The following is a 57671-nucleotide window of genomic DNA, read 5'->3' on the forward strand; positions in this document are numbered from 1 at the left end:
TATGCTGAGGGGCAGTATGCAACACGGTATTGTACCAGTTGGTGCCTTCTCCATATTGTTCAGGATGTCTGTAATCCACAGGAATATCAGCATCGGTAGCTGTTAATCCACGTGATGCAAAATCATCTACAATAATATCTTTCCTGAATTGTGCAAACTCACGTGCATTCAGCATCTTTGGCCTACCCTTATCTGGTACCTGCTGGAAACCCGTATAGGTGTTCAGCGTTACCCTGGGGGCGCCTTTCTGCCCATGTTTGGTAGTAATGACTACTACGCCATTCGCTCCCCTGGAACCATAGATAGCAGTAGAGGATGCATCTTTCAGCACAGTCATCGTTTCAATATCATCCGGATTAATAATGTTCAGCGGACTTGCCTGCTGATCAAAACTACCGGACAGTGGAAATCCATCCACTACGTACAACGGATCACTGCCTGCTCCGATAGAACCTGATCCGCGAATCTTAATAGAAGCACCACCACCAGGAGTACCAGATACAGCACTTACCTGTACACCAGGCACCTGCCCTGCCAGCTTCTGGTCCAGCCCCGCTGTGGGTAAGTCCTGCAGCTGTTTGGCATTGATGCTGGTAATAGCCCCTGTCATGTCTTTTTTCTGCTGACTACCATATCCTATTACCACTACTTCATTCAATCCTGAAGTGGAAGATGACAACCGTACATTAATAGCGGAAGTTGTTCCCACTGTTACCCTCTTTTCATCATAACCCAGGAAGCGAAAAGCAAGTACATCACCGGGAGCAGCCTGTAAGGTGTATTGTCCGCTGGTATTGGTTTGTGTGCCCACTGACTTGCCCACTACCTGCACTATTACGCCAGCCAGCGGTCCTTCAGCAGAATCACTGACAGCACCTGTAATCGTCATTTTTTGTTGTGCAATTGCCTGAGTACAGCATAGTAACAGCAAGAGGCTGCATTGAATAGAAAATCGCCGCCATAGCGGACTACAGATTAAATGTTTGTACATAACGGGAATAGATTATAAACATTAAAAAATTGGCATGAGTATCTCTGCCCGGCATACTACCCGGAACAAAATCCACTGCAAATAATAACTACAAAAAGAATTGGCTATGAATGCCAGCTATGATTCTGATAAGACATACGTGGAACTATTATGGAATGAATCAATAAACGTGCGAACAAAAATTAAATTAGTACAAATACTCAGCGCAACTATCCTACACTATCTTACTGGGCATAAAAAAAGTGCCGGTACAAAGACCGGCACCTCAAATATTATGAAACAAACATTAATGGAAAACAGTCATAGCAGGATAATAATTGCCATTATAAATAAATGAACCTGTCTGTACACCTGTAGATGCATTATAAGAATACATCGTATTGATGGAGCCACCATAAACGTTATCCGTAGTGCTCAGCATCAGTGTATTCTTCTGTGGATTATAGGCAATGCCCTTACCATAAAAGAAATGATCTGCAGGTATTGTAATAAACGGCGTTGCAATAGATGCATTATTACCAACTACATATTTATATACTGCATTATAATCAGAAGTAACATATATGGCATTTTCTGTAGTGGAAGCTACAATAGAACCACTTGTATAAGTATAGGGGTTGTAATAGATATCAAAGGTGGTATTGATCGTATCTACTTTCAGTGTTCCCGGGTTTATTTTCAATAATGAATTAGTCGTAGCTGCCCATACATCTCCATCTTTACTAATTGCAAAACCTGTCTTTGCCGGCCCTATAGTTTTAGCAATGCTATAATCACTGCTGTTTAAAGCAATGATACCGCTCGTTTCAGAGAGCACAAAAATATAATTGCCTGCTTTGATCATATCTCCTACACCTTCGCTTATTCCTGTTATTTTAGTTCCCACTGTTACAGCAGAAAGATCAACAGGATAAATACCTGCGGTGGTACTCAGCAAACCACGGGAAGCATCCACTCCAACAAAGGCATGTGCCATATCACCATTGGGTAAGCTGTTAATGCGAGCCGTTTCCTTGAGTGTATATGGATCTGTAAGGACTATTGGTCCGCCCAGGTTTACAACAAGAAATAATTTATTATTGAAGATGGTCGCAAATTCCAGCACCTGTGTATTTGTACCTAAAGTTTTACCTGGATTTTCAGTAGTATATGCATTCAGGTAAAGAGAATCATTGGTGTAACTGTAAAAGTGTACATTGCCCGCTACATTGTTATAGCTCCCTTCATTTATCAGGAAAAAGCCATTATCATATCTACCTTTGAATACATTTGCATCATCATCTTTACTACAGGAGGTGATGATCATGACAAAAAGAACCAATAACAACTGGGGTAATTTTCTATACATATATAAAATTTTAAAGAAGATGGGGCACAAACCTACTGTATGACTATTAAATATCCAAAAAGAAAAATACTATAGTATCTTGCCGAAAATTCAAAATAATTCAGTTGAAGCAATTATTTCTGTTTGTATCGCTGCTCCTTATAGTTCACGGTAGCCATGCCCAAAGTATACTAAATAAAACCGTTTCTGTAAATGTAACCCGGCAGCCACTGGCCACTGTACTGGATAACATTAGCAGTGAGGGTAATTTCCATTTTTCATATATAAAGGATTTCATCAGGGATGATAGCCTGGTGACTGTCAATGTTTCCCATAAAACAGTGAAACAGATACTGGATATGATATTCCAGGGTTCCTGCCAGTATAAGGAGATTGGCAACCAGCTGATTCTGCAGCGTGCAGGTAAAGAAAAATGGTACTCTGTAAGCGGATATATTACAGATGCTATCACCGGCAGACCTGTCAGCAATGTCACTATCTACGAGCGGATGCAGCTGATATCCACCATGACCAACGAGCAGGGCTTCTTCCGTATCAGGCTGAGGGAAAGAGATCAGATAACGGCGCTCACTGTCAGTAAAGACCTTTATAAGGATACTGCCATGATTATCATCAGCGGGCATGATCAGGAGATGAAGGCCAGTATCAAACCCTCTAATCCCATCATGTTATCCATCGTAGATGTAAGCCAGTATTCTCATGTGGAGCAGACCTTGCTGGGGCGTCTCTTTCTGTCTTCCCGTCAGCGGGTACGCAGTTTGAACCTTAGCGAGTTTTTCACTAAACAGCCTTACCAGTACTCTATTGTACCCAGTTTAGGTACACATGGCAAGTTAGGTTCACAGGTGATCAATAAGGCCTCCCTGAATATGATTGGCGGGTATACCGCAGGATTGCACGGTGTTGAAATGGCAGGGATCTTCAATATTGATCAGAAGGATGTGAAGTATGTGCAGGTGGCCGGGGCATTCAATATTGTGGGAGGTAAATTCGAAGGTGTACAATTCGCCGGTTTACATAATCATGTGCTGGATTCAATGAAGGGGCTACAGGCATCAGGAATCAGTAATGTGATCAGGGGTAGCTTTGAAGGCGTACAACTGGGCGGTATTGTGAACCATATAAAAGGAACCATTGTGGGAATGCAGGCTGCTGCTGTCGCTAATCTCAGTGAAGACAGCGTCCAGGGAGCACAGTTTGGAGGGATCATTAATCAGACTAAATACCTTAACGGATTTCAGGCTGCCGGTATAGGCAATCTCGTTACAGGAAACACGGAAGGGGTACAGTTAGCTGGTATAGTCAATTATACCGAAGGGTTTAAAGGATTTCACGCCGCTGGTATAGGGAATATTGCAACCGGGACCGTAGAAGGTCTGCAGGCATCTGGTATTTTCAACTATGCTAAAAAGCTGAAAGGTGTACAGGTAGGGGTGGTTAACATTGCGGATTCTTCCGATGGATATAGTATAGGATTATTCAATCTGGTAATGAAAAACGGTTATCACCGGCTGGATGTATATAGTGATGAAACGCTGGATATTAATCTGGCCTGGAAATCGGGTAACCGTAAGCTATACACTATTCTAATGGTAGGCACCAGCCTGAATAATAATGAAAAAGCATATTCCTTTGGGTTTGGAATGGGCCACAGTTTCCGGCTTAATCAGAAAATGAGCATTGAGGCCGAATTTATCTCTCAGTCGGTATACCTGGGCGACTGGAAATATCCGGAGTCCCTGAACCGCTTTCAGCCTGTGTTAAACATAAAGCTGGCTAAAAACGTTACCTTGTTTGCCGGCCCATGCTTTACAATTAGTTATCATGATGCTGCCGCTACGCCCGTAGCTGGCTATAAAGCTGCCCTGCCCGGGCGCTACAACGCTTTTAAGATGGGAGATAATGTCTCGGGCTGGTTTGGCTGGCATGCAGGCATCGGGTTTTTCTAGATTATTTGATACCTTTGCACCCCTCTTCGGAGGATTGCTAAAATTGAATACTATGTCTAAAGTAAAAGTAGGTTTTGTGCAAATGAGCTGTACCGGTGATAAAGCGGAAAATCTAGCCAAAGCCAGTCAGCAGATACGGGAAGCAGCCGCCAAAGGTGCGCAGATCGTTTGCCTGCAGGAACTATTCACGTCCCTGTATTTCTGTGATGAGGAAAATTATGACAATTTCTCCCTCGCAGAACCCATTCCCGGCCCTTCTACAGACTCATTACAGAAAGTAGCGGCAGAACTGGGTGTAGTGATCATCGCCTCCCTCTTTGAAAAAAGAGCACAGGGATTATACCACAACACCACAGCAGTACTGGATGCAGACGGCGCTTACCTTGGTAAATACCGCAAAATGCATATCCCGGACGATCCGGCTTATTACGAGAAATTCTACTTCACCCCGGGTGACCTGGGTTATAAAGTCTTCAAAACCAAATTCGCTACCATCGGTGTACTGATCTGCTGGGACCAGTGGTATCCTGAAGCAGCCAGAATCACGGCCCTCATGGGTGCAGAAATCCTCTTCTATCCTACCGCTATCGGCTGGGCTACTTCACAGGACGAAGCTACCAATGTGGAACAATACAACGCCTGGCAGACTATGCAACGCAGTCATGCCGTTGCCAACGGTCTGCATGTAGTAAGCGTGAACCGTGTAGGATTCGAACAGGAAGGCCGCATGAAATTCTGGGGAGGCTCTTTCATTTCCAATCCATTCGGCACCATCATGTACCAGGCTTCCCATGAAAAGGAAGAAGTGTATGTACAGGAACTTGATATCGCCTTAACAGACAGATACCGCACACACTGGCCGTTTCTGCGCGACAGAAGAATCGACTCCTACGCTCCTATTACTAAAAGATATATCGACGAATCATAATGAACGGACAACCTACGCTTAAACAGCTTGGATATTATTTCCCGGCCGAATTTCATCCGCATGTGGCTACCTGGTTGAGCTGGCCGCATAAAGAGGCCAGCTGGCCCGGTAAAATAGACAGCATTTATCCGCAATACTGCCAGTTCATCAAATACCTGACGGAAAGTGAGATCGTACGTATCAATGTAAATGATGAGGCGATGAAAGCATTTGCCATCAGCCATTTGCGTAGTGCAGGTGTGAACCTTGATAAAGTAGAATTCTTTCTGCATCCTACCAATGATGCCTGGTGCCGCGATCACGGCCCAGCTTTCCTGATCAATCCATCAGAAAAGAAAAAGGTTATTGTAGACTGGAACTATAATGCCTGGGGTGGTAAGTATCCGCCTTTCGATAAAGACGATATCATCCCTACATTAATCGCCAACCATTTTAAATTACCGGTATACCATCCGGGTATTATCATGGAAGGAGGATCCGTAGAATTCAATGGTAAAGGCACTCTGTTAACATCTGCCTGCTGCCTGTTAAATGAGAACCGCAATCCTCATCTGAATAAGGAACAGCTGGAAACCTATTTACAGGACTTCTACGGAGTAGATCAGATCCTTTGGGTAGATGAAGGCATTGTAGGAGATGATACAGATGGTCACATTGATGATACTATTCGTTTCGTGAATGAGGATACTGTAGTAACAGTGGTAGAAAGGGATAAGGGAGATGAAAATTACGAACTGCTGCAACAGAACCTGAAACAGTTACAGCAGATGCGCCTGTTAAATGGTAAACAGTTAAACGTAATTGAATTACCTATGCCGGATGCTGTGATCTTTGAAGATCAGCGCCTGCCTGCTTCTTATGCGAATTTCTATATCAGCAATAAACATGTAATTGTACCCACTTATCGTTCTGAAAATGATGATAAGGCTTTACAGATCCTTGCAGGCTGTTTTAAAGACAGGGAAGTTGTAGGCATAGATTCTACAGAGATCATCTGGGGCCTGGGCAGCTTCCATTGCCTTAGTCAACAAGAGCCAGCTATCTGAAAATAGCCCAATATCACTGAATTCAGTTATATATAACGTATTGTCCCGGTAGTCCCTGATTACCGGGATTTTTATTTATCTGATAGTTTTTTATGATGCTTCAACCCTAATCTGTCACAGCAATGTTAAAAAAAGCTTAACGGCAGAGCTTGAAAATAAGTCTTTCACATTTTGTTAGCATTTTAGGTGTTACCTTAGTTATAGTCAAAACAGCCGGGTAAAGAGGCTGGTATTTATTACAGAAAAACCTAACTTATTCCTTTGATGAAGAAGCCAGTCTTTAAGAAAATAACTAAGCTAACTTTAGCCGCCGGCCTTTTTTCCGTAATCATGTTCAGTTCAATTGATCCTTCTGTTGGTAACAGAACTACATTTATACCTACTGTAAAAGCTGCAGGCAGTGCTATGATGATGTATGCCAACCTTCACCTGGATTCACTTGGATTGACTAAAGAAGCATTCAACTATGCCATTAAAGGCATGGAAAGGTTGCAGGCAGCAGGCAAACTAACCACTACAGATCTGATCTCTATTGTAGATTTCAGCCTGCCGTCCAGCAAGAAAAGACTTTTTGTGATAGACCTTAAAAATGGTAAAGTGTTATTTAATACACTGGTATCACATGGTCGTAATTCCGGTACCGCAGTAGCTACAGAATTTTCCAATGCTCCTGAAAGTTTTAAGAGCAGCCTGGGATTTTATGTAACAGGAGAAACCTACAAAGGTGAACATGGTTATTCCCTTCGTTTACAGGGAGAGGAAGAGGGCATTAATGATAATGCATTAAGTCGTGGTATTGTTATGCACAGCGCTGCTTATGTAAATGATAAGTTAGCAAACTTACAGGGATATATCGGCCGCAGCCTTGGTTGCCCGGCTATTCCGGAAAAGGTACATAAGATGATCATTGAGCAGATCAGGAATGGTACTTGTCTTTTCCTGTATAGTCCTGATAAATATTATATGGCACATTCGAAAATGTTAGAAGCTGATACTACAGTTGCTTAACATTATAGCTTTTTTTATTGGTGGTGCTTCACACCACCAATAAAAAAAGAATGGGCTTTGCCCTGCACCCAATTATTGGGGATCAGAGAACATCTTCGGGATCATGCTTGCATCATGATCATAGATATCATGTAAGAAATGTAAATGCCCTTCTTCATCTACAAAAGTGGTGTAATACATGATCAGCACCGGCACGGGTTCTTTCACTCTCACATACTTTTCCTTACCACTATTCATTGCACTGTCAATCTTTTCAGGTGTCCAGTTTGCATTATCTGAAAGGATATAATTAGCCATTTTTACAGGATCACTGATACGGATACAACCATGACTGTAAGCTCTTTGATCACGGTTAAATAAATCCTTCTGATTGGTATCGTGGAAATAAATATTAAAACTATTAGGGAATAAGAACTTCACACGACCTAAGGGATTATCCTTCCCTGGTAATTGCCTGATAACAGGTAAACCATTTCTTTGTCCGATTACTTCCATATGTTTCTGTGCCAGGTAATTCTTATTACGGCTCATTGATTTCAACACTTCTTCTCTCACAATACTATTAGGTAAATTCCAGTAAGGACTGAATACTACCTGGTTGAGATTACCGGAAAACATGGTCGTACTTTTACCTTCTTTTCCTACTACTACAGCCATGTCGAATTCCTTCTTGCTGCCGTTATATACATGCAGCATAAACTCCGGTATATTTACCATAATCAGCCTTCCTTCCGGTTCTACAGGCATCCAGCGCATTCTTTCTATATTGATCAGTAATGTTTGCACCAAACGTATGGCTGGTACATTCATTTCTTTGATTAAAGAATCGTTGAGGACACCTTTTGGTGTATGTCCGTGAGTAGCTTCAAATGTTTTCAGGGCTTCTCCGAATGCGTCTGTAAACACCTCAGTACTATCTTTATCGGACAATTCTCCTGTTATCTGTAAACGTCTTTTCACAGCAGCTATTACCGGGGAATTATCTCCTGCTTTGTATTTCTTCTTTTCAACAGGAATGCTATCCCATCCACCTTTTTTAGCAAAGTCTGTATATGTTTTTAACTGAGTTAACAGGGACCCATATATATTACGTGACGACGTGTGCTGTTTGTTTTTGTTGGATAACTCAGCATCCGCCAGTTTTAATACTTCATTCTTTTGTGCAGGAACGAATTGCTCCATATCCTTCACCCAGTTATCATCATCCTGATGTGCATCTCTGAAATAAGCAATGAAACGTTGTGATAATTGTAATTCTGTTTTAACGATATTGGCATCTCTGGCAGAGATACTGGAATCCAGGTCTCCGGTCATTAAAGCATTAAGACGGTATTCCAGCGACTTATTATTTTCACTGGTATCCACACTATAATCGTATAAGCTACGGAAGCCATACGCCTGTTCATTTAAGCCATTGGTATCAAACCAGGCGAATTCGAAATTACGGGCATTGTAAAAGCTACGCAGCCTGTTGGCAATAGTATCGTTTAGTTTCTGTTGAGTGATGAATTTCTCTACCGCTGCGGTATCCAGGAAGAGATTATTATAGGCATTGCCTGTAGTGATGTTGGTATTTCTGGGAGTAACGGCAACTTCTGTGCTTTGCTCGTTTTCATTATAACCTGCTTCTTTTTTATGCTGCTTACAGCCAATGGTTATTGTAACCACAGCGAACAATAAGATCATTAAATACTTCATACTAACAGACTTTACAAAAGACATGCCTATGCCAGCACAGGCTTATCTTTCATGAAATCCGAACATTCCCGGCTACTCTTATTCCGCAGAATGGGTATTATTTTGCCAGATAATGATTATATGTTATACAATATTGTTAAGTTGAACTCCGTATTCTTTGTAACAAAACATAATAGGCTCCGCTAGGAGCCTCGTGTTTGTAGACAACGTATTAAACAACAAAACACAGACTCCGTAGGAGTCCCCTAATGTTTACGATTCAGGGGGACTCCTACGGAGTCTATTAAATAGAAGATTAATTTTTGCTACAAACACGGCGCTCCTAACGGAGCTTAACTAAGCAACATCAAAAACTTATACTGTTTTTCCCTCCTTACCGAATTCTTTACGGATGCCTGTCATTACATCTTTCAGTAGAATTGTTTCACTGTTTCTCTTTAAGGCAGCAAGACAGCTATACCTGGATACATTAATAATCGATCCGCCGGACATTTCATATTTCTTTGCAATGTCTTCCAATACCAGCTTCTCTTCATAATCCACATTCACAGGGAAAGCCTGCTGCCAGAGGCGTAATCGTTGCTCAGGCCCTGGTACAGGGAAATAGACCATCGACTGAAAACGTCGTCCAAACGCTTCATCAATATTAGCTTTCAGGTTGGTAGCGAGGATGACCAGTCCGGGAAAGTCCTCTATTCTTTGCAGGAGGTAGGCTACTTCCTGGTTAGCATACCGGTCATTAGAGGAGCTGGTGTTGGTACGTTTGCCAAAGAGTGCATCTGCTTCATCAAAGAACAGGATCCAGTTCTTATTGGCTGCCTGGTCAAAGACACCCGCCAGGTTCTTTTCTGTTTCACCGATGTATTTGGAAACGATCATAGAAAGGTCTATCCTGTATACATCCATCTGAAAGGTTTTACCCAGCAAACAGGCGGTAAGCGACTTACCTGTTCCGGGAGGGCCGTAGAACAATCCCCGGTAACCGGCTTTGATTTTACGTTCCATCCCCCACTCTTTCATCAGCGTATTGCCATGCTCCACCCAGGTACGGATCTCTTCCACTTCTGACATGGTATGCGCATCCAATACAAGGTCTTCCCAGCCCAGCCCTGTTTCTATGCGTTTGGCAGGAAAGGTTGGATTATGATCCGGTTTATGCGCTGTTCCCAGGGTAAAATAACTGAGGTATTCCGGGGTCATCTGCAAAGCCCCGCTTAACAGTGGTTCATCAGCATGGGCAGTCACCAGTTTCAGGATCTGGTGTTTGGCAAAGAAATGGTCCGGACCAAACATCTGCATCAGCTGAAAACGTAAAGCCAGGTTATTACAGGCAGTTAAAAAAGCGGCCGTTTCTCCTGTAGGCAGGAAACCTCCGTGTTGTTGCCCCTTAATACCCCCAAATTCGGTAAATCCCCGGTCGTAGGTACTGTTCTTGATATAAAAAAGATCGAGCAATTGCGGGCGTATATGAGGCAAAATGGCTAATTGTAATACCAGCCTCTCAGAAGCATTCATATTGTAATGCCTGATGATCTGTGCATATACGGAAGGGTCCTTTGTTAAGTCTGGGGCAACGGGATCAGCTACAGGGGGGCCCTGCTGCTCAAAGTAATTTTTCATCCGCAGGTCCAGTACCTGCCGGAACCATTCCGTTTCACGGCCCAGCGCCGCTGCATTCGCCTCTGCTAACTGAATATCCATTCTGTATAAAGTATTTTATCTGCCCAGGAAGGCTTGATCATGCCCATACTCCATGGGAGTGTTTGTAGTATAATATCATAACTGCGCGACCTCACCTTCAGGTACCAGGCTCCATCCGTTTGCCATAACACCCCATCCCTTTGCAGGAATGATGCACGGAAACCTTCCACACTGGTATTCTTCATCTTTTCCCATTGCTGGGTAGCTGCGCCTATCAGTTGTAATGATAACTGCTTTTCATCTTCTGTAAACTGTATAGGTTCCAGAGGTATTTCCATCGGGAAATTACAAAGGATCTTATTTAAGACAAGGGCATGTTCCAGTTGTTCCGAATTGCCATATACCAGTAGTTGTAATAAATGGATAGCGCGTTGCTGTGCCACCGTATCATTAAACTTACCGTTGGTAATTAATTGCAGTCGCGTAAAATAGGTATGAAAGAAAGGATGTAATAATACCAGCCCGGCATTATTCACGTATATGCCTTCCTGTTCAGAGGTAGCAATTGGTTTGGGCGTTTTGCGGGGATAGTTCTTTTGTATGAACTCTTCCTGTCTCAGACGTAATACATCCGCGGGTAATATCAATTGATTATCGGCTCTGCGGGAAGGTTGCTGTGAAGATAAACGGGGATTTCCAACGGGCTTTACTGCGGATATCTCCACTGCGCTACTGGTTTTTACCAATATCACGGCCTGCTCAACCATCACAGGTATCACTGCCTGTATATGCATGAACGGCCTGGTATCTATTGCGGCACTATTTGCCATGACGCTTAGTAATCTCCTTGTGGCAGATTCATTAAAATTATTTAAAAACACCAGCCATTCCCTCACATAAGTCACGGTATCTGTTACATGTACTTTCCCGGCTAACCATTGCAGGTTAAACTGCCGGAATAATAACCGCACACGTTCCCGCTCCAGGTTATCTGCCAGCATGCCTTCCATCAGCTGCTGCCATTGCTGTAAAGCAGCAATCGTATGATTATCCCATAAAGAAGGTACATCTTCCATCAGTATCCAGAATTCATCTTCCGGTAAATTTAAAGCTACCTGTTGCACCACCACTGTTGCTGATAATATCTTCCGGTAAAAAGCCAGTCTTTCAGACGGTGGCCTGTCATGATACTGTTGCCATATCTCCAGGAAGTTTTCACGGTACTGTATAAACGTATCTCCCAGGTTCTGCTGGAAAAATGTAATGGTATCTCTTTCTGCATAGGCCTGTAACTGCTTCCTGATATTTTCTTCCAGCGGAGAAACCGGTTTCTCAAACAGCTGATGTACATACAGCCTTGCATTTATTTTATAACTGCCGTGTTCCCATAACTCCGCGAGTAACATAGGGCGTTTCCGGAAAAGTAATATCACTGCCTGCCGCAGCAATATAGCCTGCCTGGCTTCGGATAATCCGGCAAACCAGTAAGGTAGCTGCTGCCCCGTAATGAATATCGTAAACAGGTTAATAGCCTGCTGCCATACTTCCTGTCTTTCTGATTGTATGGTAATACTGTCGTATCCTATCCAGGATAATGGTAAAGGGATATCAGGAGATAAACGGGTAATCCCCGGCACGAATACGTTCACGGGTTCTCCCGGTACTTCCTGGTAACTTATTTTACCTGGTAAGGACTGATCATTATTTAATAACTCCTGATATACTTCCTGCAATAATTGCGTACCATTCTCCTCATATAAAATCCTGATGAAGGAAGTAAAAGAGCCTACAGGAATATCCTTTTTATAAAAGTCCATTGCCTGCCGGAAAGTATTTAACAACAGCTCGTAATCTATATTGAAATGCAGGGCAAGCCTTTCCAGGTTCCTGCGTATGAATTGTTTCCTGTTAAACTGACCGCTATTCTCTGTAACAAGGTAAGTGAGTACAAACATCCAGACGGCCTTCTCAAATTCGCTCTGTTCCGTTTTTATAACAGATTGCCTGCTTTGCAATGCAATCACTTCTTTTGTATAACCGAAAATAAAGGCAGCCTGTTCTTCTTCCAATGCTGTAATGATCTGCTCTACCACATAAGCAGAAAAATGATACACGATCCTCTTTACCACATAATCCGGCTTTGCAATGTCCAGCATGAAACGGGCAAAGCGGGAGTCTTTAATCAGCCTTAAAATAACATCTTCCAGTATTACATCAGATGCCCACCAGGGTAAAGTACCTGTTTGCAGGTAATGGGCTATCAACGCAAATTCCCTGTCTGTTTCCGTCTGGAAATAAAGGCTGCCGGATTCTTCCTCTTCTTTTCTTACCAGTTTATCCTTCAGCGCTTCTTCCAGGGCTTCCATAACAGACCGGCTGAGATCCCGTTCAATGTTATCATAAGCGATCACCCCAAGGTCCAGCTCCAGTGTATCCAGCCACAGGCTTTCTGAAGAGGATAATAAACGGTCTAAGAGTGTTTCCATGTCGCCGGCTATACTGGCATTAAATATCCGGCTGATCGTATCCTGCAAGGCAGTCGCCAGCTCCCTCTCCGTAAAATGGAGATCAAATGTATATTTACGGATTAAATTCACGCAATGAGATCAATAAGCCTGTCTGTAGCAATCACAGGTAAACCACCTGTAAAGTAGTCTTTCAGCCCTTCTATCCACGGATAATAACTGTCTTCAAAAGTATGCATTGCTGCCACACCCAGCCATTTGAAACGGATGTTATAATGCGCAGGCGTATTCTCCCTTATCAGTTCCTCTGCAAAATTCCTGAACTCCGTATACTGGAACCTGGCAGGCCAGGAAGGAAACACGATCGTCAGGCTGAATTTGAAGAAAGATTCCGGCAGCAGTTTACCGTTCGCCATTTTAATAGTATACTCTATACGCGGATAATACAGCGTTTTCTTTTTCTGTAACTGCTCAATGTTCAAGGCCAGGTTATACATTGCCTGCTCTGCGGCCTCACGATGTGCAGGCTGGGAAAAATCAACCGTGGTCACCGGTGTGGATATGCCATCGTTATAGGCATACACCCTGCACCAGGTGGAGATCTGGTTAAACATCTCTTCATAGGATAATTCCTGCCAGTTATTCTCCATTAAAGCGGCCATGATTTTTTCCCGTTCCTCAAACGTCATGTAGTAACGTTGTTCCAGCAGCAGCTGATCTCCTGCTCCTTTAATATTAAAACCGAAGGCTGCTGTTTTAAACAGGGGTTTTAATAAAGTATGCTCTACAACATAAAAACCTTCCGAAGAAATGCTCAGCTGCCGCAGATGTTTAATCATATCATGCTGTGCATTTACCGCCGCAGATTTCTGCTGATGTTTTGCTACTGCCTGCCATGTATTTTGTGTGGGTTCTTTGTATAATACCAGGTAATGATCTTCACCGTTATCTGCTACCACACGATAGTTATTGGCATCCACACCATACTTTAATATAGAGATAGGCTGATGCCCAAAGAAATACTGTTCATCATCGGGCACATTATCTGTCATCCAGAATTTCTCTCCGCCCATGTGTAACTCTTTTGTTACAGGAGCATGTACATGCGGATTTACTTTCATGGCCACATGTTCCTGTTTAAAAACAGCAGTTAACGGCTGACTGTTATTATTATTGATATGCAGCAGTTTTCCTAACCATTGCTGATACCCGGATACAATGCCACTCTGTGCAAAATCATCTAAGTAATTAAATGATTGTACCCTGCCGGATGCTACTGTAGGCAAATGTTGCAGGATATCCGCTTTCCAGCTGATCACATTCGTTCCGCCATATAATTTATCATACAGCGTTACCGGATATTTTATCAGCACAATGTTGAACCTGGCCAATAAATGATCTAATATCTTGTTCTTTCTTTCGTCAAAGGTGGCCTCACTTTCGACTGCATTCGTCAATGCTTGTACATATGTATCGCGCAGCAAAGGTGCTACTCTTGGTACATCAAATAATCCCTGTGCGAAGTAAGTCGCGGTACCATCTGCTGCAAAGAATGATTCCATATTCCCCAGCTGTGCCAGGTAATTGGTGAGTAACTGTTCAAAGAATAACAGGTATGCCTTTAACTGCTTTACCTGCGCTTTACGTACAGCAGGCTCACTTTCAGCAATACCTTCCTCTCCAGTACCGTAAATACCCGGAAAATAATTTTGTAATGAATAGTACTGAGATATATTGCGGTAAGACGCTTTCAGACTGGTATCTGCCAGTCCGCGCTGTTGCCCTGTATAATGTCTTTTCTTTACTTCCCTGATGCGTTGATAGGTATTCCAGAATACACCATCTTTGGCATAATGTTCAAACTGGTCGCTATAAATACCGATATCATTTTTATGATCCTCAATATTGATATAAGGATAATGCCCGGGAAGGATCTCTAATGGCTTGTTGGAGTAATCACTACCATCAGAACCAATGTACAGGAACTTCACCTGTAACACGCCAGTGATCATTGAAATAGCTTTTACAAGATCTGCGGGGTCTATCAGGCTGGCCCTCTTCTGTAAATCACTGTCCGGTATAAAACCACGGCCTGGTAAAGGACCGGTATAAATATCTTCTGTGGAATAACCCAGTACCAATAACTCGGCTTCTGATAAAAATCTTACGGGTGGATGGATAACATGTTCAATAGCGTTGCAGATATAGGCAACGGTTTCCTGTATATTCTGATGACCATCTACCAGTATCTCTGTTTTTACAGAAATATGTTGTGGAGTTAATACGATGATTTCTTCAAAATTCTCTCCCAGGTTCCTGTTTCGCAACAGGCAATTACGTACATCTGAGATCAGTTTCTCCGGACCTTCGGAAAGTGTATCAGAGGGTTGTACCATTACACGGTAAATACCTTTACTGGCACCTGCTGTATACACAGGTGATACTGCTTCAATCCAGATGTTCTCTACTTCCGATACCTGGTCTAATATCAGCTTACAATAATCTTTGACTGTTACCGGCCTTGTACTAAGTATCTCTGCTTTATTAAAGAAAGAATGTGCACCAGGATTGATCTGCCCTCTCTCATTTGCCAGTATTTCCTCTATAGGGAAATCTGTTTTATAAGCCAGATCCGTAATGGCATAACACAGCTGTTCCAGCATCGTTACACCCGGATCATGCAGGTTATAATCCGTCCATACATGACCGGATAATTCCTGTATAATAGCCAATCCCCTGGCCCGAAGCCTTTCGGCATCCAGGGTAATATTCCTTTCCTTATCTCTTGAAATCTGTATCGGCTCCTTTGCCATAATTAATAACGATAAGACAGTGGCATAAATGTGTCATCATCCCACAACTTTGTAATCTTATAATAGATCTCTACTCCTGTTCCATAATTACTGCCGGTACGGATCTGTAAATCATAATTACGGGTGCTGCCTACCCAGCGTAAACGGATCCTGTTCCAGCAAAAACCGTAGTAAGCAGAAGTATGGCGGATCTTGCCTCTGGATTTGCCGAATGCGGTCAATGCTATTGCATGTGTAATCGCAAACTTCCCGGAGCCTTTAAGCCCTGTCCTTGCCATTACTTCAAAGGCACTGCAATTATTCAGTCCTTTTACAATAGAATGCCAGTGTCCGTCTGCGTCTACCTGGCCGGAAAGATAAGTACCCACTCTTCCCTCCATGCCTACAAAGCCATTTACATCCAGTGCATGATCAGGATCGCATGTCTTCCCGATTCCCATGCTGCCATCGGTATGGAAGAAAAAGCTCTTATCATCATTTTCATCCGGAGTGGCAGACGACTGGAATCGCAAGGCTGCTTTTTCCCTTTCATCTTTTTCAATCAGGAAAAAAGGTTTCAGGTCGTCATTGGTTTTGTAAAAAGATACCAGTCTCTTTGAGTTACCCAATGCGGCTACCAACATCCCATTTTCTTCATCTTTCGAAAAGCCGTCTTCCTGTTTATTGATAGTAGAATCTATAAGATGTGCAAAATGTTGTTCTGTGGGTAATCTACCATTCTTAAAATGTTCTTTCAACTCTTCACGACCAAATATTTTCTGGTTATTTTTAGTTCCCATAACTATTTATTTTGAATGTATTGTTAAGGTGATCATTTCTCCGGTTGCATCAGCTTTAGCTGCTGCAGTTTTATGTGAAGCAGATCTGTCATGAACGATAATCATTTCTTCTCCTGTAATAACACTGTCTATACCCATTGGCTGCGGATCGCGGTACTTCTTTTCATCTATCACTGTGATGAGGTGATGGGTAGCAGGGATCAGCACCGATTCGGACATAGAACCTTCTATAAACTCAATGTCTTCCACTGCTGTATCCTTTATACAGTTGATATAATTCCCTGTAAGCGGATCTTTCTCCCGGAAGAAATGAACAATAGAAAAGGCAGTGACATAAGTAACATAAGGTAGCTTCTTGATAAAATTCAGCATCTCTGATTTATACAATACACTGCCTATTTTCACTTGTGAGGTAGCGTCAAATAACCAGGGATTCAGGTATTTCCTGATATCTTCCTGTAAAAGACTGAGGTAATAATTGTTGTCTGTACTACTGCGGCTATTACCAAAATGTACATCACAGATCACCTTCACTCTTTCGTATACAGGATTATGCACCGCTATCCTCATGAAGTCCGGCAGCAGCTCTTCCAGGTATTCCTTGATGCGGTATAACGCGGCAAGGTCTGCACGGGGTTCCTCTGTTAAACTATTCTGTATTTTAGGTACTACAACCAACTGAAGGTCTGTCTCGGCCATCATATCCGAGTTCACTTCAGGATCATTGCCCATACATTTGGCAATATATATTTCCGGGAATTGTTCCAGTACCAGCTGTATGATATCTATACCTAATACCGGTCGTTTTTTATGTCGTAAGCGTTCACTTACACGTACATAATATTCTTCCATTGTTTCGGCTGATCTCCCCCCGAAAGAAGGGAACAGTTGCCAGATTTTCTGTATTCCCCGTATCTCTGTTTGCGCAGATTTTATTGTTAAGGGTGCTATGTTTGTAACGGTAGTTGTGTTTTCAATTTGTCTGTCGGCAATACCTGCATTCATAAAAATGCCCTTTACCATCGGGCGGGTATCCAGGGAATACACAGAAGATAAATTGATCCACTGCAAAGTGGGATCTAAACGCGTATTACCATAACTGTTTATCGCAGGCATCTTTAAATTGATAATACCACTGCTGATGAAATGATGTGTAGAATCAGCGATCAGCTGTGTTTTATCAAAGGGTATCCATTTATCATTGTGCAGGTAGTTCCATTGCAGTTCCAGTACGTTGCCGGTAGTATGGGTATAGTGTTTGTCTTCCAGCTGGAATAATAAAGAGATCTGATCGTTTGGTTGCAGGTTATCAAAACCTATATAAAGATTAGAACGTCCTTCGAACTGTGGCAGCAAGGTGAACGTACCATATCCCGCAGCAGGATATGCCTGTCTGAATCCAAAAGGATAAAGATGGAATAACTGGATACCGTTCCCATCACTGTTCTCTTTATCTGCTTTTAAGATCTCTGCCTGTTCCAGTGTATAATCCAGTGTGATGGATTTTACCATAGGCGTATAAGGCATATTAGGCAGCGGACGTTTTTTTACCCATCTGCCTGCATTATGTGTTACTACCTCAGGGAATAACTGTGTATATAAACGTTGTCCGAATGCTTCATTCGGCGCCGCCAGTTCCAGTCTTACCATGCCTTCTGTCTGGGCATTATAATCTTCCTTTGCCAGTAATGGAAAGTTGTTAAATAATAACTGCTGAAAATCTGCCTGTTTTATACTGGTACTACCATTTAGAAAGATTCTTCCATCAGCATCGCGGTAGGTTTCAAAGAGCGGCAGGTTTTTATCCGGTCTGATGTAACCATTCGTGATACTTATTTTGAAAGAGCTATTGGTAATGCCTGCATTATAAGCGGCATAGTATGCATCAAATCCGTTTTCTGTATTGGGTAAGTCCAGCCATTCTACATCGATCTCAAAATCTTTCGTATAGCGGTTGAAGATATTTGTGTTTCTGATATCAAGATAAGTACCTACTACGGGTTGTGGCCCGAATATCTGGAAAGGGTTTTCTGCACTTAACGGACCTACATTATTGTATAATCTTACTGATCTGAATTCTTTTACCTTGGCATTAATAGCAATCCTTTCTATTATCAGCGATTGCATAAAAGAAAAGGCGTTGTGAAAACTGAAATTGTTTAATAACAGTTTTATCAGCGGTTGTGTGGTTTCATAATTACCACCATGTAGCAGTGGTGTATATATGTTAAAGGCTGGTGCAGCGGATTCCAGTGTAATATTGATATTGATACATCTGTTGGCAGCTTCCAGGCCGATCTTCACGGTATGCCGGGGAATATCTTCCCATCCGGCTACCCCTGTGTAAGAAATAATAAAAGCGGCAGCCAGTAATTCATTTAAGATCGTTTCTTCCCTGCGTCCTTTTACACTGGCGTAATTTCTGATATACGCCTGCATATGTTCAAAGGAAATACTTTCAAAGTAGATAGAGAGTACTATAGTCCTGTTGCCTTCTGTAAGATATAATACCGGGGATGCAATAATGAAACCCAGATCGGCTTCCTCCATTGTGCGTTCGTTGTCCGCCAGTTCATGCTGGTCTTCTCCTGCCAGCGCCCATGCTTTTACCGGCAGGCTTTCAGGCAGGTAAGCAGCCGCAGGCAGCACATCATGGGAAGCGGCGTATACCTGTGCTTCCATGATATCCGATTGTTTCAGGTCCTGGGCGGAGATCTGCTTATAATCGCTGATGAAAACGGTCCTTAAGGCTTTGATCTTTGCCTGGCTAAGCCTCAGTTCATTTGTTAAACGGAAGCTGGTATTTTCCGCGGGGAACAGGGTGCCCTCCGGAATAACAACCGGCAGTGTTTGTGGTAAAGCATCTATGCACAGGTGTACCTGGTCTGGTATGGCTGGTCTTAACTGTATACCCAGTACATTCTTATAATAGTAGTCCAGGTGCCTTTCTGTAAAATGGTTCAGATGCTGCTGCATATGTCCATATAAGCCCGTAAATGCTTTTAACAGCCCTATATGGGGCTGATGAAAGAAAGGGGTAGTTTTCCTGTCGAGATATTGTTTGGCCGCGCTGGATACCTGGTAAAAACGGGACCTTAGTGCAGTGTATACATCATTCAGCGACTGATACCCCAGGAAGATGTTTTCTGTATCTTCCTGTTTTGACTTTTCGTATGCTTCTTCAAATAACTCTTTTAGTAATTTATCGGTATGTGAAGTACGTAAATCGTATTTATGATGGAAGAGCTGACTAGCCTGTTTTTCGTAAATTAATAAGCGGTATACATAACCGGAAAGGTTTTCCGAAATATGTTCATCATATTCACCGGTTTCCCTGTTGTGGTCTGCTGTTCTTACCTGGTTCAGTTTTTCCTGCAGCAACAGTGCTATCTCATAGATCATGTTGAAGAAGATACTGAGTACAGGACGCAGGTCCGTATCGTTTTCTGCTATCTGTAGCTGTTCCTGTATTTGCAGGTATTTATCCTGGTAATGGGTGAAATCGAGTCGCGAGATAGTCAGTAGAACTATCTGCAGATCTGCTGAGAAAAACTCTCGCCAGTCACCTTCTTTTTCGTTATATAAATTATAGAAATTAAACTGCCCTGCTATCTCTGATAAAAAAAGCAAAAGATCATCCTGTGTCCGCTCATCTATTCTCAGATTAGCAGGCATTAATGCATCCAGTCGTCGTTCCGACTGGCTTACCCCATCCCGCGTATGATCAAAGAAAGTCTTCATGTTGCCTCACTGTATGGCAGTATGTTTGGTGTCGAAATATTGGTTCCTTCCAGGAAGTAGAAAGGATATACCATATTATGACGGGTATTGGTAATAATGATTGTGTAATTCAGCTGTAAGTGTATCATACCGCGTAAATCGTCCTGCATGAGTAAAGCCACATCAATGAGGTTTATCCTTGGTTCGTAATTCAGCAATGCATGATAGATGATGTGATTCAGTTCACTGATGAGAATAGAATCTACTTTTTCAAATACCAGTTTTTTCAGATCGCAGCCGAAATCAGGTTGCATAATACGTTCTCCAGGGATGGTACCCAGGATGATGCGGATGCTTTCCTCTATGTCTGTTACATTTTCAGATAGCAGGACGGTATTACCTACTTTGGTAAATGCCGGAGGAAAACTCCAGCCGGTTCCCAGGAATGAATTTATTTCCATCTGTTAATTTATCCTCCTATTAATACTGTGGGGCAGCCTAATGCAATATTGCCACCATGTGCGGTGGTATCTCCCATTCGTGCTGCCGGTTTACCGCCTATCATCACAGTGGCCGATCCTTTGGCGATACTATCCGGTGGGCCTACACATACACACATATCTCCTAATACAGCCGCAGGTAATTTGCCTATTAATACGGTAGGTATACCCGGACCAATAATTGGTCCGCCTACATGTGGTATAGGTGGTATTCCCGGATCTACCATCGCACATACGTGCATGTCTGTTAGTCTTGCTGCTGGCGCTCCCATAATTTTGTATTTTAATTGATCATCACTATTCCACCTTTAATCACTGTCTGTCCGGATGCAGATACTTCAGCAGAGGCGGTGCCTTTTGCTGTTAAAGCCATCTGGGCAGTCTGTTTTATATTCATGCCGGCCATTTCCAGGTCCTGTGTAGCTTTAACACTCACTTTGCCTGTCGCTTCCATATTAATATTACCGGTAGCTTTAATCGTGATATCCTTGGGACTATCCATTGTAATCCCGCTATCATTCATCTTAAAGCTGTTGCTGTTCTGATCTTTTATCTCAATAGATTTCCCGTCATCACTTAAAGTAATCATATTATTTCCCGGAGTAGTAATCTTGATGATCTTCTTATCATCATCAAAATTAATCTGTAGCAGGCTGCGTGTATAAATAGCTTTGATGTTATTTTTTTCATCTGCCTGTGTAACCGGAGGTGTATTACTCTTACTGAATAAAGAGCCTAATACTATCGGGAATCGGGGGTCATTCTCCAGGAAACCAAGTATTACCTCATCTCCTACTTCCGGGCAAAAGACTACACCAGCAGCAGAAGTAGCATAATAGCTGGCCAGTCTGGCCCAGATGCCTTTCTGATCAGTTGCATTAGAAGCCGGTTTCACCTGTATACGATATTCAGCTCCCGGGTCTTCGGAAATCTTCACCACTTTAGCTATCTGCAAACCTTGTATAGCAGGCATCTGCCCATTGGCTGGCGGATAGGAAAACTGTTCCTTTTCATAAATGGGTTTTTCGTTCAGCCCAAAACGGACAGTGGTGGTCCACTCTCCGTCGTCCATTTTATGGTTCACTGCACTTACAAAGGCTTTACCATTAAAGCGGGCACCTACTCCTGCCAGTTCTATAAGTTTCCCTGGTTTGGGAATGGCATTACCGATAAAAGATACACGGCCTTTCATGGCACTCATACGCAGACGAAGCAGGCTGCTATCAGCCCATGCCTTCAGCTGGTCTTGTGGCAGTGGCGCAGTGGATATCAGCTGTAATGCTTTCTGGTCCAGTTTGCCTGAGAGGGTTTGAGCGCTCAGATTACCATGTGCATTTACGGTAGGTTCTGTGGCACTTGAAGTAATCAGGGCCAGTGTTTGCGGGTCCCAGGCTGCGGCCTCTATGGAAGGCGGTTGTTTTTCTGCACTCAGTTCGGCATTGAACGAGATAATGGATTCACCCATGGCCACCCGCAATACCGCTTCTGAGCTGAATAGCGGCTTACCTACAATTACCTTGTCATCATCCAGTGTGGTGATATAGCCATTAAACGCCGCACGGGCCAGTATAAAATCCCAGTCGGTAGCCGACTTCTGGAACATCAGCTCCTGTTGCCCGGTGGTACTGTCTACCGTAGCCGTAAGACCGTAGGTCCCAATTATTTTTGTGATGATATCACTATCTGCAGAATCCGTGAATTCACTTTCACGTTTGTTATAAGTCATTTTTACAGCGGAATGTTTACAGGTCACTACCAGTTGAAAAGTGGTAGCCCCGCTGATGCGGACAGCCTGTTTTACAATTACGCCTTTAAATACGGAGACTTCTGTATCCTCTCCGTAACCTGCCGTGATGGCGATAGTATTGCCGGGCAGGAAATCTGTGCCATCACTACCGGGCAAATCACCTGCAACCCCATCATCGGCAGGATCATCTGTACCATCTGTAAACACGATTTCCGCATAGGAGATCTTATTTACTTCATGGGTGATATCTACTGATACGATAGGATATTTATCCTGTATTGCGTTGCCTTCTACTAAAATAGTAAGCCTCAAAGTAGCATCTGCAATATTCAACGGCGACGGTGCTGGCATTATGCTTTCTTTAAAGGTGGAAAATAGAGCTGATCTCCGGGTTTTATAGCATGGATGCTACTCAGACTGTTAATCCTGGCTACTTCCATGTAATAAGAGGAGTCGCCGTAAATGCGGTAAGTCATTAACGGCAGGGTATCACCGGCTTTCACGGTACGAACATGCGTAAGGTCCGGAGAACTCTTCTGGGCTTCCAGTATTTTGGTTACAAAAGACTTCGTCTCTACAAAATCGATCTTCACTTCTGCTCTTAGCGCGGAACCGTCAGGATTAAAGAGTTTATACGTTACCGATATCTTCTGACATACACCGGTAAATACCACCGATCCCCAGGTTACCTTCAGGAAATTAGGGCGGTGCATAGTACCCTGGAAGGTGTAAACAATACCTCTTAGTTTGGCGATGTAGGCATCCACTGTCAGGCCCTGGGGAATGGGTATGATACCGGTACCATCCACCAGCAGGTCCAGCGTGAAGTTTGTAGGCTCCATGCCACCAAAGATCTGCGTCACACCACTCCTGTCCTTCTCTTTGGAAGTATTATATTTTACAGCGTATGTTTTCGAATACGTAGAGGGATTCATCATTGCTTTGATAGATCCCAGCAGTTGGTTGGTACAGGCGCTGTCCTTGTAGGACTCAATCAGTAATTTAACAAGCTCTCCCATATATTATCGCTCATCAGTATTATCCATCCTTTGCAGGATGTTTTCCATACATTCTTTTACTATACTGGCTTTTAATGCCTGTAAATAATTTTCATCAGGCATTTGAAGGTGTTGCGTTGCATTGCTTTCTATGGTGACTTTGATCACCAGCTCACGGATTTCAAGTGGCATAAGTACTACATTTTTTTCTCAAAGAAACTGTATGCCAGTTCCAGTGTTTCCACCATAATCTCTCCTTCTTTCATCGCTTTCAAACCAGACATTTCCAGCTTTACAGGATATGCTTTGTTGAACACCCATACAGAAATGGCTTTACCCTTTTCATTCAGCAACTGTACGACCACTGTTTTAGGGGTAAACGTAAAGGTGTTGATGCTGGTCTGTGCCCATGTAATGAGGGGGGAACCCAGCACCATACCCCGTTTCAGTACCAGGTTGTTGTATTTAGGAGGGTTGGGGAGCCGGTGTGAAAACCGGTTCTCCCCTCCTTCTCGTTTATCTTCTGGTGTGATACTGGCAGAAATGCCGCTCACTTCCATGAAACTACCTTCCTGCTCACCGGAAACGCCTGAAATAATTACTTTAAAATAGAATCCAACCGGTGGATAATAATTACCCAGTGCGTCCATACATATTAACTTTGAGTCAGACCTTCGTGTGCCAGTTCCATGGTTTCCACTGCCACTTCATTTGCATCAGACTTCATATCTGTTACAGTGATTTTGGAAGGGAACGCATTTTTCAGGGTCCAGCTCATGGCAATGCCCTGAGATTCGTCCAGTAAACTGATTACGATGGTAGAACGTTTGTAGATATTCATTTTGATACCACCGTATTTCTCCCACAGGGCTTTATCTCCTTTAAAGATGCCTTTCTTGAGAGTAATGTTGGAGAACTTCTGGATGCCCGGCATTTTAACCGTTGAATATACCGGGCTGCTGCCGCCACGGTATTCGATCACCTGTGTTTCTGATGATAAACCGGTTACTTCCTGGAATATCAGCTCCGCACCATCCCACATTACTTTGAATGAGAACTTAACTAGTGGCCATACCGTCTGTGACTGGCTTGCTCCGTCATCTGGCATAATTTTAAAATTTTAAGGGTCTATAATAGTGTTAAATTAAGATTGTTGCATCATCTGCTGGAAAGTGATGACGATGAACTCTGCAGGGCGTACTACCGCTACCTTCACAGAGATCAGCATTTTTCCTTCCAGGATGTCCTGTGGGGTCATGGTAGCACCTAAACCGATCTGCACATCATAAGCCTGCTCAGGGGCGGCACCTGCCAGCGCACCTTGTTTCCAAAGGTTATTGAGGAAGTTGTCGATCATGCTTTTTACCGTTACCCAGGTAGTGCTGTCGTTTGGCTCAAATACATAAGCACGTGTAGCCAGCTTGATGGATTGCTCCAGCATGATCAGCGTACGGCGTACGTTTACATAACACCAGTCGAGGCTATTACCGTCCAGTGTTCTGCCACCCCATACCAGGGTACCGATACCAGGGAAAGGTCTGATTACATTGATAGATTTACCGGCCATTACATCCACGTTCAGCTGTTTCTGCTCATCGTGAGAAATGTTTACTGCTGGTGCATTTACCATGTTGATAGATACGTTGGCGGGTGATTTCCATACACCGCGACTGCTATCCACCAGTGTGTACAATCCTGCGATGGCACCACTTGGAGGAAGCTCATTTATTTTGGAACGCACTTCCTCAATGATAGTGGAATAGATAGGACTAGCCGCTTTCAGTGACTGGTGGTAGTTCTTCTTGTCATTATCATCCGGTTTTGCAATGGCTGTAAACGCTGCGATGATTTTCTTCGAGATATCATCTGTTAAGATGGTAGCCAGATCAGCATCCAGGTTTTCAAAGCTCACTTCACTTGGTTGTACCACGGCTGTTTTTAACCAGGGATAGTACGCAGCGCCATAGTTCAGGGAAGTAGTACCAATTGCAGTACGGAAGTCGGCAACTACAGCGTCTGTAGTGTCGGTAGAAGACTGCTGTACCAGGTCGAAGATACCGAAACGGCTCTGCGTCTTGGCACAATGGCCTAACACCTGGGTATATACTGCATAGGCATCTTTACCCAGTGCAATAACATCCGGCATTACGATCAGGGTAGGTTCGAATTCCTTTTCCAGGATCGTAAATACATTCGGTTTTTTACCATCGGCAGAACCGACAAAGTCTTCTGCGCTGACAGTGATGCCATCTGCTTTACCCTCATAGGTATCTACAGATAAGATGTAGCAGTTACTTCCGCCATTGGCATAAAACAAACGTACACTGTTGAACAGGAACAGCTTATGCCCGTCCTTGATCTTCAGTATTTTGTCTTTACCATCCACTTTAAACATTTCAGCTTTTGCATCGGTAGCAGCAGCATCTGTAACAGTGAATTTGGGGTGAAATGCGCCACCGAAATTCTCCAGGAATTCGGCGAAAGAAGTGATGCGGGTGGGTTTGTGTGACAGGGGCTTTCCGAATCTTTCAGCTTTTTCTGTATAGCCGATAAAAACGGGGACCGCTGTTTCCACGGCGACCACTGAACTGGGGAAGGCGTTTTTTTCCTCTATGTAAACGCCGGGAGTCATAAGTGTTGAAGCCATAGCTATACGGTTTAGTAATTAGTATAAAAAGATTTCTGAGAATAGTTCTGAATTGCCGGTTACAGCCGTAGATATCCTGCTGATATCCGGTGTTGGTAAAGTGGAAATAACTATTTTGGAATTATCTACCAACTGAAACGTGTATTTATTTTTAAGTGTCAGTTCAAGAGGGATATCGGAGGTAAACATATACAAGCCTGTCTTTCCGGGCAGGTCCACGGGTTCGGGGTCCCCAAACTGAACTTTACCTGTGGCATCTATAATAGCAGGTTCAGAGAGGGATGTCAGGTTCTCACTCATCAGGAAGTAACGCCACCGGGTTGCTCTTGCTGCAAAACGTATTTCATAGCGTGTTTCCAGGTCTGGTGTTAACTCCAGCACAATGCGGGCAAAAGGCTTAATGAAAAACCTGTCTTCCGGTTTCAGCTGATAAACATCGGCACCCGAAACTAACGCTTCATGGTGTAATGTACCGGCAGTGTGCTCCTGGTTATTGCTGAACAACAAAAAACTTTTCCTGATGTCCGCCTGGCTGAAATCAGTATAGTTATAAAATAAGGGATCTTTCAGTTCCAGGTCGAATGTCAGCGTCAGTTTTTCACGCAGCAACTCCTGCCTGTCGAATACATCCGTATCAAACAGTAGCAGGAAACCATCGGCTTGTTGCCGCAGTAACACCGAATGCCGACGCATGTCCATAGCAGTCTCTAACGGCACTTTTACGGCAATGCGATCAAATGTTCTTTCAGCAAAAAATACATGACGGAAGTAGACTGCCGTCAAAGTATCATGTCCCATTTTTTTATGCTTTATAAAGGGGCATTATCAGTAGAAGAAGCCTTCACAAGCGGCCTGTATTCCTTGATAATACTTTCGTCAAACGTAAGCATGCGCATTTTATACACTACCGATGGCATGTATTTAGCACCCAGCGTAGCCCAAATGTTATTCATCTTTTCTGTACCCATGCTTTCCATTTCAAACGTCAGTTTATCGATCCGGGAATCAAGTGATGGCGTGTTGGCTTGTGTGAGTACACTGCCAGACTGGAAATAAGCGATTATAAAAGAGATGAAGCGCAGGGCTTCGGGATAGTTGTTACTGCTGAAATAAGCAGAAAATAAAATATAGAGATTGACACACACCGGTGGCATAGTATTTCCTGAAAAGCGACCTGCGCCAACCTTACCCAATGCTTCTTTTTCAATGTTGATAAGCGTAACCAGCACTTTATTTTCTCCCTGAATAGCAACAGTACCGTCCTGGTTGATAATACCAGACAGTACGACCTTCTCTTCATTAATGTGCAACTGTCTGCTGAAGTGTTTGTTAATCTCTTCAGTGATACAGGCAAGGGTTTCGTAGATCATCTAAGATAAAAGCATGAGCTGGGGAGCAGTATAAAGCGTAAAATGCCTTACCAGTTGCTTACCGGCGTTGTTTTAATATCATGGTGTGCATAAATCTTCTTGTAGTTAGTTATCTCTAGGGCTCTAATGTTAAATCTTTACATAAGGTATAAAGCTATTGGTAAATAGTGTTTTTAAAATTACGGGATATTGTCCTTGTGTCCTTGAATCTGCCCACAATATAGTGGTTAAATGAAATTATTCAAATTTTTTGTTAGAAAATTAATTTCTATATTTTTTGTAACTAATTACTACTATTGCTATTCGAACAGCACAATTTAATACTCTTATGCATCCCTACCCTAAAGGCTTTTTATTGCTTATTGCTTTATTAATATGTACAAGTATTTGTACAGCAGCACCTGTTTCCTTCCAGGCGCCGAAGCTCAAGATGCCCAAGGATACTGCTGTTAAGACAAAATTGCTAAAGAAGATAATAACTGCCCTGCAATTCCGGGCTAACGTACGTGCCAAACAAAAAGAACGTATCGTTACCATCATTAACGGGGTCTTTGCAGATTCGATGATCGTGACCGCAAAAGACATTGCTCACCTGAATGAAGAATTATCCCGGCAGGAAAACCAGCATTTCGATTCATTACGGTCACTTATACACGCTATTTCCATACAGGCAGATGATAGTGCCGCTGTTGTTCCTCCCCCTTCTGAAAATAAAAGTATCTCAGAAAGTGAGTTCAATGAGCTGGTCAGTAAAATCATTCCTATCCTCCAGCAAAAAGATAAAGAGAAAGATGAGCCGGATGATACGGCAAGACAGGAGAAACTAAAAAAGATCCAGGCATTTTTTAACAGGCCCCCCGGAAAGATCGATACCTTACGTATAGGTGAAAACGTTGGAAGAAGGTATATCCTTCACCTGGGAGACAGCGCTTCCGTTACTGGTATCCATCCCTTCTGGATGGGAGATAAATATCTTAACTACAACTTTGCGGCATTAAGCACTTTATCCTTTTACGGATTAACAGCAGATGGCAAAACCGGTCAGATTAAAAAGATGTACGACCCTGCCGCACTAAAAGTACTGGCTGCCGCTCAGCAGGCTAATTGTAATACTACCTTCACCCTGTACAATCCCGGTAATCTGCTGGACCATGAACCGGCGCAGTTATTATATATTGATTCCCTTTTACCCGTGCTGCAACAGCATAATGTAGGGGGCATTAATATCTGGTTCGGAGAACTTCCCCATCATGACAGGGATGCCTTCACCCGGTTTGTTTCCCTGATGGTACATTATTTCCGCAGGGATAATAACAGGCGTTACCAGATCTCGGTGACAGTGCCATCCAATGATAGTGAACTGGCGTACGATCTGCGTGCCATGGATACCCTGGTGGACCATTTCATTATCGACTTTACTCAACCGGATAAAAAGACTGCAGGAGCTACCGCACCGTTAAAAGGAAATGCGACCAGGGCATTGCAACCAGTTATCTCCCGGTATCTGAATCTGAATATTGCTCCCAAGAAATTTATCGCACTTTTATCTTACCAGGGTACTATCTGGAAAATAGGCCGTAACGGTGCTGCGAATATTTATGGTGGGACTATCTCCTATAATGATATTAAAAAACGATTCCCTTCCGATACAGCTGTATTTTATGATGAAGTAGCGGCGGCAGCTATTCTGGAAGAAAAGAAAGATAACGGAGAGATTTCCTCACAGATATGGTTTGATGATGCCACTACCCTGGATATCAAATATGATTATATCAAAGGGAAAGGATTAGGTGGCGTGGCCATCTGGCCGTTAGGTGCAGATGATGGATATTCGGAATTATGGGAAGGGCTGGCAGACAAATTTATCAGCATAGATACAACTTTCATAGATACGGTCCCGTTAGTAGAGCTACCGGCCCCTCCCCTTACTTTATGGGAAAGAATTGTAAGACGGTTTCACATAGAGAAGAAGGCTATTATAGAGTTGTCTAAAAATCCATGTAGTGTACAATCCGATCAGTACAGGAGCGATGATTATGTGATGTGGATCACTATCTTTTTTACACTGATAACTATTGCCGCAGGGCTCTTCTATGCTTACCAGGTACGTATGCAAAGGCTAACTCCAACGCTGCGGAAAAGATTACTATGGTTGTTCATTGGGTTATTACTGTTCACCTTCTTCTGCGCAGGAGCCACTATGTTCCTGAGCAAACATATTCCCTGGTTAGGCGTTACTGACGGTCCTGATGGTTGCAAACCGATCAGCTTATCGGTTGTGGTGATTGTTTTCTTTAGCGGGGTTGGATTGGGCATGCTGATTATGCGGCTTTTTGTGTTCCCGGGTTTGTCAAAAGAGGAAAAGCCGTAATTAATTTGGTAGTGACAACGTAGATTGGCAGATGTTATTGATCAATAAATACACTGCATCTGACTGTTTAGTTCTCTGATTTAGCTTTATAATATGGGTTCAGGATTTGTTTTTCAATTTAACTTCACCTAATATTCACGTCAGATAAGGTGTATTTATTGATCAACAACATCTGGTGCGAAGATTATGTAATCAAACTGAGGCACTAACATCAATTTGAATATTTTGTGAAACAGGTCCCCATGTTTGTAGAAAAATTTAATTCTGTACAGGATGGTCCCTTTTCCATCTGGAAGAAAAGTAAGTCGACCAGTCTTTGATGTATAAGTAATATTCGTATTCGGTTTCAAAGCTCTGCAACATCTCGTAGGAGGGTCTGTATTGCTGCATAAATGTATCGAGGGCAGGTGGCTGTAAGCCTGTTATCTTCTTTACCAGTGCTTTATTAAACCGGTGAGTCACGTATTTATCCCGCTCCTCCTCTTCCAGTTTTAGTCTGAAAGCTTCCATTCTCTTCATCTTTTTTATACTGAACAGCAGATCGAGATTAATACCTGCTCCTGCCCCATTACTGGCTGGTGCCAGGAAGTCCGGGGCATAGTTGAATACCTTCCTGTATTCTTCCCGGTTGGCGATGGAATCTTCTTTATAGTCGTTTTGCAGTACTACAACGGTAGGTAATACCTTGATGTCTACATGAAGACTCATATCAAACGGTCTGTTAGCGGGAATTTCCTTTACGGGGAATTTCATGGTCGCCTTTCCCTGGTAGGAAAAGCTGAGGGAGTCAGTATAGGGCAACCTTATGGTGTAATGTCCTGCGGAATCGGTAACGGCGCCAGCGCCGGAAGAACCTCTTACGCTTACTCCGGCCATTCCGTATTTGGCGGAGCGTTCATATACTGTACCGCTAATCTGTACCTGTCCGGCAGCTACGAGACGCAGCAAGACCAATACCATCAATATAACAGTCCTTTGTAGCAATTTGGTGATCCTCATTTCGCCTCAATCTAAGACAGGATACAAACATTAGCAAGAATGCCAAAAATATTAACATTTCATGTTTTTTTATAATGCATTTTAGTAGATGTTTTCCCTTTGTTCAGAGAAGAGATGTAGAGGTTGGGAGAATAATGAGGACAAAACTTTTTTATTTGGAAGAGGGCTTGTCTATCTTTTGAGTTTATGTATGGATTCAGGTAAAAGAGTAATAGAACAGGAATAAAACGGCTATTGAAGAGGCTCATCCTACGTTTATCCTACGTTAAAGACGTAGGATAAACGTAGGATGAGCCTCTTCAATAGCCGGTCAAAACCTCTTTTAAGCTTCTTATGCCAGTATTCCTCCATCTACATTAATGGAAGCACCGGTGATATAACCCGCATCCGGTCCTGCCAGGAAGCTCACTACACCTGCTACTTCTTCTGCCGTGCCATAGCGTTTAAGCGCTGTTTTGGCTTTCAACAGGTCTGCAAATTCACCTTCATCAGGGTTCATGTCTGTGTTTATAGGGCCGGGTTGTACCGTATTCACGGTAATATTCCTGTGGCCCAGGTCCCATGCATACCCTCTGCCATATGCGCCGGCAGCAGCCTTTGTAGCACCATACTCTGTCAATGTGGGGAAGCCCACGGCAGAGGCTACCACAGAGCCTATGATAATAATCCTGCCACCATCTGAGATGACTTTTGAAGCAGCACGTATAGCCGCAGGAATAGCCCTGATGTTTATATCTGACTGCCTGTTGTACTGATCAGCCATGTCATCTGCCTGATCAAGGGTGCCTGCAATGAATACAGCTGCATTGTTAACCAGGATATCCAGTTTCCCAAAGGTGGATACTGTTTTATTCACGGCATCAGTAATAGCTTTGGGGTCGGCATTATCAGCCTTTATTGCTAATGCTTTAGTACCATTTTTTTCTACTTCAGTTACAAGCGCGTTGGCTTTGTCAGCAGAGCTGATATAAGTAAATGCTACATTGGCTCCTTCCTGTGCCAGCTTCTTTACTATTGCTGCGCCTATTCCACGACTACCTCCTGTTACCAGGGCTACTTTTCCGTTTAATGTTGACATTTTTTGTTCGTTTTAAAATTGATAAATTGTGTTTCCAAATGCCCTGGCTATAGTTTGCTATGCCAGGGCTACTGTCTGTTTATCTACTGCCATCCGCCGCCTACCGCGCGGTATAAATCTACTCCCGCATCCAGCTGTGCTTTTTTAATGCCGGCTAATTCCAGTTCGCTTTGCAGCACATTTGCCTGTGCTGTAATCACTTCCAGGTAAGTAGCCATCCCATTCCCAAACAACTGCTGTGCATTCTGTATCGCCTGTTTTAATGTATTGACTCTTTCGGCTGTAAAAGCCTGTTGCTGTTGCAGCTTATCTATCTTCACCAGGTTATCTGCTACTTCACCCGCCGCTACTAAAACCGACTGACGGAAACTGATCACCGTTTGTTCTCTTCTCACTTTAGCTACCTCGTAAAGCGTACTTAACTTCTTCTGCTGAAAAAGAGGCTGTGTTAAACTACCAGCCGCAATCCCAAACAGTGATGCAGGTATCGTAAACCAGTTACTTAATTTTACCGCATCCAATCCCCCCTGTGCCGTAATAGCCAGTGAAGGGTACATGTTTGCCTTTGCATATCCCACTTCCGCATTCGCTTTCTGAAGCGCCAGTTCCGCTACTCTAACATCAGGTCTGAGACCTAAAAGATCAGCAGGTATACCAGCATTCAGCTTCTCTGCAACAGGCAATGAAGCCAGGTCTTTCTGACGATGAACAGCAGCAGGATTTACCCCACTTAAAATGCTGATCGCATTTTCCTGTATAGTAATCAGCTGTTCAAACTGGGGCACAAGTGCCGCCGCGGTCAGCTTCTGGGCCTGCGCCTGCTGCACAGCCAGTAAAGTCACCTGTCCGGATTGATACTGCAACTGTATGATATTCAGCGTACTGTCATTGAGTAACACATTCTGCCTGGCTATAGACAATTGCGCGTCCAGCATCAGCAGGTTATAATACCCTTTGGCCATATCGCTTACAATGCGCGTTTGAACGGCCTTACGGGCCTCATTTGTCTGCAGATAGGCAGCAAGAGCAGACGCCTTCCTGCTTCTGATTTTGCCCCATAAATCGGCTTCCCAGGATAAGGAAACTGCCAGGGTATAATCCTCTACGTGAGAAGACGATAAAAACTGACTGATAGTAGCGCCGTTTAAACTGTTATCAGAGTAACGGCTGATACTGGTGTTAGCCTGTAAACCTACATTAGGGACATTACCCAGTTTAGCCTGACGCAGTGTTAATTCCGCTGCTTCTATATCTTTCACCGCTACCTGCAAATCGTTATTATGTTCAATCGCAGCTGCTATCAGCGTATTTAATTCCGGGTTGTTAAAGAAAGAAGCCCAGGGCATCTTCCCAATACCGGCCGTATCGGCCGGGGTATCGCGGTAGGTAGCAGGTACTGCCTCCTCCGGTGTTTTTACATCTTTTGAAACCTTACAGGCTGCTAATAACAGGATGATCAGGTATATACTTATATTCTTCATGAGTGAGCTAGTGTTAATTGTGGTTTCCTGCTTATTTTTTCCTGTAATGCCTGGAAAATGACAAACAATACCGGGATGATAACTAACCCCAGGAATACGCCTGAGATCATACCACCTGCAGCAGCAAAACTGATAGAATGATTACCCTGTGCAGCTGGTCCTGTAGCAATACTCAGCGGGAACAGGCCAAACACAAAGGCGAGGGAAGTCATTATGATAGGTCTTAATCTTAACCTGGATGCTTCCAGTGCAGATTCTATCAGTGTCTTACCCGCTCTCCTGCGTTGCACCGCAAACTCTACTATCAGGATAGCATTTTTAGCAAGTAAACCTATCAGCATCACCAGTGCTACCTGTACATAAATATTGTTTTCGATCCCCTTGAATCCTATCAGTGCAAATACACCAAATACGCCCGTTGGAATAGTCAATATAACAGCCAGTGGAAGGATATAACTTTCATACTGTGCAGCAAGCAGGAAATACACAAATACAAGGCAGAGAATAAATACGATGGTAGATTGTCCGCTTGAAGAGATTTCTTCCCTGGTCTGACCAGAGAATTCATAGTTATAATCCGCAGGTAATTCTTTAGCTGCCAGCTGCCTGATAGCTTCTATGGTTTCTCCTGAACTATGCCCTGGTTTTGGGATAATATTCAGATCAATAGAATTGAAAAGATTATAACGGGAGGCCGTTTCTGATCCAAATACACGGTTGAGTTTCACCACTGCATTCAGAGGGACCATTTGTCCGGTTTTATTTTTAACGTACACACTGGTAAGCGCTTCTGGTGTAGCTTTATCAGCGGAATCTGCTGCCAGTACCACCTTATAGTATTTACCAAACCGGTTGAAGTCAGACACCTGTGCCGTACCAAAATAAGACTGCATCGTTTGTAAAATGTCTCTTACGCTTACGCCCAGCTGATCTGCTTTATCATCATCTACATCTATCTGGTATTGCGGATAATCTGCTTTAAAAGTGGTGAACGCTACACCCACAGATGGCAGCTTATTTAATTTCCCGATAAAGGCATTGGCATCTGCAGAAAATTTATCCAGTCGGCCACTTGATCTGTCCTGTAATACAACACTCAGCGCTTCCACATTACTGAAACCAGGAACGGTAGGGAAACTGAACGCAAAGAAAGTAGCTCCCTTTATCTCATTTAAGGCACTTTGTGTTTGTGCTATCAGCTGTGTAATCTCTTTTACCTTCCCTCTGTCTTTAGGGTCTTTTAATGTCATGAACATTATACCTGCAGATGGACTGGCAGAAGATGTCAGCAAACTGAAACCCGGAAAATTCATCACATATCCGGTAACTTCCATACTCTGTAGTTTCTTCTCTGCCTCTAACATCACTTCTGCTGTATGTTTTAAAGAAGTAGCAGAAGGTGTGTTCACCGCTATTGCAATGAAACCCTGATCCTCATTGGGGATAAATCCTGTAGGCGTCTTTTTTACCATCCATACAGTGGCTATCACTACTACAACTAATCCGGCGATGGCAATCCACTTTCTGGCCAGTAAGAATTTAATAAGACCTACATACCTGTTCGTAAGGCCATTAAATCCTGCATTAAAACCAGCAAAGAACCTTGCTTTAAACGTCTTCTCTGCTCCTTCTTCTGTATGATGATTCTTCAGGAATAAAGCTGCCAACGCAGGACTTAACGTTAATGCATTCAACGCCGAGATCACGATTGCAATAGACATGGTGAAGGCAAACTGTCTGTAGAATAAACCAGTGGAACCGTCCATGAATCCTACCGGTAAAAACACTGCCGCCATCACCAGCGTAATGGATATAATCGCACCCGTTATTTCATGCATGGCCTGTAACGTAGCTTCCTGTGGCGGTAGCTTTTTATGTTCCATTTTTGAATGGACGGCTTCCACCACTACAATGGCATCATCCACCACAATACCAATAGATAGTACCAGTGCGAATAAGGTCAGCAGGTTGATCGTAAACCCAAAGACATACATGAAAAAGAAGGTGCCAATAATGGCTACGGGAACAGCGATAGCAGGGATCAGTGTTGACCGTAAATCCTGCAGGAATATAAATACTACCAGGAATACCAGGATAAATGCTTCTATCAGTGTATGTACTACCTGTTCAATAGATGCATCCAGCGATTTCTTAGTACTATAGAAAGTAAGATAATGGATACCCGCAGGGAATTTCTTTGAAGCCTTTTCCATGAATGCATTTACAGCAATCTGTACTTCATTGGAATTAGATCCCGCCAGCTGTACGATAGGCATCGCGATACCCACATGGCCGTTGATCCTTTGTTTGGTCGCATAATTATAGGACCCGAATTCTATTCTCGCTACATCCTTTAAGCGCAGTACAGAACCATCTGCATTAGACCGGATAGCGATGTTCTCATAGTCTTCCGGTTTATTCAGCTTCCCTTTGTATTTGATCACATATTCGAAAGTCTGGTTACTTCTGTCGCCCAACCGGCCGGGAGCTGCTTCCAGACTCTTATCCTGTATGGCTGCACTAACTTCTGCGGGTGTTACATGGTAAGTCTCCATCTGGGCAGGTTTTAACCATACCCTCATCGAGTAATCTTTAGCGCCACCGAATATAACCGCAGAGCCCACACCAGGGATACGTTTAATATCAGGGATCAGGTTGATGGAAGTATAATTACTCAGGAATTTCTCATCATATTTTGTTTCATCATCGGTATAGATACCCGTACCCATCACAATGCCGTTCTGTTGTTTGGATGTGATGATACCCTGTTGTACCACTTCCGGAGGGAGCTGGCTGGTAGCCTGGCTTACACGGTTCTGTACATTCACGGCTGCCTGGTCAGGATCAGTACCCAGTTTGAAAAACACACTGATGGCAAGCGTACCATCATTACTGGCGATAGAACTCATGTACGTGATATTTTCCACGCCATTGATCGCTTCTTCTAATGATGGGGCCACTGAACGGATAATAGTTTCCGCATTCGCACCCGGATAAACTGCATTCACTACAACACATGGCGGCGCGATATCAGGGAATTGCTGTAACGGTAATTTAAGCAATCCAAGTACGCCAAGTATCACCAGTATGATAGAGATAACTGTTGCCAGTACTGGTTTATTTATAAATGTCTTAAGCATTGATTATTTTTTTAAGGCCGACAATTTCTTTGCACTTTCAGGATGGATGACCATTCCTTCCTGTAAACTTCCCAGGCCATCTGTAATGATCTGATCTCCCACTTTTAAACCATCTTTTACTACATAATCAGTTCCTGATCTGCCACTGATGGTAATGGGCTGTTTGGTTACCTTATTGCTGTCTGCCAGCGTAAATACGAAGATCTTGTCCTGCATTTCCGTTGTAGCAGACTGTGGTACCAGTAATGCATCTTTGTGAAAAAGGCTTAATTGTATTTTACCTGTATTGCCTGAACGAAGCAATCCTTTTGGATTAGGGAAATTGGCTCTTACGGTAATAGCTCCGGTGTTTTTATCAAACTGTCCGTCGATAATATCTATTTTACCCTGCTGCGGATAAACCGTGTTATCACCCAGTAACAGGGATACAGCAGGCAGCTGTTTTAATTTATCGTTGATGGTTTCACCTGGATATTGTTCTTTAAAGCTGACAAAGTCGTTTTCTGCCAGGGAGAAATACACATGTACATTATGTACATCAGAAAGTTTGGTGAGCGCTTCCGCATCTGCAGGGCCTACCAGGCTGCCTTTCTTTTTTTCAAGCCTGCTGATATATCCACTCACAGGTGCTTTGATCAAAGTATATCCCAGGTTGATCTGTGCAGTTGAAATAGACGCTTTTGCCTGTTCTATATTTGCTTTAGCTACTTCCACAGCTGCTTTAGCTGATTTCAACTGGAACTCAGACACGATTTTGTTTTGCACCAGTGGCGTCAGCTTTTCTACTTCCAGATTAGCATTCGCCATAGCGCCTTCTGCAGCATGCAAACTGGCCAGGGCATTGTTTAATGCAGCTCTGAAAGGCTGCTCATTGATTCTGAATAAAGATTGACCGGCCTGTACAAAGGCGCCTTCATCTACTAAAACTTCTGCTAATGTTCCGCTTACCTGCGGACGGATTTCTACATTATCCACGCCTTCTATAGAAGCAGGGTATTCCTTGTAGGTGGTAACTGTTCCAGAAGTAATACTGAGGACTGGTAATGTTGGCGGTGGTGCAGATACTGTTTGAGGGTTGGATGAACAACTGTATAATGCAACAGCGATAACTGCCAGAATGATACTTTTCATGTTAAATTTTATTTTGTTTATGGAGGTGTAGTAATTAGTCAGTGTTGTTTGTTATGATCCATAAACCAATTACTAAACGAGACAACAAAACTATACATACTTGTATATTCTACAAAGAAAAAGAACCGACACAGCGGTCTAAAATCAGTTTAAATAATTGATATTTAAATGATTAACATTTTATCGACATTTTCCGATGCGTTGTAAAAACAGACAATGTTGACTGTTTTGTAATTTTATCATATATGTCGTAGAACCGACAAATTGGTATATATTTGTATCATCAAAAACTTAGAATATGAGTAAAGGAGAAAAGACCAGGCAGTGTATTATTGAAAAAGCGGCTCCGATATTTAATGTTAAAGGAATTGCTGCTACTTCTGTAGAGGAAGTATTGCATTCAGCGAAGGTTACAAGAGGATGCCTGTACAGCCATTTTGAAACAAAGGAAGACCTTGCTGCTTCCTGCGTGGATTACCTTTTACAGGTGTCAAGTGATACCCAGAAAGAGGTATTAGGCAAACAGCATGCAGCGAAAGATAAACTTTTCGCTTATATGGATATGGCGAAAAACCCGCTAAAGTCCTTATTTGATGGTGGATGTCCCATTGCAAATCTTTCTACAGAAGCAGATGATACTCTTCCTGCTGTGAATAAAAAAGTTAAAAAACATATTGAAGCTCAGATAGACCTGTTAACTGGTCTGCTGGAAGAAGGTATTCGTTCAGGTGAATTTTCAGCGGACCTGATACCGGAAGAATATGCCACGAAGATGTTTGCAGCGATAGAAGGCGCCAATATTATTTGTCGTGTTAAGAACACTGTAAGACCCATGCAGATAATCATTAAAGGGTTTAAACGAGAGCTTGAGTGCTATTGTGTGAATGCATCTACAAAAGATTTTAATTCTACATTAAATGACAAAATCTGAACGCACGAAAAATTTCATCATAGAAAGTATGGCTGAAATTTTTAACAAAAGAGGATATGCGGGTACAACCATGGCAGATGTGGAAATAATCACAGGTTTATCCAGGGGTGGTATCTATGGTAATTTTGAGAATAAAGAAGTGATGGCGCTGGCGGTGTTTGATTATAACATGGGAAAGTTGTGTAATGCTATCAGGGATGCAATGCTTGTTGCGCATAGTTATCACGACAAGATAATGGTATATGCCAAGGTCTATAAAGCTTTATACGAGGATGATTTCTTATTGGGAGGAAGTCCGATTTTAAATACGGCTACAGAAGCAGATGATACGAATAGTGTGCTGAAAGAGAAGGCCGCAAGCGCCAGTAAAAACTGGCAGAGATGTATGATGGAATCTATTGAATCCGGTATTGAATCCGGAGAATTTAAAAGGGGGATTAATATTGATCAGATCACCTTTTCTATATTAGCTTTAATTGAAGGCGGACTGATGTTATCCCGGGTAGCGGGTGATCGTTCCCGTATGGATCAGATTATGAGCACTGTTGAAGGAATGGTGAATAGTATACATGCATAATATTGTAAAAAGTATTTAGGTGTCACTATAGGCTCCGTTAGGAGCCCCGTGTTTGTAGCAAACACATAGAATAACAAAACACAGACTCCGTTAGGAGTCCCCTATTTGTTCATTTAACAGGGGACTCCTAACGGAGTCTATTGTGGAGGATAAAATTGTTTCTACAAACACGGGGCTCCGTTAGGAGCCTATTATGTTTTGTTAGAAATGCATTTCGTTTAAGCGCTTACAGCTACTTTCCCCGCCAGTTCTACTGTCAGTTCAGCCAGCCTGTTAGAAATCCCTACTTCATTATCATACCAGGCTACTACCTTCACCAGGTTCCCGATACTACGGGTCAAAGTACCATCAATAATAGATGAATGCGTATTCCCTAATATATCTGCGGATACAAACGGTTCTTCCGTGTATTCCAGTACTCCTTGCAAAGCATTGGCAGCATGATGTTTGAACAGCTCATTAATTTCGCCTGCAGAAGGCTGTTTAATGAGGTTTATAGACATATCGGCTATAGAACCATCAATCACAGGTACACGGTAAGAAAATCCATCCAGTTTGCCTTTTAACCCAGGCAGTACATCTCCGATCGCTTTTGCTGCACCTGTAGTGGTAGGTATAATAGACTGGGTAGCGGCACGGGCTCTCCTGTAATCTTTATGGGGACCATCCTGTAACATCTGGTCCATGGTAAATGCATGTATCGTACTCATGAAACCGGAGGCGATACCATATTCCTTTTCCAGCAGGTATAACAACGGTGCTATACAGTTGGTGGTGCAGGAAGCGGTAGACAGGATTTCATCTTCTTCTGTGATCAGCTCATCATTCACTCCTGCTACAATAGTTTTTACATTACCAGTTGCCGGAGCGGTAATCAATACTTTCTTGGCACCGGCGTTCAGGTGCAATTGTGCTTTGCTCCTGTCGGTAAAACGGCCGGTAGACTCTATCACAACATCTATCTCCAGTTTTGCCCAGGGTAATTTCTCCGGATCTTTTTCACTTAATAAGAGGATCGCTTTTCCGTTAACAACAATGCTGTTATCCCTCTGTACAACAGTGCCGGGGAACTTTCCATGGGAAGTATCGTATTTAAAGAGATGTGTGAGCAGTCCCGGTTCTGTAAGGTCGTTAATCGCCACTACTTCCACGTTTGCCTTATTCTGCAGGGCGCGTAAAGTCATACGGCCAATGCGGCCGAATCCATTAATTGCTACTTTCATAATTATATTTTTATGTTGTTGCTTGAAGAGATGTTCTAAAAGAGCGACGGTAATCGCTGGGCGATACCATCATATGCCGCATGAAAGTCCGGCGCATGGAAATAAGTCCGCTGAGACCGCATTTCTCTGCTATCTGGTCCATGGTAAGATCGCTGTCTTCCAGGTATTTGCGGGCTACTTCTATGCGTAATTTTTCTACAAACTTAGCAGGTGTAAGTCCTGTTTCTTTCAGGAATACGCGGGCGAAGTTCCGTACACTCATATTGCAGTGTTCTGCCAGTTGTTCGATGCTGAGTTCATCTGCCAGATGTCTTATCATCCAGGGATGCAGTTTCCCTGCAATTGAATTCTCCATGCTATGGATCTGTAGCAGTGTGCTGAACTGCGACTGATGCCCGTTCCTTTTCAGATATAATACCAGTTTACGGGCAACAAACAAAGCTATATCACGGCCATAGTCTTCTTCTACCAGTGCCAGGGAAAGATCTATCCCGGAGGATACGCCACCGGAAGTATATACATTACCGTCACGGGTATAAAATGGATTGGTATCCACATGTACTGCGGGGTACCTGGTCTGGAACTCCTGGGTAAATTCCCAGTGTGTAGAGGCTAGTTTGCCATCCAGTATACCTGCTTCTGCGAGTGCATAAGCTCCTATACAGACAGACCCCACACGGCGTAACTTTGGATATATGTCTCTCAGCCATTTAAAGAGCGGGTGATCTTTATGCAACTCCAGCCTGGAGTAGCCAGCCACTATTACTGTATCAATAGGCCTGTCAATCTCCGAGATCTTCGTCTGGCAGGTAATCTCAAACCCGTTTTTTGTAATGATCGTTTTTGTGTCCATAGGAGAAGCGAGTAATACCTCATATCCTCCCTTTTTACTGCCTGGAACCTCTTTCAGGGCCAGGTCAGCAGCGGTGAATACGTCACATGGACCAGCGATATCCAACAGGTAAGTGTTAGGCATAGGTATCACTACGATCAGTTTTCTCTTTTCCTCTGGCATGTAGTATCGTTTGACTTTACAAAAGTACGTAGTTATTAGGATGGCGCAAATGACATATTTTATACAATTTCGGCCAAATGAGCCTTTCTGGACATTTCTTTATATATTTCGTTTCACATTCATTATTGTATGAAAATATACCTGATCCTGATGTTTAGCATCGGTGCCTGCGTTAACAAGCCTTCTGCTGCCTCTTTTGAAACGGGCAAGGTAATAGACACTGTTATCTGTAAAAATGATGCTACTCAATCTTATGCCTTATACGTCCCATCTAAAGGCAATAAGGAAGTTTTACCGGTGATATATCTTTTCGATCCACATGCTGATGGTAAACTGCCTTTAAATAAATACAAATCACTGGCGGATACTTACGGCTATATTTTAGTTGGTAGTAATAATTCTAAAAACGGGAACGACTGGTCTGCCACAGAAAACATCTGGAATAATTTATCTGCTGATGTACAAAGCAGGTTAAAGATCGATAGCAACAGGATTTATACAGGCGGGTTCTCCGGTGGAGCTAAAGTAGCCGGTTATATCGCCTTAAAATATCCCGTTATTAAAGGAGTGATCGTCAACGGTGCAGGTATGCCGGATGGCACCTCTCCTGCTGATTTTAATTTCAGCTACACGGCTATTGCAGGTGAAGGAGATCTGAACCTCACTGATATAGTCGCCTTTTCCAAAGCCCTGGTTAACACCCAAACCAGGCAGCATCTTATTTTCTTTGATGGGAAACATGAATGGGCGCCGGACAGTACTATGAACCTGGCTTTTGCAGGCTTGCAATTGGATGCTATGCAGAAAAACATCATTCCTAAAAATGAGAAATTCATCAATGACTATATTGAAAAAAGCAAAGAAAGACTGGATACCTTCTATCATGCAAAAAAAATGATAAAAGCTGTACAGGAATGTACGCTCTCCATCAGTTTCCTGGATGGGTTAACTGATAAAGCAACACGGTTTCATGAGAATCTAACATCTCTTACGAATGATCCGCTTTATAAAACTCAGGATAAGATGCAGGAGCAGTTACTTAGTGTAGAACAAAATACAAAAGTCACCTATAGCCAGCATTTTGAACAGGCAGATATGCCATACTGGGTAAAAACTATTGATCATCTGAAAGCGGGGGCGACTGCTAAAACCACTGAAAGCCCGATGTATCAAAGGTTACTGGCTTATCTGTCACTGGCATTTTATTCATACAGCAATCATTTTATCACGGGTAATGCAAATCCGGAAGCCCGTTATTTCGTAGAGTTATATAAGTTAGCTGACGCTACCAATAGTGAAGCCTGGTATTTTTCTGCTATTCTGGATGCCAGAGAAGGCAGGTCAGATACAGAGAAAGATTTACTGAAAGCGGTGGAAAATGGATTCAGAGATAAAAACCGGCTGAAGCAACAAAGTGAATTTCAGGGAATCCCTGATCTTACATCTATTGAAAATAAAATGAATTAAGAACGGACTAAATTCCTATACGCTTTAGGGCTCTTCCCTTTCTGCTTTCTGAAATATTTATTCAAATGACTTTCATCTGTAAAGCCAAATTCATCAGCTATTTCATTTATCCGCTTATCACTGAATTTTAAACGATGCTCTATTAACTTTGTTTTATAATTAGTAATATACTGTTGCATCGTTTCATTCGTATGTTTCTTGAAATACCTGCCCAGGTAAGCATTTGATATCCTGAAATTATCACTGATACTCTCGGCTTTCAGCTTTTCAGGATAGTAGATATTATGCTGAATATACTGAAGAATATCCATCGCCTTTTCTTCTGTTGCCACATTCACCTGTTCTGGTAAGTATTTGGCAATATTACGGGCCACGATAATAATCAATGTATTCACCAGTTGATGTATCAGTTCCTGGTTATATAAATCCCTGTTTACATATTCACGTATAATAGCTTCCACCATTGGCTTCACCAACGTCTTATCCGGCAAGTTTTTCAAAATACATCCCGGCTGATGATTGGCATTCTGAAGAATATATTCCAGCCTGCGGATATTCTCTGATAATAGTCCATTATTCTTGATATAGATATCATTGAACTGAAGAAAGAAAAACTCAGTAGTTGTAGCTATATCAAAAGAATGACAATCATCAGGTGTCAGCAAAAACATATGCCCCGGCTGATATTTGGATCTGCTGTTGTTGATACACTGCGTACCCGTTCCCGATTGTATATACACCAATTCGAAGAAACTATGCTTGTGTTCAGTCTCAGGACCTTCGTCAAGGGTAGCGAACTTGATAGAATAAGGCTCGTATAGAATTTCCTTTATCATGCTACAAATATACCAAATTATAGAAAACTTATACCATTTATCTGAGTATATACAGTATAAATTTGCCTTATCGAAATAATAAAAATATGAAAGCAATCACTTTAACAGCACCAGGATCAACAGATAATCTGATCCTGCAAGACATCCCCACTCCTGCTATTAATACAAACGAAGTACTGGTACAGGTGAAATCGATCAGTATAAATCCGGTAGATGTGAAAACACGTATAGGCAAGGGCGTATATAGTTACGGAGGCATAAAAAGAGACGCCACATTCATCATAGGCTGGGATATTTCCGGTATAGTAACAGCATCAAAATCCGATCTTTTTAAAGAAGGAGATGAAGTGTTTGGCATGGTTAATTTTCCCGGTACAGGCAATGCATATGCAGAATATGTGGCTGCTCCGGTTGCACATCTGGCCTTAAAACCGGCGAACATTTCTCATGAAGAAGCGGCTGCCGGCACGCTTGCTTTACTTACCGCCTGGCAGGTACTGGTTAGCAATGCTGGTATTAAAGCCGGAGATCGTGTGTTGATTCACGCAGCTTCCGGTGGTGTGGGTCATTATGCAGTGCAGGTGGCAAAACATCTGGGGGCTTATGTCATTGGTACCTCTTCTGCTGCTAATAAAGACTTTGTTTTATCACTGGGTGCAGATGAACATATTGACTATAAGTCACAGACATTAAAAGACGCTACCAAAGACATTGACTTTGTACTCGACTCCCTGAGTGCAGAAAGCATAGATCAGTCATTAGATGTCATTAAAGACGGTGGGAGGATCATCAGCATCCTCACCCAGATTACTGAGACACTGGCACAGAAAGCAAAAGCAAGGAACATCGGTATCAGTTTTATCCTTGTTAAATCCGACGGAGATGATATGAACACATTAGCCACCCTGTTGAAAAGCGGTAAAATCAAATCTCATGTTTCAAAAAGCTTTGCTTTTAACCAGATGGCAGATGCACATTTGCAGGTGGAAAGTGGAAGAACAGTTGGTAAAGTTGTAGTGAATATCTAAATAATAAATTTATAGCTTGTCCCCCAGGTACTGTTTAAAACAGCATCTGGGGGACTTTATTTTACCATTAATCCTTGTTTTTTTATATATTTAAAATCAATATGGGACAATAATTATTTCTAACACATTTATACCTAGGGTTTTATATCCCTGTACAATACATTCAATTAACCTATAAACAAACTATTCATGAAGCAAATTGTTCTTGCTTTTCTTCTGATTGTCAGCCTGGATGCTACGGCACAGATAGTGAAAAAGAAACCTGTTCGTAAAGTAACAAAAGCAGATAGTACTAAAGTGACAGCTACCGGAAAGCCTCAGGCAGAGGCAATTGCAGAGACCCAAGTGGAAGAGGAAGCACCTGTTATGGAAGAGATGGTAGCAATTGTAGAAGCTCCGATATCTGATAACTCTTCCCGTACTTTTAGTGATGGTGATGGTTTATATTATCTTTCTGAAAGCTTTTCAGAGAAAGGTATCAGCATAGTTTACAAAGGAGACTATAGTAACAGGGTTTATGCTATTATAGAAACCGCTACTAAAAAGAAATTAACACCTTTTATTTTTGAAAATATCCGGGCTTCTTTTTATGGTGCTAATAATACGGCCGTTGTAACAGTTAATGGAAAATCAGGTACCATTAATTCAAAAGGACAAATGATAATTCCATGTATTTACGATCTGTTAAACAGTTTTACTATGGATGATCAAACCTATTATATTGCTACTCTCAAAAATAAGGTGGGTATTATTACGGAAACAAGTGAAATTATTTTTCCTTTTGAATACACCCGCCTGGAAAAAGCCTATCACGATAAGCCCAATATATTCCTGGCTCAAAAGGGGGATCTTTATGGTCTTGTAAATGTAGCGAGTAAAAAGATAGTAGTTCCGATTGAGTACAGTAGTATCAACACTGATAGTGATGATTATTTGCGGGTAGCAAAGGATAATCTATATACGCTTATTAACTGGAACGGTAAACCGTCGTTTAAAAACTGGTATAGTTATTTAAATATCTATGATGACTTTGCTATTGCTGAACTAAATGGACACATGGGGGTAATTGATTTGTCGGAAAATAAACTGCTGCCGTTTGAGTATGATAAACTGGAACGAATAAACAGTAATACTGAGCGGGTTTATAATTTCATCGGCCTTAAAGATGGCAAATATGGCATGTGTAGTATGAATGGTAATGTAATTATTCCTTTTGAATATGATCGGTTATCTAAAACTTATTCTTCTTTTATCAGCGGCACAAAAAATGGATTGAAAGGCCTGTTTGATTTAAGCGGTAAAGTAATATTACCGTTTGATTACGGCGTTGTTAATGTTGGGGAAAAAGCTATTCTACTCAAGAAAGAGAATAAATATGGTATCATCAAGAGGGACCTGACTGTTATGCTTCCTATGAAATATGATTACATTAAAACTATTTCGATGAATGATTCTTATAATACTTATTACCTGGTTATGCTGGATGGGAAAACCGGGATTTGCAACAGCAGTGGTAAAATGGTGCTGGACGTATTATATGATGATCTGCTCTCTTACAATCCGAATGGTCGCAATAGCGATTCTTACAGATCTCCTTTTATAGCTGTTAAAAAAGGTAAGTATGGTGTAGTAGAAAGCAGTGAGGATGCAGATAGCAAAATAATTATTCCTTTCGAATATGATGAGCTGGATTATATAAATAGCTATCTCGTAATAGCTAGAAAGAATGGTAAATATGGTATCCGCACTATTTATGAAAATACAATAGTACTCCCATTTGAATATCAGTCGTTAAGCAATAAAGGAGGCAACCTTGTAGGGTATAAAGGTACTTTTGAACAGTATAGGGTGTATGGGAAAACTGTAACACCTGTAAGCAGCAGTAAATAACGGTAATATAGTAAATGATAAAATAAAGTCCCTCAGGTACTGTTTAAAACAGCGCCTGGGGACTTTGTTTTAATAAAGACTTTAAAGCACCCCGGTAATTATCAGAGCAGAAGTGTTCATGAGGACACCATCTGCCAAATCCCCGGATAGTCTACTACAAAGCCATCCTCATTTGTTTGAATCATAGATGTGAACCCTTTATTTATATTCTCATATTTATACAGGCCCTTACCCATATTAGTGTAATTTTGCGTCACGGCTTTGAACATATCCTCCGGCAGATCGAAATAGACAACTGTTATCTCTTCCTTTTTACCTTCTGTCAGCTTCAATCTTTTGATAGGTAAAGTATTTGTAAATGGTGTCAGGGATATATCGACATCAATAGCATTATCAAGATCAGGGTAATATTTCCCCTGCAGATCATACCATTTACCATTCTTCTTTTCCAGGAAAAGTTTAAAACTCTTCTCCGCTTTCACCTCGATCGCTACTGAAATAATATGCCAGTTATAATCCATTACAAGCTCATAAGATACCTGCAACGGATGATTTTTTAATGCTCCGGTAATTTTCCCCTTTGCCCGGTATTCTCCATTGTATTCAATAGAAAGCATCTCCGTAGTACTAAGAAGATCACTTTGCCAGACTACCTGTTTCATATACAGATCTTTGTTAAGTAACAAAATCAGGTGGGAAATGTTGTTTACAAAACAAAAATCCCGGCTGCAAATGCAACCGGGACTATTTTAGAACACCATTCCCCAAAATGATTCGTTATATAACACTAATTCCGTTATTCTCAATGATACTATTGATAGTCTTCACAGAAGCAGCAGAGCGCAAACCATCTTCCGGTGTATTCACTGCATAATCCACCAGTCTGTCGATAGTAGAAGTAGCCACATGCATACGGGTATCTGATGATGCATAATAGATAAACACATTACCGTTATCATCAGCAATCCAGCCATTACTAAAAAGCACATTGGATACATCTCCTACCCTTTCCTCTCCTTCCGGTGCCATGAAATAGCCTGTAGGTTTGTGGATCACTTTGGTAACGTCCTTCAGGTCGGTCACGAACATATACAAAACATAACGAAGACCCGCAGCGGTATTACGCACGCCATGAGCCAGGTGTAACCAGCCTATGGATGTTTTGATCGGTGCAGGGCCTAAACCGTTCTTTCCTTCATATACGGTGTGATATACCTTAGGATTGATTACCATTTCTTCGTGAATCACTGCATTCTCTATGTTGTCTGCCAGGCCGAAACCAATACCGCCACCATTGCCGGTACTGATAAAACCATCCTGCGGACGGGTGTAGAATGCATATTTCCCCTGTACGAATTCAGGATGCAACACCACATTTCGTTGTTGAGGAGAAGGTGTTATCAGATCAGGCAACCGTTCCCACTGAAGCAGATCTTTAGTCCGCACAATACCACATTGCGCCACAGCTGCCGACTGATCACCAGGGGCAGCAGCAGGGTCCCGTCTTTCTGTACAGAAAAGGCCATATATCCAGCCATCTTCATGCTGTACCAGGCGTATATCATAGACATTTGTATCTGGTTCCGCAGTTTCAGGTAATTGCACCGGGTAATCCCAGAAACGGAAATTATCAATACCATTATCACTTTCTGCCACAGCAAAGAATGATTTACGGTCAATCCCTTCTACCCTGGCTACCATTACATATTTATCCTTGTATTTGATAGCACCGGCGTTAAATACACCGTTAATGCCAAACCGTTCCATCAGAAGAGGATTGGAGGATTCCCGGAGATCATAGCGCCAGAATATAGGTGTGTGAGCTGCTGTCAGTACAGGATACATATACCTGTCGTAAATACCGTTGCCCAATGGCTCTTTTCGGTTAGGTCTGGTTAACAGCTCTTCTGATGCCTGTTGTAATGCATGCAGTCGCTTTTCAAAATTCATATACTTACTTTTGTTGCCTTACGGCAGTTTAGATTTCTGGTACCAGGTAAAGAATCATAACGGAGCATACAAATCCAATGCTGCTGATTCTTTTTCAAACAATGTTTTATCTTGCTTATAAAACTCTATAAAGTCATTCGCGGATACCTGACCTGCATAGGGTACATAATAATGCATCCTTTTCATATACTCATTGTATCCTGCATTACGCCACAACAGCGTATAAGCTATCCTGTTATTTCCAATAGCATCCAGTAACGTCTTCGTCCACCAGTTGGCATATGGGATCTGTTCATACCCTGTTTCCGCCAGTGCTGATATTTTATTCTTCTCCGTGGCAATGCTGTCCAGCAATGCCAGTTGCCTGTTTGTATTTTTCACGAACCAGTCGTTTTTCTGCGGATCATCATATTGATAGGTATCGAAGCTAACTACGTCCACCATATCATCTCCCGGGTAACGGGCCAGGAATTCCTGTTTTGTAAATTCTCCTGCCGTATTATACACGTATAAAAGGTTATGCAGGTGTTTCTCCTGTTGCAGATAATAAATAGTAAATCTCCACAGCGTAATAAATTCCTGTTCTGAGCATGCATTGCGTCCCCACCAGAACCAGTTGCCGGTCAGCTCATGAAAAGGACGGAAAAGGATAGGAATAGCCTCTCCTTTGGTACCTTTGAGTGACTTGATATAAATGGCTGCTTTATCAAGCCAGCCTTTATATAATTCATAATTGGTTCCACCGGGTAAAATGCTGGTAACGGTACCATGTGTGGTATCCCAGGCCCCTTTGGTAGCTCCTGCAGGACTGGGCATATGCCAGCTCAGGGTAATAACGCCTCCTCTCTCATATCCCTGCTGTATATATTGGCGCATCTTTTTAAATGGTACACCATCCAGGTCTGTATCATGGTCTGATTCAATCCCACTAAGGTCCCAACCATACAGCGCAGGATAGTCCCCAGTCACTTCCTTCACATCGCTGTTACCTTCTTTATATTTCCAGTTAACACCATAAGCCAGATCATCCTGATGACCAAACAAAAACCCTTTCTCCGGTAGCTTTTTCAGATGGCTGTACAGGTTTATTGTTTCTACAGTAGCCTGCTTATCGGAGGGTAACTCCTGGCCTGCCACCGGAATACCGGCGGCAGTTAATCCCAGGCCCATAATGATGCTATAAAAAGTTCTTGTCATGCTATTTCTTTTAGAATAACCCGAAGTCGTCAATATATATCAGGCTGTTATTATTGCTGAATTCCTGTATGGTGATATTGGTGAGAGAAGAAGGACTTCCCAGTTGACTGAAAGGAATGGTGTAATCTGTCCAAGACCCTTCTGATAAAGCCAGTAAAACACTGGTGCCGCCAACGCCGTTAATGTAAAGTTTTACCTGCATCCCTTTTGTACCACTGCCACCATAGATAGACACTTTGATGCCCTGATAGCTGCTCACATCCAATGTACTTGCACACTGAAATCCACCATAACCACCAGTGTATTGTACTTTGATCGAATTACTTCCTCTCTTCGCCTGTTCTGTGCTGCCCAGTGTCATATCAGAGCTCCAGTTACCAAACCACCAGTTTGCATTGGCTGCATCATCATACAAAATATAACTGAACCCGTATGCATTGGCAGATTTGGTAGTACCACCGGTAGCTGTTGTTACGTAGATGTATCCCGGTACAACGCTGGTGGGCACTGTTATCTGTATAGTAGTGTCTGTGCTGGCAACGATCGTTGCTTCCAGGCTACCGATCTTTACACTTTGCAGGTTCTGGAACCAGTTACCCGTGATGGTCACCGTTGTACCGGCATCACCGGTTGCGGGATCAAAAGAAGAAATGACCGGAGCTGGTATCTGAACTGTAAAAGTGAAATCTGCCTGACCATATTTGGTGATCACACTTACTTTACCGGTTACAGAATCTGCTATTTCAGCAGGTATCTGTACTGTAACGGTAGAGTCAGTAGCATAAAAATCAGTAGATGCTACCGCCAGATTGTTAAAGTATACTTTCTGTGTAGTAGCCAGGTGCGCACCTTTTATCTCCACCCATTCCGACAAAGCGCCGGTACTAATACTAGTAGTACGATCAGTGGTGGTAGTAACGGCATTGATAACAGGTACACTGGTATCAGTGCTTGCATCTTTTTTACAACTGGTAAAACATAAGCTGATATAGAGCACCGCGAACAACCTTACAATAAGATGTTGACGGATGATGATAAGTTGTTTCATTGAAAAAGATTTATGATGTTCTTACAATATATCCTAAGCTTACCAGCCGGGATTGTTAGAAGTAATAGCGGAATTGGCGCTTAATTCACTGGTAGGTATTGGCAACAACAGATTTTTAGTTGTTCTTACCTTGGAAATGTTATTCTGTCCCAGTGAAATTTTATTCATCACCTGTAAATATACACCCCAGCGTAACAGGTCATATTTACGGATGTTTTCCAGCGAAAACTCACGTCCACGTTCTTCCAGTACAAAACTGCGGAACTCATCCTGACTAAGACCTGCTGGTGCACTTGTTGCTTTCGAGCGCAGACGTACCTTATTCAGATACAGGTAAGCGTTTGCATCAGGACCAGTTACTTCATTTTCTGCTTCTGCATATAACAGCAGCACTTCAGAATAACGCATTACAGGGAAAAAGGCATCGCTTGTAGACACATCAGGACTGCTAACATCGCTGAATTTGGTAACAAAAGCTTTATCATCTGTACCACCATTGTTGTAATAAGAATTACCCGATGCATCGGTACTATATTTGGCCGATTTCCAGGAAGGATAATAGTAATTAGTACCTGCACTTACTGCACGATATGCAGTATACTGATGTGTAACGCCATCCAGTACACGGGTATCAATATCTTCTTCATAATTCAGATAATGATTGTTAGTCATCCACACCGCACCTAAACCAAAAGGATAAGAACCAGCCGTGAAATAAGCATGCAGATCATTCAGGAAGGAAGAACCTGCCAGCGATTGTATTTCCCACATATGTTCTTTCAGGTTCCGGTTAGCTTTCAGCCATATGTCAGCCCAGTTATCAAACAACGTATATTCGCCACTGTTTATCAGCTCCAGCGCTTTATCCCTGGCCAGTGTATAACAAGCCTTACTATCCAGTGAATCATATCCGGCCACAACTGTTTTTGTATAAGGATAAAAAGCATTGTCCTCACCACCACGAACGGTAATACTACCGGTTAATGCTCCGGAGCCCATGGTTGCATATACTTTGGCAAGGAAGCCTTGTGCTACTCCTTTATTTACGCGGCCAGTTTCGCCGGAACGGGAATCGCTCGCATAGAAAAGATGAGATTCAGCGTTCTTCAGGTTACTGATAATGCTATCATATGTAGCCTTTACGGAAGAACGGGGAACATTCTGGTTAGGATCTACAGATAGTGAGTGCATACGCAGTGGTACTCCACCGTATAGCTGAACCAGTTGGAAATAAGCCCAGCCGCGGAGAAAATAAGCTTCTCCCATTACCCTGCTTCTCAGATCATCCGTAATATTCGCTGATGCAATACCCGGTACTTTTTCCAGTACAGTATTGGCACGGGCAATGATCAGATAGAGGCCGGCCCATGGACGATCTATTCCCCAGTAAGATTGTGGGTTACCTGCGCCCGCAGCACCCAGATACCAGTCAGCTCCCGATACATGATCGTCGTCTAACAATGTGAGGTTCCAGAATGGCTGCAGGTACAGGTCATAGGTATAGAGTTCGCTATAAATACCATTCACTGCTACTTTGGCATCATCACCACTGGAATAGAAATCATCAGGCGAAATAAAACTGTATGCCTTTTCTTCCAGTGTTTTCTTGCAGGAAGTTGTAAAAAGTAAGCCAGCAGCAGCTATCAATAATATATGAAGTCGTTTCATTTTAATAAGTTTTGCGTGTTTAGAAATTAGCACGAACACTAAAAGTGTAAGTTCTTGAGCCAGGGTAACCTCCCAGGTCTACTCCAAACAAAGCGGGATTATCACCAAACCCGTTCACTTCCGGATCGTATCCTGTATATTTTGTGAACGTGTAGAGGTTATTAACTGCCAGCGATACACGTAAAGCAGATACACCTATTACCTTTACAGGTACATTATACCCCAGGTTCACATTCTTGATCTTCACAAAACTACCATCCTCAATATATCTGCGGGAGAAATACATGGTACGCCAGAACTGGTGAATAGCTTTAGGCCAGGCTGCATTACTGTTGTCTTTTCCTGCCTGCCATCTGGTATCCCACATATTCTGTGAAATATTTTTATAATCTCCGATGTTACCAAAGAAACGGTAGTTCATATTGATTACATCATTTCCCTGCACACCACTTACAAATACGCTGAAGTCCCAGTTTTTATAATGGAAATTATTGGTGATACCGAAAGTATATTTAGGGTTTACATTACCAATAAAAGTACGGTCAGTTGTAGTGATACCGGGAGTTCCATCCAGGTCTTTGTATTTGATTTCTCCGATAGTACGTTTCACGATGGCATCAGACTGTGAACTATAAGCAGGATCACTTCTCACTTCAGCTTCATTATCATAATAGCCGTCTTCCTTATATCCATACAACGCACCAATAGGATGGCCTACTTTCTGAATAAAAGGAGCATCTCCCGTAGAGATGTTATCTGCAAACTGTTCCGTCACATCTCCTCCCAGGCTCAGGATCTTATTTCTGTTGAATGCGATATTTGCACTCACATTCCACTCAAACTGTTTTGTTTTTACAGGAGTTCCATCTATTGCTACTTCCAGACCTTTATTCTCTACAGAACCGGAGTTACGTAAAGCTTTGCCGAAACCGGTAGAACTTGGTGTAACAATATACTGGAGCAGATCGTCCGTCTTCTTTTTATATACATCTACATGCAGATTGATTCTGCTGAACAATCCTACATCTAATCCCAGGTTATAAGCAGCAGTAGTCTCCCACTTCAGTTTATTATTAGCTGGCCCTGAATAATAATCGTCTGCCAGGCCGGTTTGTACACTTCCACCTAATATATAGTTATAGACTGCCAGCTTTGATAAGGATGCATAGGAACCAATACCCTGGTTACCCGTTTGTCCATAACTGGCACGTAGTTTCAGGTCGCTGAATGCTGTTATGCTTTTTATAAAAGACTCATTCACCAGCTTCCATCCCAATGCGAAAGAAGGGAAGTTCGCCCACTTATTATCTTTACCGAATTTGCTGGATCCGTCCCTGCGGAAAGATGCAGTTAAAAGGTATCTGTCGTCGTAGTTATAGTTAGCACGTACAAGACCGGATACCAGAGTGGCACTATACCTGTTATTGACAGGAGTAACCTGTATCTCTCCTGCATACAGGTTTTCATTCTTCATGAGATCATTCGGGAATGTTTTAGCCTGAATATTCTTCGTTTGTCCATCTGTACGTTCATAAGTACCACCGGCCACCACATTGATGGAATGTTTATTCAGTTTTTTCGCGTAGGTCAGCAAACTTTCAGACACTACGCTGCTCCAGATATCATCTGCTTTCAGTCCCCAGCCTTTTACGCTCTGGCCTTCATACACCGATCTTGGATAATACTGGTCACGTAAGTTATAGGCATAGTTAAAACCAATATTCTGACGGAATTTCAGGTCCTTTGTAATAGATGCTTCTGCATAGTTGGAAGTGAAGATGTTGATACTGGATACTTTATTCAGCACGTCCCTCGTATATACATAAGGGTTGGTAATGAAATACACACTGGAAAAAGCTCCGGTTGCAGGATCTATCAATCCCTGTGTAGAAGGGAATGTTAAAGCAGATCTTACCACACCGGCAGAAACATCATCAATTTTGGTAGTACCAGTTTTTACGCCATTCATAATAGAGCGGCTCACCATGGTACTCGTACCCATTTTAATATATTTACCCAGGTTCCTGTTAAGGTTCAGGTTAACACTGTAACGTTTAAAATTAGAGTTAAGAATAGTACCGTCCTGATCCAGGTAATTGAATGAAAGACTATGATTACCCGCATCACTACCTCCTGAAATACTTATTGAATAGTTCTGGAAAAGTGCATGACGGAAAATCTGGTCCTGCCAGTTAGTTCCTGTACCATAGTCATTGGGACCAGGAGCATAATAGGTAGAATCGGGATAACCTGAAACAGGCATATCTTTACCAGGATAGGGAAGATCATAGGTAGTACCTTCTATATCGTTCTCATTCTGAAAAGATTCATTCTGGTATAAGGCATAATCATGTGCATTCAGCACTTTTATCCTGCGGGACACTTCTGACATGCCCACATTAATATTTAACTCCACTTTGTCTTTCCCGGTACGGCCCCTGCGTGTGGTGATCAGCACAACCCCATTCGCACCACGGGAACCATAGATAGCGGTAGCAGAAGCATCTTTCAGTACTTCAATGGATTCTATATCGCTTGGATTGACAAAAGACATGGCGTTGATGGTCTGTTTCTCATCATCGCCGATAGATGCAGGTGTAGAACCGCTGCTGCTATTGTTGAAGGGAACACCGTCTATTACATACAATGGTTCCGTACCACCCAGGAATGAGTTAGAACCCCTGATGCGGATACTCAGTCCGGCGCCTGGCGCACCATCATTTTGTGTAACGTTCACACCGGCCAGTTTACCCTGCAGGGCTTCCAGTGCATTGGTAGGCGTATTGCGTATCAGATCCTCCCGGCCGATCTTTTGTACCGAGCCGGTGAGATCTGATTTCTTCACTGTTCCATAACCGATCACAACCAGGTCATTTAAGGCCGTGGACTGTAAGCTTAAAGTAATATCAAAGGTGCTTTTTTTACCTAGCTGTACTTCCTGCGATTGCATACCGACAAAGGAAATAACCAGCGTTTTACTCCCCTCCGGAACATTCAGAGAGAAGTTCCCATTTACATCTGTACTGGTAGCCACTTTAAGGCCTTTAACCAGTACCGTCGCCCCCGGAAGGAGTGTACCCTTCTCATCTTTTACAGTACCACTCACCTTCTTTTCCTGGGAAAAGGCTGCAAGGTGAAGCAATACACATAAAAGAATGGATGGAATCCCCCTTAGTAGATACTTTTTCATAACGTGTACTTATTTATAACAAAGATGCTCTTATTTGGGACTTGATAATAATACTTTTTTATCTTTTAGATGTATTAATTCTATAAAATCTGAAATACTCACCCTGAATACCTCCTAAGACTACTATATAGTAGGACTTTATGTGAACTACTGCATTATTCTTAATTAATACTTTATTACATCATTACTATGCTTTAATTGCAGGAAACGGAATATATTGCACTCCTAATCTTTTAATTATGAGAGAAAAGCTGTTAAGGGAAATAACACCACTTACACAAAATGATTGCTTTACACTCTTTGCAAGAGAAAAGACGGCGTTTGACTTTCCATTACATTATCACGAAGAATTTGAACTGAATTTTATTCAGTATGGGACGGGGGCGAAACGTATCATTGGGGATCATATGGAAGAGATTGGAGATCTGGAACTGGCATTGGTAGGTCCCAATCTGCAACATGGCTGGTTCAATAATAAACATCAGGGTGGTATCATGAAAGAAATTACGATACAATTTCACCGTGATCTGTTTGATGACAGATTCCTGCAACGTAACCAGATGACCTTCATCCGGGGTATGCTTGAACGCTCTTTACGGGGAATCCTCTTCTCCCGGGAAACTGTCACAGGCATTATGCCCAGGCTGATATTGCTGCCACAAAAACAAGGATTTGATTCTGTGCTGGAGCTGATGTCTATACTACATGATCTTTCCATCTCCCGTAATATGCGTGTATTATCAGATGCCAGTTTCCGTAATACGGAAACATTATCCTATAACAGCCGGCGGATCGAGAAGATCATGAAATACCTGAATGATAATTTCGATAAAACTGTCAACCTGAGTGAGGCAGCAAAAATTGCCGCAATGACAGATGTGTCTTTCAGTCGCTTCTTCAAAATGAAGATCGGAAAAACATTCGTGGATACGCTTATTGAAATACGCCTGGGGCATGCATCCCGTATGCTGATAGAAACTACTCATGGCATTCACGAAATAGCTTATAAATGTGGGTTCAATAATATCTCGAACTTCAATCGTATTTTCAAAAAAAAGAAAGACTGTACACCGAAAGAATTCAGACAGGCATATACATCTTCATCAGGAGTGAGAACGTTTGTATAGAGATCTTTTCTGTTTAGTTCATTTCAGAAATAGATATCCAGATTTTTCCTAATAACTGAGCGACTCTTTTCAAAGAGATCGTATTTCCATCTTTATTAAATTAAATCCTTATTTTGCTGTAAGAAGGAACCTGGTTTTCCGCTAAATAGCGCAAAGTCTACCCTAAGTTAAAACACGTTTTGATGCGTTTTCTTTTCTGGTTTGTCTGTGCATTGCAATCGTTTACGGCTTTGGCGCAAAGTAATTACTATAACTTTTCAAAGCTAAATACTTATACCGGCCTTTCTCATAACCGGGTATATAGCATACTAAAAGATCCTGACGGATTTTTATGGTTTGGAACTATGTCGGGCCTTAACCGTTATGATGGATATTCTTGCAGGGTATTCCGGAAAAACCACAGTGACAGCTCTTCGCTTTTGGATAATAATGTCTCGGGACTCTATGAGCTTCCGGACGGAAAGATGTGGGTATCCACAATGGGAGGACCTTGTATTTATAATCCCGACACAGAAAAATTTAGTGCCGGTTACCGTGACTATTTACATTCTCTCGGTTTGCCTGCTGGTTCCATCAGGAGTATCGTTAAAGGGAACAACGGCAGATACTGGTTCCTCTACTACGATATGGGTTTATATGTGTATTCAGTTACTGATAAAAGTGCAAAACAATTCAG

General features: G+C 42.4%; 44 protein-coding genes (2 of these 44 only partly in view). 12 read left to right on the plus strand and 32 right to left on the minus strand.

What is annotated here, in order from left to right; all coding sequences use genetic code 11:
- Window positions 1–991, minus strand: partial view of a SusC/RagA family TonB-linked outer membrane protein gene (locus BMW86_RS31880; protein ID WP_089787952.1) — the 5' end (the start) only. Its footprint begins 2141 nt before the window's first position; 991 of the gene's 3132 nt are visible here — the first part of the coding sequence; its start codon is at window positions 989–991; its stop codon lies off the left edge, out of view.
- Between the two features lie 286 nt (window positions 992–1277).
- Entirely contained in the window at window positions 1278–2339 is a 1062-nt protein-coding gene (locus BMW86_RS31885) for a DUF5074 domain-containing protein (RefSeq protein WP_089787954.1), read from the minus strand.
- A 104-nt stretch (window positions 2340–2443) separates the two neighbouring features.
- Between BMW86_RS31885 and BMW86_RS31890 the strand changes: the two genes are divergently transcribed.
- The 4 genes from BMW86_RS31890 (at window position 2444) to BMW86_RS31905 (ending at window position 7270) form a co-directional block, all read left to right on the plus strand.
- Window positions 2444–4288: an LA_2272 family surface repeat-containing protein gene (locus BMW86_RS31890; protein WP_089787956.1), complete on the plus strand. Its 1845-nt coding sequence runs from the start codon at window positions 2444–2446 to the stop codon at window positions 4286–4288.
- Window positions 4289–4340: 52 nt separating this feature from the next.
- Complete coding sequence (locus BMW86_RS31895; RefSeq protein WP_089787958.1) at window positions 4341–5216, plus strand: carbon-nitrogen hydrolase; 876 nt, start codon at window positions 4341–4343, stop codon at window positions 5214–5216.
- Entirely contained in the window at window positions 5216–6262 is a 1047-nt protein-coding gene (locus BMW86_RS31900; protein ID WP_089787960.1) for an agmatine deiminase family protein, read from the plus strand. The genes BMW86_RS31895 and BMW86_RS31900 overlap by 1 nt, the downstream gene beginning before the upstream one ends.
- A gap of 330 nt (window positions 6263–6592) precedes the next feature.
- On the plus strand, window positions 6593–7270 hold the full coding sequence (locus BMW86_RS31905; protein WP_255373054.1) for a murein L,D-transpeptidase catalytic domain family protein: 678 nt from the start codon (window positions 6593–6595) through the stop codon (window positions 7268–7270).
- A gap of 72 nt (window positions 7271–7342) precedes the next feature.
- Here the strand turns inward: BMW86_RS31905 and BMW86_RS31910 are convergent, their stop codons facing one another.
- From BMW86_RS31910 to BMW86_RS31980, 16 genes are all read right to left on the minus strand, one after another.
- Window positions 7343–8968, minus strand: a complete 1626-nt coding sequence (locus tag BMW86_RS31910; protein ID WP_255373055.1) for a L,D-transpeptidase family protein — start codon at window positions 8966–8968, stop codon at window positions 7343–7345.
- Between the two features lie 354 nt (window positions 8969–9322).
- The gene (locus BMW86_RS31915) at window positions 9323–10669 is read right to left on the minus strand and encodes an ATP-binding protein (RefSeq protein ID WP_089787964.1); all 1347 of its coding nucleotides are present in this window, start codon (window positions 10667–10669) and stop codon (window positions 9323–9325) included.
- Entirely contained in the window at window positions 10654–13206 is a 2553-nt protein-coding gene (locus tag BMW86_RS31920; RefSeq protein WP_089787966.1) for a contractile injection system tape measure protein, read from the minus strand. The genes BMW86_RS31915 and BMW86_RS31920 overlap by 16 nt, the downstream gene beginning before the upstream one ends.
- On the minus strand, window positions 13203–15887 hold the full coding sequence (locus BMW86_RS31925; protein ID WP_089787968.1) for a hypothetical protein: 2685 nt from the start codon (window positions 15885–15887) through the stop codon (window positions 13203–13205). Before BMW86_RS31925 ends, BMW86_RS31920 begins: the two co-directional genes overlap by 4 nt.
- A gap of 2 nt (window positions 15888–15889) precedes the next feature.
- The gene (locus tag BMW86_RS31930) at window positions 15890–16666 is read right to left on the minus strand and encodes a hypothetical protein (RefSeq protein WP_089787970.1); all 777 of its coding nucleotides are present in this window, start codon (window positions 16664–16666) and stop codon (window positions 15890–15892) included.
- Window positions 16667–16672: 6 nt separating this feature from the next.
- Complete coding sequence (locus BMW86_RS31935; RefSeq protein WP_143056755.1) at window positions 16673–20407, minus strand: hypothetical protein; 3735 nt, start codon at window positions 20405–20407, stop codon at window positions 16673–16675.
- A complete protein-coding gene (locus BMW86_RS31940) occupies window positions 20404–20847 on the minus strand; it encodes a GPW/gp25 family protein (protein ID WP_089787974.1) in 444 nt (147 codons plus the stop codon). The genes BMW86_RS31935 and BMW86_RS31940 overlap by 4 nt, the downstream gene beginning before the upstream one ends.
- Before the next feature lie 8 nt (window positions 20848–20855).
- Window positions 20856–21158, minus strand: coding sequence for a PAAR domain-containing protein (locus tag BMW86_RS31945; protein ID WP_089787976.1), 303 nt, complete (start codon window positions 21156–21158; stop codon window positions 20856–20858).
- Window positions 21159–21169: 11 nt separating this feature from the next.
- Complete coding sequence (gene vgrG / locus BMW86_RS31950) at window positions 21170–22984, minus strand: type VI secretion system tip protein VgrG (protein WP_089787979.1); 1815 nt, start codon at window positions 22982–22984, stop codon at window positions 21170–21172.
- Window positions 22984–23652 (minus strand): CIS tube protein, encoded by a 669-nt coding sequence (locus tag BMW86_RS31955; protein ID WP_089787981.1) that lies wholly within the window; start codon window positions 23650–23652, stop codon window positions 22984–22986. Before BMW86_RS31955 ends, vgrG begins: the two co-directional genes overlap by 1 nt.
- A gap of 3 nt (window positions 23653–23655) precedes the next feature.
- The gene (locus BMW86_RS32960) at window positions 23656–23823 is read right to left on the minus strand and encodes a DUF5908 family protein (protein ID WP_177189463.1); all 168 of its coding nucleotides are present in this window, start codon (window positions 23821–23823) and stop codon (window positions 23656–23658) included.
- Between the two features lie 5 nt (window positions 23824–23828).
- Entirely contained in the window at window positions 23829–24281 is a 453-nt protein-coding gene (locus BMW86_RS31960; RefSeq protein ID WP_089787983.1) for a phage tail protein, read from the minus strand.
- A 5-nt stretch (window positions 24282–24286) separates the two neighbouring features.
- On the minus strand, window positions 24287–24739 hold the full coding sequence (locus BMW86_RS31965; RefSeq protein ID WP_089787985.1) for a phage tail protein: 453 nt from the start codon (window positions 24737–24739) through the stop codon (window positions 24287–24289).
- A 36-nt stretch (window positions 24740–24775) separates the two neighbouring features.
- On the minus strand, window positions 24776–26278 hold the full coding sequence (locus BMW86_RS31970; RefSeq protein ID WP_089787987.1) for a phage tail sheath family protein: 1503 nt from the start codon (window positions 26276–26278) through the stop codon (window positions 24776–24778).
- A gap of 18 nt (window positions 26279–26296) precedes the next feature.
- Complete coding sequence (locus BMW86_RS31975) at window positions 26297–27076, minus strand: hypothetical protein (RefSeq protein ID WP_089787990.1); 780 nt, start codon at window positions 27074–27076, stop codon at window positions 26297–26299.
- Between the two features lie 11 nt (window positions 27077–27087).
- A complete protein-coding gene (locus BMW86_RS31980) occupies window positions 27088–27648 on the minus strand; it encodes a Pvc16 family protein (RefSeq protein WP_089787991.1) in 561 nt (186 codons plus the stop codon).
- Between the two features lie 328 nt (window positions 27649–27976).
- Here BMW86_RS31980 and BMW86_RS31985 point away from each other — a divergent pair, with 328 nt between their 5' ends.
- Window positions 27977–30019, plus strand: coding sequence for a glycoside hydrolase family 18 protein (locus BMW86_RS31985; RefSeq protein WP_089787993.1), 2043 nt, complete (start codon window positions 27977–27979; stop codon window positions 30017–30019).
- 258 nt (window positions 30020–30277) lie between these two features.
- Here the strand turns inward: BMW86_RS31985 and BMW86_RS31990 are convergent, their stop codons facing one another.
- From BMW86_RS31990 to BMW86_RS32010, 5 genes are all read right to left on the minus strand, one after another.
- The gene (locus BMW86_RS31990; protein WP_143056756.1) at window positions 30278–31018 is read right to left on the minus strand and encodes a carboxypeptidase-like regulatory domain-containing protein; all 741 of its coding nucleotides are present in this window, start codon (window positions 31016–31018) and stop codon (window positions 30278–30280) included.
- 331 nt (window positions 31019–31349) lie between these two features.
- Window positions 31350–32096 (minus strand): SDR family oxidoreductase, encoded by a 747-nt coding sequence (locus BMW86_RS31995; RefSeq protein WP_089787997.1) that lies wholly within the window; start codon window positions 32094–32096, stop codon window positions 31350–31352.
- Between the two features lie 83 nt (window positions 32097–32179).
- Window positions 32180–33577, minus strand: a complete 1398-nt coding sequence (locus tag BMW86_RS32000) for an efflux transporter outer membrane subunit (protein WP_089787999.1) — start codon at window positions 33575–33577, stop codon at window positions 32180–32182.
- Window positions 33574–36717, minus strand: coding sequence for an efflux RND transporter permease subunit (locus BMW86_RS32005; protein WP_089788001.1), 3144 nt, complete (start codon window positions 36715–36717; stop codon window positions 33574–33576). The genes BMW86_RS32000 and BMW86_RS32005 overlap by 4 nt, the downstream gene beginning before the upstream one ends.
- A 3-nt stretch (window positions 36718–36720) precedes the next feature.
- The gene (locus BMW86_RS32010; RefSeq protein ID WP_089788002.1) at window positions 36721–37848 is read right to left on the minus strand and encodes an efflux RND transporter periplasmic adaptor subunit; all 1128 of its coding nucleotides are present in this window, start codon (window positions 37846–37848) and stop codon (window positions 36721–36723) included.
- A 298-nt stretch (window positions 37849–38146) separates the two neighbouring features.
- Here BMW86_RS32010 and BMW86_RS32015 point away from each other — a divergent pair, with 298 nt between their 5' ends.
- Entirely contained in the window at window positions 38147–38779 is a 633-nt protein-coding gene (locus BMW86_RS32015) for a TetR/AcrR family transcriptional regulator (RefSeq protein WP_089788004.1), read from the plus strand.
- Window positions 38766–39356, plus strand: coding sequence for a TetR/AcrR family transcriptional regulator (locus tag BMW86_RS32020; RefSeq protein WP_089788006.1), 591 nt, complete (start codon window positions 38766–38768; stop codon window positions 39354–39356). Before BMW86_RS32015 ends, BMW86_RS32020 begins: the two co-directional genes overlap by 14 nt.
- 218 nt (window positions 39357–39574) lie before the next feature.
- Here BMW86_RS32020 and gap read toward each other — a convergent pair whose 3' ends face one another.
- Both gap and BMW86_RS32030 read right to left on the minus strand, forming a co-directional pair.
- The gene (gap, locus tag BMW86_RS32025) at window positions 39575–40585 is read right to left on the minus strand and encodes a type I glyceraldehyde-3-phosphate dehydrogenase (RefSeq protein WP_218149278.1); all 1011 of its coding nucleotides are present in this window, start codon (window positions 40583–40585) and stop codon (window positions 39575–39577) included.
- Window positions 40586–40589: 4 nt separating this feature from the next.
- Window positions 40590–41594, minus strand: a complete 1005-nt coding sequence (locus tag BMW86_RS32030) for a GlxA family transcriptional regulator (protein WP_089788011.1) — start codon at window positions 41592–41594, stop codon at window positions 40590–40592.
- Between the two features lie 129 nt (window positions 41595–41723).
- Between BMW86_RS32030 and BMW86_RS32035 the strand changes: the two genes are divergently transcribed.
- Window positions 41724–43061, plus strand: a complete 1338-nt coding sequence (locus BMW86_RS32035) for an alpha/beta hydrolase family protein (protein WP_089788013.1) — start codon at window positions 41724–41726, stop codon at window positions 43059–43061.
- Here the strand turns inward: BMW86_RS32035 and BMW86_RS32040 are convergent.
- Window positions 43058–43897, minus strand: a complete 840-nt coding sequence (locus BMW86_RS32040; RefSeq protein WP_089788015.1) for an AraC family transcriptional regulator — start codon at window positions 43895–43897, stop codon at window positions 43058–43060. The two genes, BMW86_RS32035 and BMW86_RS32040, sit on opposite strands and share 4 nt — an antisense overlap.
- An 86-nt stretch (window positions 43898–43983) precedes the next feature.
- On the opposite strand from BMW86_RS32040, the gene BMW86_RS32045 reads away from it, so the two are divergent.
- Together BMW86_RS32045 and BMW86_RS32050 are read left to right on the plus strand one after the other, a co-directional pair.
- Window positions 43984–44925: an NADP-dependent oxidoreductase gene (locus BMW86_RS32045; RefSeq protein WP_089788017.1), complete on the plus strand. Its 942-nt coding sequence runs from the start codon at window positions 43984–43986 to the stop codon at window positions 44923–44925.
- A gap of 189 nt (window positions 44926–45114) precedes the next feature.
- On the plus strand, window positions 45115–46815 hold the full coding sequence (locus BMW86_RS32050) for a WG repeat-containing protein (RefSeq protein ID WP_089788020.1): 1701 nt from the start codon (window positions 45115–45117) through the stop codon (window positions 46813–46815).
- A 116-nt stretch (window positions 46816–46931) separates the two neighbouring features.
- On the opposite strand, the gene BMW86_RS32055 is transcribed toward BMW86_RS32050, so the two are convergent.
- From BMW86_RS32055 to BMW86_RS32080, 6 genes are all read right to left on the minus strand, one after another.
- The gene (locus BMW86_RS32055; protein ID WP_089788022.1) at window positions 46932–47477 is read right to left on the minus strand and encodes a putative glycolipid-binding domain-containing protein; all 546 of its coding nucleotides are present in this window, start codon (window positions 47475–47477) and stop codon (window positions 46932–46934) included.
- A gap of 115 nt (window positions 47478–47592) precedes the next feature.
- Entirely contained in the window at window positions 47593–48765 is a 1173-nt protein-coding gene (locus BMW86_RS32060; protein ID WP_089788026.1) for a glycoside hydrolase family 130 protein, read from the minus strand.
- A gap of 54 nt (window positions 48766–48819) precedes the next feature.
- Entirely contained in the window at window positions 48820–49962 is a 1143-nt protein-coding gene (locus BMW86_RS32065; RefSeq protein ID WP_255373056.1) for a glycoside hydrolase family 26 protein, read from the minus strand.
- Between the two features lie 10 nt (window positions 49963–49972).
- Window positions 49973–51010 carry an IPT/TIG domain-containing protein gene (locus BMW86_RS32070; RefSeq protein ID WP_089788031.1) on the minus strand — a complete coding sequence of 346 codons (1038 nt, stop codon included), beginning with the start codon at window positions 51008–51010 and terminating at the stop codon, window positions 49973–49975.
- Between the two features lie 39 nt (window positions 51011–51049).
- The gene (locus BMW86_RS32075; RefSeq protein WP_089788034.1) at window positions 51050–52678 is read right to left on the minus strand and encodes a RagB/SusD family nutrient uptake outer membrane protein; all 1629 of its coding nucleotides are present in this window, start codon (window positions 52676–52678) and stop codon (window positions 51050–51052) included.
- Window positions 52679–52697: 19 nt separating this feature from the next.
- Window positions 52698–55868, minus strand: coding sequence for a SusC/RagA family TonB-linked outer membrane protein (locus tag BMW86_RS32080; protein WP_089788036.1), 3171 nt, complete (start codon window positions 55866–55868; stop codon window positions 52698–52700).
- Between the two features lie 239 nt (window positions 55869–56107).
- Here BMW86_RS32080 and BMW86_RS32085 point away from each other — a divergent pair, with 239 nt between their 5' ends.
- A complete protein-coding gene (locus BMW86_RS32085) occupies window positions 56108–56995 on the plus strand; it encodes an AraC family transcriptional regulator (protein WP_089788039.1) in 888 nt (295 codons plus the stop codon).
- Between the two features lie 182 nt (window positions 56996–57177).
- A protein-coding gene (locus BMW86_RS32090) for a hybrid sensor histidine kinase/response regulator transcription factor (protein WP_089788042.1) crosses the window boundary here: on the plus strand, window positions 57178–57671 show its 5' end (the start). 3583 nt of this gene lie beyond the right edge of the window; only the first 494 of its 4077 coding nucleotides appear in the window; its start codon is at window positions 57178–57180; its stop codon lies beyond the right edge, outside the window.

Source organism: Chitinophaga sp. YR573 (assembly GCF_900110995.1).
Taxonomy (GTDB): domain Bacteria; phylum Bacteroidota; class Bacteroidia; order Chitinophagales; family Chitinophagaceae; genus Chitinophaga.

Excerpts from the sequence above, each read along its gene's own strand:
- BMW86_RS31960 (WP_089787983.1), bottom strand. The coding sequence starts at position 24,281 with ATGGACGCACTGGGTAATTATTATCCACCGGTTGGATTCTATTTTAAA.
- BMW86_RS31885 (WP_089787954.1), bottom strand. The coding sequence starts at position 2,339 with ATGTATAGAAAATTACCCCAGTTGTTATTGGTTCTTTTTGTCATGATC.
- BMW86_RS31980 (WP_089787991.1), bottom strand. The coding sequence starts at position 27,648 with ATGATCTACGAAACCCTTGCCTGTATCACTGAAGAGATTAACAAACAC.
- vgrG (WP_089787979.1), bottom strand. The coding sequence starts at position 22,984 with ATGCCAGCACCGTCGCCGTTGAATATTGCAGATGCTACTTTGAGGCTT.
- BMW86_RS31970 (WP_089787987.1), bottom strand. The coding sequence starts at position 26,278 with ATGGCTTCAACACTTATGACTCCCGGCGTTTACATAGAGGAAAAAAAC.
- BMW86_RS31965 (WP_089787985.1), bottom strand. The coding sequence starts at position 24,739 with ATGCCAGATGACGGAGCAAGCCAGTCACAGACGGTATGGCCACTAGTT.
- BMW86_RS32075 (WP_089788034.1), bottom strand. The coding sequence starts at position 52,678 with ATGAAACGACTTCATATATTATTGATAGCTGCTGCTGGCTTACTTTTT.
- BMW86_RS32005 (WP_089788001.1), bottom strand. The coding sequence starts at position 36,717 with ATGCTTAAGACATTTATAAATAAACCAGTACTGGCAACAGTTATCTCT.
- BMW86_RS31990 (WP_143056756.1), bottom strand. The coding sequence starts at position 31,018 with ATGAGGATCACCAAATTGCTACAAAGGACTGTTATATTGATGGTATTG.
- BMW86_RS31930 (WP_089787970.1), bottom strand. The coding sequence starts at position 16,666 with ATGGGAACTAAAAATAACCAGAAAATATTTGGTCGTGAAGAGTTGAAA.
- BMW86_RS31975 (WP_089787990.1), bottom strand. The coding sequence starts at position 27,076 with ATGGGACATGATACTTTGACGGCAGTCTACTTCCGTCATGTATTTTTT.
- BMW86_RS32060 (WP_089788026.1), bottom strand. The coding sequence starts at position 48,765 with ATGAATTTTGAAAAGCGACTGCATGCATTACAACAGGCATCAGAAGAG.
- BMW86_RS32085 (WP_089788039.1), top strand. The coding sequence starts at position 56,108 with ATGAGAGAAAAGCTGTTAAGGGAAATAACACCACTTACACAAAATGAT.
- BMW86_RS31925 (WP_089787968.1), bottom strand. The coding sequence starts at position 15,887 with ATGGCAAAGGAGCCGATACAGATTTCAAGAGATAAGGAAAGGAATATT.
- BMW86_RS31945 (WP_089787976.1), bottom strand. The coding sequence starts at position 21,158 with ATGGGAGCGCCAGCAGCAAGACTAACAGACATGCACGTATGTGCGATG.
- BMW86_RS31935 (WP_143056755.1), bottom strand. The coding sequence starts at position 20,407 with ATGAAGACTTTCTTTGATCATACGCGGGATGGGGTAAGCCAGTCGGAA.
- BMW86_RS32070 (WP_089788031.1), bottom strand. The coding sequence starts at position 51,010 with ATGAAACAACTTATCATCATCCGTCAACATCTTATTGTAAGGTTGTTC.
- BMW86_RS31915 (WP_089787964.1), bottom strand. The coding sequence starts at position 10,669 with ATGGATATTCAGTTAGCAGAGGCGAATGCAGCGGCGCTGGGCCGTGAA.
- BMW86_RS32030 (WP_089788011.1), bottom strand. The coding sequence starts at position 41,594 with ATGCCAGAGGAAAAGAGAAAACTGATCGTAGTGATACCTATGCCTAAC.
- BMW86_RS32010 (WP_089788002.1), bottom strand. The coding sequence starts at position 37,848 with ATGAAAAGTATCATTCTGGCAGTTATCGCTGTTGCATTATACAGTTGT.
- BMW86_RS31995 (WP_089787997.1), bottom strand. The coding sequence starts at position 32,096 with ATGTCAACATTAAACGGAAAAGTAGCCCTGGTAACAGGAGGTAGTCGT.
- BMW86_RS32000 (WP_089787999.1), bottom strand. The coding sequence starts at position 33,577 with ATGAAGAATATAAGTATATACCTGATCATCCTGTTATTAGCAGCCTGT.
- BMW86_RS31910 (WP_255373055.1), bottom strand. The coding sequence starts at position 8,968 with ATGAAGTATTTAATGATCTTATTGTTCGCTGTGGTTACAATAACCATT.
- BMW86_RS31900 (WP_089787960.1), top strand. The coding sequence starts at position 5,216 with ATGAACGGACAACCTACGCTTAAACAGCTTGGATATTATTTCCCGGCC.
- BMW86_RS31905 (WP_255373054.1), top strand. The coding sequence starts at position 6,593 with ATGTTCAGTTCAATTGATCCTTCTGTTGGTAACAGAACTACATTTATA.
- BMW86_RS32020 (WP_089788006.1), top strand. The coding sequence starts at position 38,766 with ATGACAAAATCTGAACGCACGAAAAATTTCATCATAGAAAGTATGGCT.
- BMW86_RS31985 (WP_089787993.1), top strand. The coding sequence starts at position 27,977 with ATGCATCCCTACCCTAAAGGCTTTTTATTGCTTATTGCTTTATTAATA.
- BMW86_RS31940 (WP_089787974.1), bottom strand. The coding sequence starts at position 20,847 with ATGGAAATAAATTCATTCCTGGGAACCGGCTGGAGTTTTCCTCCGGCA.
- BMW86_RS32035 (WP_089788013.1), top strand. The coding sequence starts at position 41,724 with ATGAAAATATACCTGATCCTGATGTTTAGCATCGGTGCCTGCGTTAAC.
- BMW86_RS32960 (WP_177189463.1), bottom strand. The coding sequence starts at position 23,823 with ATGCCACTTGAAATCCGTGAGCTGGTGATCAAAGTCACCATAGAAAGC.
- BMW86_RS32045 (WP_089788017.1), top strand. The coding sequence starts at position 43,984 with ATGAAAGCAATCACTTTAACAGCACCAGGATCAACAGATAATCTGATC.
- BMW86_RS32040 (WP_089788015.1), bottom strand. The coding sequence starts at position 43,897 with ATGATAAAGGAAATTCTATACGAGCCTTATTCTATCAAGTTCGCTACC.
- BMW86_RS32065 (WP_255373056.1), bottom strand. The coding sequence starts at position 49,962 with ATGACAAGAACTTTTTATAGCATCATTATGGGCCTGGGATTAACTGCC.
- BMW86_RS32050 (WP_089788020.1), top strand. The coding sequence starts at position 45,115 with ATGAAGCAAATTGTTCTTGCTTTTCTTCTGATTGTCAGCCTGGATGCT.
- BMW86_RS31955 (WP_089787981.1), bottom strand. The coding sequence starts at position 23,652 with ATGGGAGAGCTTGTTAAATTACTGATTGAGTCCTACAAGGACAGCGCC.
- BMW86_RS32080 (WP_089788036.1), bottom strand. The coding sequence starts at position 55,868 with ATGAAAAAGTATCTACTAAGGGGGATTCCATCCATTCTTTTATGTGTA.
- BMW86_RS32015 (WP_089788004.1), top strand. The coding sequence starts at position 38,147 with ATGAGTAAAGGAGAAAAGACCAGGCAGTGTATTATTGAAAAAGCGGCT.
- BMW86_RS31895 (WP_089787958.1), top strand. The coding sequence starts at position 4,341 with ATGTCTAAAGTAAAAGTAGGTTTTGTGCAAATGAGCTGTACCGGTGAT.
- BMW86_RS32055 (WP_089788022.1), bottom strand. The coding sequence starts at position 47,477 with ATGAAACAGGTAGTCTGGCAAAGTGATCTTCTTAGTACTACGGAGATG.